This window comes from Streptomyces sp. S3(2020) (assembly GCF_013044505.1).
Lineage (GTDB): Bacteria > Actinomycetota > Actinomycetes > Streptomycetales > Streptomycetaceae > Streptomyces.
This window is the reverse complement of sequence record NZ_JABERD010000020.1, coordinates 1-57516: the sequence shown is the minus strand read 5'-3', so window position 1 is coordinate 57516 and position 57516 is coordinate 1. Positions and strand designations below refer to the sequence as shown.

The following is a 57516-nucleotide window of genomic DNA, read 5'->3' as shown; positions in this document are numbered from 1 at the left end:
GGGTGCTCGCAGAACCGGCAGAGGACGTGGAGCGGGCACTGGAGGACCTGGCCGAGGCGCTCGGGGCGGCGCCGGTCGCCTCGACCGACCGCGCCTCGGACATCCTGAACGTTTCCGACCTGCCGTCCGGCGGACCGCTGACCCCGGCCGCCATCGGCCTGATCGTCTCCGCCCTCCTGCCCGAGAGGGCCGTCGTCTCCGTCGAGGGCGGCACCTGCGGGTACCCCTTCTTCACGGCATCGGCGAACGCCGCCCGGCACACCACGCTGACGAACACCGGCGGAGCGATCGGCCAGGGACTCCCCGCCGCGCTCGGCGCCGCGCTCGCCGCGCCCGACCGCCAGGTGATCGCCCTCCAGTCGGACGGCAGCGCGCAGTACACCATCCAGGCGCTGTGGACGATGGCCCGCGAACAGGCCTCCGTCATCACCCTCATCGCGTCCAACCGCCGGTACGGCATCCTCCGCACCGAGTTGGACCGACACGGCGGGAGCGCGGCCGGATCCGCGTCGGCCGCTCTGACCAGCCTGGACGACCCGTCCCTGAACTGGGCTGCCCTTGCGGCGGGTTACGGCGTACCCGCGCAACGCGCCGAGACGGGCGGGGAGTTGGTCGGGGCCCTGCGCCGGGCTCTCGACGAGGGCGGACCCCACCTCATCGAGATGGTCCTGTGAAAGGAACCCGTATGTCCTCCCACGCCATCACCTCCGCCTCCACCTCCGCAGAGGACAAGGTGCGCGGCTTCCTCTCCTCGCCCCGCCCCCTGCTGATCGGCGGCGCCTGGGTCGCCGCCGCCTCCGGCCAGGTCTTCGACACCGTCGACCCCGCGACCGGCACCGTCCTCACCCAGGTCGCCGACGGCGACGGCCAGGACATCGACCGGGCCGTCGCCGCCGCCCGCCGCGCCTTCGACGACCCCGGCTGGCGACGCCTGAGCCCCCTGGACCGGGGCCAGTTGCTGCACCGGGTCGCCGACCTCATCGAGGCCAACGCCGACGAACTCGCGCTGCTGGAGTCCCGGGACAACGGCAAGCCGGTCTCGGTGGCCCGCGCCGTCGACGTCGGCACCAGCGTCAAGCTGTTCCGCTACTTCGCCGGCTGGCCCAGCAAGTTCGAGGGCAGCACGATCCCGGTCTCGCCGCGCGGCGGACTGCGCGTGCTGAACTACACGACCCACCAGCCGGTCGGCGTCGTCGGCCTGATCGTGCCGTGGAACTTCCCGATGTCGATGGCCTGTTGGAAGCTGGCGCCCGCGCTGGCCACCGGCTGCACGGTGGTCCTGAAGCCCGCCGAGGAGACCCCGCTGTCCACGCTGCGGCTGGCGGAGATCCTGGTCGAGGCCGGGGTGCCGGACGGAGTGGTCAACGTGGTCACCGGGCGCGGCGCGACCGCCGGAGCGGCCCTGGCGGCCCACGACGACGTCGACAAGATCGCGTTCACCGGCTCCACCGAGACCGGTCGCGCCATCGTGCACGCGGCGGCGGGCAACCTCAAGAAGGTCTCCCTCGAACTCGGCGGCAAGTCACCGAACATCGTGCTGCCGGACGCCGACCCGGAGGCGGTCGCGGAGGCCGCTGCCGAGGCGATCTTCTTCAACCAGGGGCAGACCTGCACGGCGGGCTCCCGGCTCTACGTCCATGATGCGCTCTACGACGACGTGGTGGACGCGGTCGCCGCGCGGGCCGAGAAGATCGTCGTCGGACCGGGCAGTGACCCGGCCAGCGAGATGGGCCCGTTGGTCTCCGCACGCCACCACGAGCGGGTCCGCTCCTTCATCGAGGCGGGACGGCGACAGGGCGCGCGGCTCGCCGCCGGGGGCGGTCGCCCCGACCTGGACGAGCGGTACGCGGACGGCTACTTCCTGCGGCCCACGGTGTTCGCGGAGGCCGACCACGGCATGCGGATCGTGCGCGAGGAGATCTTCGGACCGGTCCTTGCCGCGCTGCGCTGGAGTGACGTCGATGACCTCGTGGCCAAGGCGAACGACTCGCCGTTCGGGCTCGCGGCCGGTATCTGGACCTCCGACCTCGGCCACGCCCACCGCATCGCCGACGAACTCCAGGCCGGCACGGTCTGGATCAACTGCTTCAACCTCACCGACCCGGCCTCCCCCTTCGGCGGCTTCAAGCAGTCCGGCTGGGGCCGCGAGATGGGCCGCAAGGTGCTCGACCTCTACACCGAGGTCAAGAGCGTCTGGGTCAACCTCGACTGACACCCCGTCAGCCACTGATCTTCTTCCCTCAGGAGCGTCGTATGGATCTCGAACTCACCGGCCGGGTCGCCGTCGTCACCGGCGGCAGCCTCGGTATCGGCAGGGCGGTCGCCCGTGAACTCGCCCGCGAGGGCGTCAACGTGGTGATCACCGCCCGTCGTCAGGCCGCTCTGGAAGCCACCGCGAAGGAGATCGAGGCCGAGACCGGCAGCCGTGTCGTCCCGCTCACCTCGGACACCACCGACACCGGGTCCGTACGGGCCATGGTGGCCTCGACCGTCACCGAGCTGGGCCGCGTCGACATCCTCGTCAACGGCGCCGCCGCCCCCTCCGGGCTGGTCCGCAACTCCGTCGAGGAGGCCGACCCCGAGCTGCTGCTCTCCGACATCGACACCAAGGTCGTCGGCTACTTCCGCTGCGCCCAGGCCGTCACCCCCCACATGAAGGCGAACGGCTACGGCCGGATCGTCAACATCGGCGGCCTGACCGGCCGTTCCAGCCACGCGCTGTCCGGGATGCGCAACCTCGCCGTCGTCCACATGACCAAGGCCCTCTCCGACCAGCTGGGCCCGTCCGGGATCACCGTCAACACCGTGCACCCCGGGGTCGTGGAGACCGAGCACATCCACGAGCTGTACGAGAAGGAGGCTGCCAAGCGCGGCATCACGGCGGCCGAGGTCGAGGCCGACTTCGTGGCCCGGACCCCGATCCGCCGGGTCCTGACGGCCGAGGAGGTCGCCGAGACCATCGCCTTCCTCGCCTCACCCAGGGCGGCGGCGATCACCGGGGAGTCGCTGGGCATCGACGGCGGGCTGACCCGAGGCGTCTTCCTCTGAACCGTCCGAACCACCCGCCCCTTCCTGACAGGAGCCCCACCCATGCAAGGAACCATCCTCGTCGCCACCGCCGGTCAGGCGGTGCTGCGCAGCAGTGACGACGGCCGGACCTGGCACCGTCTCGGCCTCGGCCAGGACATCGAGTTCGACGCCGTCGTCCGCTGCCTCGCCGTCCACCCCCAGCAGCCGAACGTCGTCTACGCGGGCGCCGACGCGGGCCTCGTCCGCAGCGACGACGCCGGCGCGACCTGGCACCGCGTCGACTCACCGTTCAACGGCCGGACCGTCTGGTCCCTGGCCATCGACCCCACCGACCCGGACTTCATCGTCGTCGGCACCGGCGCTCCCTCCCGAGCCGCCGTGTACCGCACCACCGACGCGGGCGTGACCTGGGACCACCTCCCGCCGGAGATACCGGAGTTCTGCGCGGGCGTCAGCAGGCCCCGGATCCTCACCGCCACCGTCGACCGCCACGACCCGAAGAACCTCTGGTTCGGCATCGAGGAGGGTGGGCTGTGGCGCAGCGGTGACCGCGGCGACACCTGGACCCGGATCGACGGCACGCCCGCGAGCCTCCCGCAGGGCGTCACCAACTCCGACATCCACTGCGTGGTCGTACTCGAAGGACCGCCCAAGACGATCGTGGTCGCCGTGGTCAACGCGCTGTTCGTCAGCCAGGACGACGGAACGACCTGGACCCGCACGGACACCCGCAAGGAGTGGGGCATCTACTACACCCGTCTGATCAAGCAACTCCCCGGCACCGACAACCTGTTGCTCGGCATCGGCGACGCCACCCCCGGCACCCTCACGAAGATCTTCCGCTCCACGGACCTCGCTCGGACCTGGCAGGAGTCGACCCTCGACACCCCCGCCAACTCCACCGTCTGGGCCTTCGGCGTGCACCCCGCCGACCCCCAACTGGCCTTCGCCGGAACCAAGTACGGCCATCTCTTCCGCTCCACCGACGCGGGCCGCACCTGGGCCAAGGAGTGGCGCGAGTTCAGCGAGATCACCGACGTGGCGTGGACGCCCGCCGTCGCCCCGGCCCCGGAAGGACACTGATGAGCAGCAACCCGCACAACCCCCGGCCCACCGGCATCGACCCCGACGAGCTCGCCCTGGCCGAGCACCAGCCGCCGACCCCGCTCATCGACGAGGGCACCCGCACCATCACGCCACGCGTCATCCGCACCCACCTCTCCCTCTTCGTCCGCGACCCGGAGGCCTCGGCCCCCTGGTACCAGGACGTGCTCGGCATGGAGGTCACCGCGCGCGGCCCCCAGTGGGTCTTCCTGTCCTTCGGCCAGAAGCACCACGACATCGCCCTGATCCGCGCCGAGGAGGGCGCGGCGGCGAGCGGCATCGGCCTCCAGCACTACGGCCTTGAGGTCGCCGGCGACCTCGACGAGTGGCGGCGGCTCTACGGAATGCTCCTGACCAAGGGCGTGCCCGTCGTCAAGACCACCGACCACAAGGTGGGCTTCGGCCTGTACTTCACCGACCCCGACGGCAACCGCTTCGAGTTCTTCCACGAGACGGTCACCGACGACGAGGAGGGCAAGCGCATCCTCGGCCTCTACGGCGCCCCCAGCGAACCCTTCGACATCGAACCCCTCTACAGCTGACCCCTCCCCCGGTCCAGGAGCACACCATGCCCGACTCCCCCCAGCCCAACTTCGCGGCCTACCACGTCCGCAAATGGTTCACCCAGGTCGAGGACACCCTCGCCAACGAGACCGGAGCGCTCGCCGACGGCGACCCGGTCCGCAAGATCGTCGTCGCCGCCGCGATCCACAACCCGTACGCGGGCCGCTTCAGCGAGGATCTCGGCCTCATCGTCGCCGAATCACCCAAGCTCGGTGAGGAGTTCGGCCGCCGTATAGCCGAGGCCGCCGGAGGCCGCCCGATCGAGAGCTACGGCAAGGCCTGCCTGGTCGGTGCCAACGGCGAGTACGAACACGGCAACGCCTTCCTCACCGCGATCTTCGCCGATCCGGTGCGCGACGCGGTGGGCGGCGGCGAGTCCTGGGTGCCCTCGACCGGCAAGCGCGGCGCGCCCGGCACCGCCATCGACATCCCGCTCGCGCACAAGGACGCGCTGTACGTCCGCTCCCACTACGACACCGTCACCGCCACGTTCACCGACACCCCGAACCCGGACGAGGTCGTCGTCATCTTCGCCTTCGCCACCCGCGGCCGTCTGCACGCCCGGCTCGGCGGTATCCGCGCCGACCAGGTCCAGGGCCAGGACGGACTGCACTGAGATGCACGACCGCTTCACCACCCTCAGCGGCCTGCGCGCCCACTACGTCGAGTGGGGCGCGCCGGACAGCCCGGCCATCGTCATGCTGCACGGCCTGCGCAGCTACGCCGAGACGTTCGGACCGCTCGCCGCCCGTCTCGCGGACCGCTACCGGGTCCTCGCGCTGGACGCCCGGGGCCGGGGCGACAGCGCCTGGGATCCGGAGGCGGCGTACTACACCCCGTCCTACGTCGCCGACCTCGAAGAGTTCGCGGACCACCTGGCCCTCGACCGTTTCGTCCTCCTCGGCCACTCCATGGGCGGCGCCACCGCCTACGTCTACGCGGCCCGCCACCCCGAGCGGGTCATCGGGGCCGTCGTCGAGGACATCGGCCCGGGATCGTCCCTCAGCGGGGCCGGGGCCGAGCGCGTCAAACGCGAAGTCGCCCAGACTCCGGCCGAGTTCGCGTCCCTGGACGCGGCCCGCGCGTACTGGCGTGGCATCCGGCCCGGCATCTCCGCGGACGCCCTGGAGTCCCGCATCCGGCACACGCTGCGGCCCGGCACCTGCGGCCGCCGGCTGTGGAAGTTCGACCTCGCCGGAATCGCCAAGGCCCGTCTCGACGCCGACCCGGCCCGGCAGGTGGACCTCTGGCCCAGTGTGGAGGCGCTGCGCTGCCCGACGCTCGTCGTGCGCGGCGGTGCCTCAGATTTCCTGCCCCCCGCCACGGCCGCGGAGATGGCCGTACGCAATCCACTCGTGCGCGTCGTGGAGATACCCGGAGCCGGCCACTACGTCCACGACGACGCGCCCGACGCCTTCCACCACGAACTCGAACAGTTCCTGACCACTCTGGAGGCCGCCCCATGAGCGCACCCACAGAACTCCGCACGCAGGTGGCGGTCGTCGGCGCCGGCCCCGTCGGAACCACCGTCGCCAACTACCTCGGCCTGTACGGCGTGGAGAGCCTGCTGATCGACCGCGCCACGGACATCGTCGACTATCCCCGGGCGGTCGGCATGGACGACGAGTGCCTGCGCAGCTTCCAGGGCGTCGGCCTCGCCGACGAGATGCTCGCCGACATGCTCCAGAACATCCCGCTGAAGATGTTCGGCGCGGACGGCCGCTGCTTCGCCGACATCCGCCCGGCCACCAGGGAGTTCGGCTGGCCCCGGCGGAACATCTTCATGCAGCAGCTCGCCGAGGCGACCCTGCGGGGCGGCCTGGAGCGCTACCCGCACGTCCAGCCCTTGTACGACCATGAACTCGTCCGTCTGGAACAGGACGGCACCGAGGTCCGGCTGCACCTCACCGGCCCGGACGGCGCACGCGTCCTGGTCCGCGCCGAGTACGTGGTCGCGGCCGACGGCGGACGCAGCACGATCCGCACCCAGCTGGACATCCCGCTGGTCGGCGACACCCACCCCCACAAGTGGGTGGTCGTCGAGTGCGACAACGACCCCCTCGACGCCCCGTACACCGCCCTGCACTGCGATCCGAAACGGCCGTACGTCTGCATCGACCTGCCCTACAACTACCGCCGCTGGGAGTTCATGCTCTTCCCCGGTGAGGACGCCGAGGCGATGCTGCGCCCCGAGAAGGTCCGCGAACTGCTCACCGGGCACGTCCCGGACCCCACCGCCCTCAACATCATCCGCGCCCGCGTCTACACCCACCACTCGCGGGTGGCGAGCCGTTTCGTCGAGGGCCGGATCGCCCTCGTCGGGGACGCGGCCCATCTGATGCCGCCGTGGGCCGGGCAGGGCATGAACACCGGCATCCGCGACGCGACCAACGTGGCGTGGAAGCTGGCCGCCGCGGTGACCGGCCGGGCCCACCCGCGCATCCTGTCGACGTACGACTCCGAACGCCGTGCGCACGCGAAGGCGATGGTGGACCTCTCGGACACCCTCGGCCGCGTCCTCTCCCCGACCCGAAGCTGGGTCGCACGCCCCCGCGACACCCTGTTCCGCGGTCTCGGTCTGGCCCCGGCGGTGCGCGACTGGCTGTTGCAGATGCGGTTCAAGCCGATGCCCCGCTACGACGAGGGCGGCATCGTCCTGCATCACGGGCAGCACCCGCGGAAGACAAGTGCCGTGGGCCGCATGCTGGTCCAGCCGAACGTCGAGACCTCCGACGGCCGGGCGGTCCTCCTGGACGACGCCCTCGGCACCTGGTTCACCCTGATCGGTTACGGCACCGATCCGCTGATCCATCTCGACGCCGGGTCCCGCGCCTTCTGGGACCGTATCGGCACCCGCTACGTCACCGTGGCCGAGTCCCGCTCCGGCCGCTCCCGGACCGAACGACCGGCCTCCTCGACGGACTCGGCCGTGGTCGAGGACATCGACGGCTCCCTGCGCGACTGGTTCGCCACCCAGCCGGGCACGGTGGCGGTGATCCGCCCCGACCGCTATGTGGCGGCGGTGACCGAACCGCTGCAACTGGCATCCGTCAGCGTCGAGTTCGAGCGCCTGCTCGCCCCTCGGCGGAACCGGGAGACCAAGGACCCGGAGACCAAGGACCTGCCCTCGTTCCCGTCCCTCCTCGAAACCCTGCGAGGCGCGTCGTGATCGTGGAAGAACGCGAGTACCTGGTCAAGCCCGGTACCGCGGCCGAGTACACCCGCCTCTGGGCCGACCTGGGCCGGGAGCCCCTGGAGTAGACGGCGGAGCGGCTGGCGCAGCAAGCAACTCCTTGAAGCCGCCTCGACGGCGGACCTGCCTCGGATCCGCAAGTTGCGGAAGCCCGCGACGCCCCGTTCGACCCGACACATCGACCGGACACAGGTGTCCGTCTGCGCAACCTCCCGTCGGTTCGGCAGTCTTACTCCCCGGGGTGCACATGACGACAGACCATCAGATCGCCTTCTTCCTCAGGGAACTGGAGACAGGCGACACCTGGCGACGGGCAGCAGCGGCCAAGGGCCTCGGCAAACTCGGGGACGGCGAGCACGCCGCGGTGCTCGTCCGGGCGGCCGGCGACCGCGCGCCCGAGGTGCGGGAGGGCGCGGCGGTGGGCCTGGGCAGGCTGGGGGTCTCCGCGGCCGGGGCGAAGGCCCTGCCCGCGCTGATGGACGACGACGATCCGTGGGTGCGCAGACAGGCCTCTTTGGCGTCCGCCCGGCTCGGGCTGCGCGATCGCGAGATCGTGGACGCCTACGGGAGACTGCTCGGTGATCCGGACCATCGCCTGCGGATCAACGCCCTGGATGCGCTGCGGGAACTGGGCGTGCCCGGTGATGTTCCCGCGCTCGTCCGGCTGCTGGGTGATCCGGCATACGGCGTCTGGGGTCGGGCACGGGCCATGGTCTTCTTGTTCGAGAAGGACCCACGCGTCGAGGCGGAGCTGGTCCGTACGGCCCAGTGGGGCGAGGACGCGGCCCGCGTGCACGCTCTGTTGATGCTGCCGGACCAGCACGTCGACCGGCTGATGCCATCGCTACTGAGAGATCTGACGGGCGGCCCTGCTACCGAGGTGCGCTGCGCCGTGGTGTTCCGACTGGCGCGCGTGGACCGCCCGCAGACGAAGGACTCGCTGTTCGCTGCCCTGGAGGTGGAGCGGGACGCCGAGGTGGCGGTACAACTGCTGTTTCTGCTCGGGCGATCGGGTGACGAACGGCTGCTGGGGCCGGCCTCGCGCTGGCTGAGCGACGAGCGGGCGGGGCCGTCGGCCGCCACTGCGCTGGGGTCCGTCGGCGGCAGGGTCGCCACCAGGCTCCTGCGGGCTCGTCTCACCGACCCGGAAACCACCGCTCGCACACTCGCGGCGGCTGCTACGGCCTACGGCGATATGGGCAGATGGGACGCCGTGTGGCTGCTGTTGCCCCTGCTGGAGCATGCCTCGCCCGCGGTGTCCGAGGGAGCGCTGCGCGGCCTGGACGCCATGGCGGACACGGGGTTCCGGCCGTGGGAGCGGGCGGCCGTCGCCCGGGCTGTGGTGGCCCGTCTCGGCGTCAACGCCACTCTCGTCGGGGTGGCAGAAAGGGTCCTCGCGGGCCTGGTGGAAGCCCTGCCCGATCTGCGGAAGCTGGCGGACCGCACGACCTCTCCCCTTGTCCGGGCCGCCGTTCTGTCCCTGCTTGACCCGCACAACGCGACAGACGCCGGCACCCCGCACGATCTGCCGCTCTTCGTACGGCACTTGGACGACGCGGATGCGTTGGTGCGCCAGGCCGCCGCGGAGGGAATCACGCACTGGCTGGAGGAGACGGGCACATTCCCCCCGGGCCAGGGGCGGCTGCGTGATCGGCTCACCGCCCTGGGATCGGACCCATTCGAATCCGTACGCAAGGCGGCAGCCGACACGCTGCGGGCCCTGGACCACCGCGCCGACAACTGACAAGCGCAAGGGGTTTCCGGTCTCGGACAGTCATGCCCTGCTGGAGAGGGGAACTCGAAGTTCCACGCGCAGTCGGATCGAGGTGTCGATGGGCAGTCCCAGGCTGGAACGGCGAAGATCTTTCGCGTAGTTCGCGATGAGGTCGAGGTCCCGCAGTTGCCGCTGCAACTCAGAGGTCAACGCTTCGTCCACATCAGGGACGAGCTCGTCTTCTTCCTGCTCGGCCAGGAACTCAAGGTGTTGGTCGACGGCCTCCACTGCCCGGCGACTGGTCCAGCCGGCGAAGTCGTGGCAGCCGAACAGATAGGCGTGCGCGGCATACAACGTCGCCGCCGCCGCAGACTCGTCCGCGTCATCGGGTCCGTCCTGGCCGTCGTTGTGGCAGTACTCGCTGAGCATGTACTCGGCGATACCGCGCTTCACCGTCGAGAAGGCCGTCGAGTCACCGAGAACGCCCTCCCACACGGAGTCCAACAGGGGCCGAAGGCCCACGGTGAACGGCGCCTGCTCGTCCGTGGGGAGTTCCTCGTGCCGGCTCATGAGCCGTTCCGCGACACCGGCAGCGAACACGCCGCGTTCCCCGGGCGAGACGGCCTCCAGCCGCTCCTCCACCAGCTCTGAAAGCTCCTGCCACGTGTCCATATGGGCCTTCCCCGAGTCGTGGAACCGGCGTGCTCACGCCGGCAACGGTGATCATTGCATCCAGCGGCGACAACGATCAGAGCTCGGTCGTCCAGATCCCGACAGGGTGCTCCCCCGGGTGGCAGCCACAGCTGAGGCTGTGACTCCCGATGCCTCTCCTCGGCCTGTCCTTCCCAGTGGCAGCGGCCCTCCCCGTCGGGCCACGCGACTTGGTGACCGTCGGGAACGTCAGGATGCCTTTGGCCGTCCGGGCAACGCGGTCTGCTTGCCGAGTCGGGCACCCGGGGTTCGTGACCGTTCAGGAGCGGACCAGAAGGGGCGCCGGCTTCACCCGGGCGACGGTCATGACGTACAGGAGCAGACCGGCGGTGGTGAGGGCGAAGCCGGCCCAGACGGTGGACAGGGTCCCCCAGCCGGCGTCGAGGGCGACGGCGCCGCCGATCGCGCCGAGGCAGTTGGCCAGGTTGAGGGCGGCCAGGTTGAGTGTTCCCATCAGGGTCGGGGCGTCCGGTGCGAACGCGGTCAAGCGGACCTGGATGGTGGGGATCGCGAACATCATGGTCGCGCCGACGCCGAACAGGCAGGGCAGCAGGATGACCAGGTTGTCGCCCGCCACACCGATCAGCACCAGGAACGCCAGAACACCGCCGTAGCCCCAGGTCAGACCGCGGTTGTCGTACCGGTCGGCGACACGTCCGCCGATGTGGTTGCCGACCGCCATGCCCAGGCCGAAGACGGCGAGCGCGACCGGGATGAGCGAGGCGTCCCGCAGCGCCGCGTCGGTGACGAACGGACCGATGAACGTGTAGACGGCGAAGATGCTGGAGATGCCGAGCGCCGCGACGGTGACCATCAGCCAGACGCCCCGCCGCCGCAGAGCGCCCAGTTCGCCGGTGAGGGAGCTGCCGCGCAGGTCGTCGGTGCGCGGCAGCCAGGCCACCAGGGCGGCTCCGGCGAGCAGGCCGACGGCGACCACGGTCCCGTACATGACGCGCCAGCCGGCGTGCTGGCCGACGAAGGTGCCGAGCGGCGACCCTGCGATGGTGGCGAGGGTGAGTCCTCCCATCACGGTGGCGAACGCCTTGCCGCCCTTGCCCGGCCCGTACACGTACGCGGCGACGACGGCCCCGGCGCCGAAGAAGGCACCCTGCACGCTGCCCGTGACGAACCGGAAGACGACGAACAGCACGATGTTCGGCGCCAGGGCGGAGAGGGCGTTGCCGACGAGGAACAGCCCGATCAGGCCGAGCAGCAGCGTGCGCCGGTTGATGCGGGCGGCGAGCAGGGTGATGGCCGGGGAGCCGATCATCACCCCGAACGCGTATGCGGTGATCGCGTAGGTGGCGACCGGAACGGACACGCCCAGGTCGGACGCGAACAGCTGGATGATGCCGTTGCTGCCGAACTCGCCGGCGCCGATCGCGAAGGTGCCCAACGCCAGTGCGAACAAGGTCAGTTTGGGGTTCCTGATGGGTGACTTCGCGTTGGTGTGCCGCTGTTCCTCCGCGGTGCACTGGCCGTCGTACGCGCGCTGATGCATCGTCAAGTCCTCTGTGGCAAGGGTCAGTTGGACGGCGTACGGGCCGGTGCGGAACGGGGATCGGGTGTGGAGGGGGGCGGGTCGTCGCCTTCCCGGAGGCCGTGGCGGGCGTAGAAGCGCCGAAGGGGTCCCGGTGCCCACCAGTTCGCGTTGCCGAGCAGGCGCATCGTGGCCGGTACCAGCAGCGCGCGGACGACTGTCGCGTCCACCAGGACGGCGATGAGCATCGCCACCCCGATCAGCTTGATGAACGTGATGCCGGAGATGGAGAACAGCCCGATCACGACCAGGATGAGCACCGCGGCGCTGGTGATGATCCGCCCGCTGCGCTGCAGGCCGACCGCTACCGCCGCGGTGTTGTCGCCGGTCCGGTCGTACTCCTCGCGGATCCGGGACATCAGGAAGACCTCGTAGTCCATCGACAGCCCGAACACGACCGCGAGGACCAGGATCGGCTGGGTCGCCTCCAGCGTCCCGGTGGAGGTGAAGTCCAACAGGCCGGACAGATGGCCGTCCTGGAAGATCAGGACCAGTGCTCCGAACGAGGCGCCGAGCGACAGGACGTTCATCACGATCGCTTTGACCGGCAGCACGACGGAGCCGAAGGCGAGGAACAGCAGGACGAAGCTCGCGCCGCCGATGACCAGCGCCATCCAGGGCAACAGATGGCCCACGGCGTCGAGTTGGTCGGCCAGCTGAGCTGTCTCGCCGCCCACCAGCGTCTCACCGCCCGGAGGTGCCGGTACGGCCCGTATCCGGCTCACGAGATCCCGTGACTCGGGCGATATGGGGTCGCCCTCGTAGGTGATCGTGACCCGGGCGACCTCGCCGGACCGACCCGTGACCTCGGCTCCGGACACCCCGTCGACGGTCTGGACGGTGGCGACGTAGCGCTCCAGACCGGTCCGGTCCGACGAGGTCACGATCGCCTCGACGGGCACCTGGCTGTTGCGGACGAAGTCCCGGTCGACGGTTTCCGACACCACCCGGCTCTCGGTGCTCGCCGGCAGCACCCTCGGGTCGATACCGCCGAACTCGACGCGCAGGAACGGCGCGGCGGCCAGCAACAGGACCGTGACCACCCCGGTCGCGTACACGATCGGGCGCCGCATGATGCTGTGCGCGAGGCGGTACCAGAAGCCGTGCGCGACCTCGTCCCGCGGGAGCGCCGACGGCGGGCGGCGGAACAGCCGCCGCACCGAGAGTGCCTCGACCCGTGGGCCGAGGACGGCGAGCAGCGCGGGCAGCACCGTCAGTGCCGCCACCATCGCCACCACGACCGCCGACAGCCCGCCGAGGCCCATCGAGCGGAGGAAGGTCATCGGGAAGATCAGCAGTCCGGCCAACGAGACGGCGACGGTGACACCGGAGACCGCGACGGTACGGCCGGCGGTGGCCATCGTGCGGGCTACGGCGTCCTCGACCCCGAACCCGCGGGCGATCTCCTCGCGGAACCGGCCGACCATGAACAGGCCGTAGTCGATCGCCAGGCCCAGTCCGAGAATCGTCACCACGTTGACCGAGAAGACCGAGACGTCGGTCAGATAGGTCATCACGCGCAGGGCGGTGAACGCTCCGAGGATGGCCAGGGCGCCGAGCGCGAGCGGCAGGCTCGCCGTGGCCACGCTGCCGAAGACGACGACCAGGAGCACGAGCAGCACCGGTACGGAGATCGTCTCGGCGAAGGCGATGTCCGACGCGACCCGCTCGCGGATGTCACGGTCGACCGTGGTGACGCCGCCGACCTGCGTCCGCAGGCCGGGCGCGGCCAGTTCGTCCTCGATCCCGTCCAGCGCTTCGCCGCGCTGCGCCTCGTCGTCACCGGCCAGGGTCAGCACCGCGTAGGTGGCGTGCCGGTCGTGGCTGACCAGGGCCGGGCTGCCGGTGCTCCAATGGGTGACGGTCCGGGTCACCACGTCGGACGGGAGCGCTCGGAGCGTCTGCGTGACGGCTCGCTGGAATGCCGGGTCGTCAACTGTCGTATCGGGGCTGGTGTACAGGACCACCACGTCGTTGCCGGTCCGGCCCAGCGTCGCCTCGGCACGGGCGACCGCGCGCGAGCTCTGGCCTGCCGGGTCGTCGAACCCCCCGGTGGTCAGCGAGCCGAAGACCTTGGTGCCCCAGATGCCGCCGAGTGCCAGGAAGGCCACGGCAAGACCGATCACCCACCACCGTCGGCGGACCATCGTCCGCCCCAGCCTCTCGAACATCGACATGGCCGCCCCCTCCTGGTGTCAGCGCGCGGCGCGCTTGACGAGGGCGGCCGTCGCGGCGGGCCGCGCGATCATCGCGACGTGCGAGGTGTCGGCCTCGAAGGTGTGGGCGCCGGCCCGGCGCGCCATGAACCGCTGGGCCGCCGGGGGCAGCACCTGGTCGTCGCGGCCCACGAGGTACCAGGAGGGAACGGTCTTCCAGGCCGGGGCGCCGGACGGCTCCCCGAGGGCGCGCACGTCCGCCGGCCGCTGGCCGGCCCACATCAGTTCGGTGGTCGTCCTCGGCAGGTCCCCGGCGAACACGTCGTGGAAGAACTCCTTCTTGATGTATCCGTCGACGAGGCCCTCTCCGTAGGGACGGAAATCCAGCGCCGCCTCGCTGAGCCTGCTTCCCGGGTATTTCGTCTGCAGGCCGAGAAGTGTCTCGCCTTGATCGGGCACGAACGCGTTGACGTAGACCAGCGCCTTCACATTCGGGTTGCCGGTCGCGGCGTTCGTGACGACGATCCCGCCGTAGGAGTGCGCGACGAGGACGAGCGGGCCGCTGAGGGTCGCGAGGATGCTTGCCAGATAGGCGGAGTCGGAGGCCACGCCGCGCAGCGGGTTGGGCGGCGCGATGACCGGATAGCCGTCGCGGATGAGCCGGGAGGCGACCCCGTTCCAGCCGGAGGCGTCGGCGAACGCGCCGTGCACGAGTACCACGGTGGGCTTCCGGCCGCTGCCACTGCCGCTTCCGGTGTGTGCCTGTGCAGCGGGCGCGTCGAGTGCGGCACCCACCACGACGGCGGCGGAGCCGGCCAACAGCCCCCGGCGAGTTGTCGTCATCGATATATGCCCTTCGATATCCGGTGCTCTCGGTGGTGATCGCGGCTCAGCGTAAAACCGGTCACTTGACGGGCACTGAACAGGAATTCGGCTCCCTCCCGGGGTCGATTCACCGTCAGTTCCGTTGTCGTCAAGCACGTCGAACCAGCCTGCGGAAGAAGCCGATACAGGTATCTGCGAGAGCCAGGCCGCGCGCCGGATCACGTTCGGCAACGCCGCCACCCGCGCAAGCACCGCACCTTCTGCTACTTCATCCCACTGCCTTCTCCTGGGCGACGGCAGGCGGCGCGGTGTGGGCGTTCTTGTCCAAGGTGTACCGGCGCTGCAACACGATGGCGATCGTCATGAGCGCGGCCGGCACCAAGGTGAAGCCGTAGCGAACGGCCGCCAGCGCGCCGGAGGACTGTGTGGTGTGTTCGCCTGCGGTACTGGCCACGAATCCGCCCGCGGCCAGGCAGGCCGAGTAGATGTACGGCCCCAGTGCGCCGCCGGTGGCCTCGGCGGCGGTCCACAGGCCGGTGTAGCTGCCCGCGTTGGCGGTACCGGCCGGCCCGGCGGCGGCGATGACGTCGGGCACCATCGACAGCGGCATCAGTTGCATCGCGGCGAACGCCACGCCCAGCACGGCCACGGCTGCGATCAGCAGGGGCAGGCCCGCCGCGGCCCCCAGGGCCAGCACCAGCGAGCCGGCCACGAACGCCGCCTGAGCGCCGAGCAGGCTGCGTTGCTTGCCGAGACGCCGGGCCACCAGTACCCACAGGGGTGTGGTCAGGACCGCCGGCGCCATGAACGCCGCGATGAGCACGGTCGTGAGGGAGGCGCGGCCGAGCTCGTACTCGGCGAAGTACGGCATGGCGGCCAGTACGAGGTTCATCGCGATCGCGACGGTCAGATAGGACGCGGTCAGCGCACGGAACTGCCGGTCGCGCAGCGCCACCAGCAGCCCGCCCCGGTGCCCCGGTTCGGCCGGAGTCCCCGGCGCGGCCCGGTTGAGGCGGGCGACGCCGTTGATGCCGACCAGCATCGCCGCGAGCATGACCACGCCGAGCAGCAGGGCCATTCTCGTGTAGTCGCCGACGCCCGGATCGTCCCCGGCGACCAGCGGCGCGGCCACACCGGCGAGCAGGACGCTCACGATGATCACGACGCTGCGGTAGCCCATGAGACGGGTCCGCTCGTGGTAGCCGATGCCCAGGTCGGCCGGTGTGGCGAGGTAGGAGACCTGGTAGCACGAGTAGAGCAGGTTGCCGGCGACCAGCGCCACCGCGACCCATATCGCGGCACTCGTCCCGTGCAGGTCCGACGGCACGGCGAACAGGGCCACGAAGGCGAGCACCACGACGCAGCCGGCCAGCATCAGTGGCCGACGGTGTCCGCCGGCGGCCAGGCCGGCATCGGAGATCCGGCCCACCCACGGGTGCGTCACGATGTCGGCGACGTTCGGCAGCAGCAGCGCGAGACCGGCCGTGTACGGCGGGACGGCCAGCACGTCGGTGAGGAAGTACAGCAGGAAGATGCCCGGCACGGTGACCCAGATGCCCATGCCGACCGAGCCGGCGGCGAACGGGACGAGTGCGCGCAGAGGGAGCCGAACGTTGGTCATGAGCCGCCTTCCGGGAATCCACCATGGGGCTGTCGCTGCTGGTGAGCCGTCCTCAGAAGGCCAGCGCCAACCGGCGTACGGCCTCTCGCAGTTCTTCCGGGGTGCGGTCGCTGTAGGACAACCGCAGGTGCCGGGCCGAGGACCGCTGCCGGGGGTCCGCCGCGAAGAACTCGCCCGGCTGGTAGATCACGCCGTGGGCGGCCGCCCGCTGGAACAGTGCCGCCGGGTCCACAGCGTCGTCGGTGAGCCGAGGCCACAGGAACAGCCCGCCTTCGGGGGCCACGATGTCGAGGGCGCCCGGGAGTTGTTCCTCCAGGGCGTCGATCAGCACGCCGGCGCGTTCTCGGTACAGCGCGGCGGCGCTTTCCACGGTCCGGTCGAACCATTGGTCGTCGTCGGTGAGCAGCCGTTCGATGATCGCCTGGGTCACCGAGGAGGTGTGTACGTCGAGGCGGTTGCGCAGCCGCGTCACCGGGTCCACGAGGTGGTCGGGCAGCACCAGCCAGCCCACGCGCCAGCCGGGGCCGAGGGTCTTGGTGAAGGAGTTGACGTGGATCGCCCGGTCCGACTGGTTGAACACCCCGACACCCTGGTCCTGGCCGCCGAAGCGCAGTTCGCGGTACGGATTGTCGACGATCACGTAGAAGCCGTACCGCTCGGCGAGCTCGATCAGTGCCTGTCGCTTCGGCGCCGAGAGGCTGACCTGGGCGGGGTTGTGGAAGTCGGGCACGGTGTAGGCCGCGGCGATCCGGGCGCCGGTGGCGAGTCGCCGGGCGAGGTGTTCGACATCGAAGCCGTCGGCCACGACCGGTACCGGCAGGATCCGTGTCGTCGACACCTCCAGGGCCCACAGGAAGCCCGGGAACACCGGATCGTCGACCGCGACGGTGGCATCGCGCTCGACGACGGTCAGCACCGCCAGTGCGAGGCCGTGCATGCCACCGTTCGTCACCACGATCCGGCTCGGGTCGACGCCCTCCCGTTTCGCGATCCAGTCGCCCAGCGCGGCGGATCCGCGCGCGGGCGCGTACTGCAGGCTCGCGACCGCGGCGTCGGGGTCCTGCCACAGCTGCGCCGATGCCTTGCCGATCGCCTCGACCGGCAGAGCCGCGGGCGCGGGGATGCCACCCAGCAGGCGAATCGTTCCGGGGGCGGGGGCGGCCAGGCTGGCGTCGACGAAGCCCTTCGGCGCCGAGAGCCCACGGGCCAGGGTCGTCAGCCCGCTCTGTTCCTCAGGGCCTGGGGTCACGCATTGCCTCCGAGTCGTGAGAGGAGTCGTTCAGCACGTCGCGCGAAGAGGTGCGCCTCGCATGCGGTGGATTGCGTGTAGGCCCGTTCGGCGGCGGCCCGGACAGCGATGAGGGGTGCGCCGCGGGCCTGAAGCAGGCGCGCCCTCAGCAGCAGGAGCAGTCCTTCGGCGTAGCGCTGGCCGTAGTCCCACACCGCCTGGTCGGCCCGGTCGAGAGCGGCGTCGGCCCGATCGGGCAGTCCGGCCGCCAGCCACATCTCGGCGATCAGCGCGTAGTGGTAGGCGATGCCCCATTGCGGCGGGTGGAGCAGGTTGCCGACCAGGAGTTCCTCGGCCTCGGCGGCGGCGCCGGCCGGATCCTCGCCGGTGAGGGCGCGTGCCCAGCACCAGTACTGGCGGACGTAGTGGTCGATCAGGGTGCGGAGACGGTCGAGGCCTGCGGCGACCCACCGCTCGCCGGCTCGCCGTGCCGCTTCGGCGTCCCCGGCCATGGAAGCGATCATGGTCGTGTAGTAGACCCAGACCGCGGCCGCGTAGGGGTCACCCGGGCTGTCCCAGGTGTCGACGAAAGCCAGTGCCACCTCGACATCGCCGTGCAGCGCGGTCATGACGGCCCGCCAGCCGGGCCCTTCCCCGGGAATGCTGCCGTCCCGCCGGAGCGGTGTCTCCTCGTCCGGGGCGACGGCGCCGCCGGCGATGGCGACATCCTCTTTGACGAAGGACCGGTACGCCTCGCCGATGTTGCCGACGTCCCACTGACGCAGGCCCCAGACGTGCCGGCCGTAGCGTCGGACGGCCGGATCCGACGACACCTGACCGAGCTCGTGCATACGGCGGGCCAACTGCCCGCGGCCCTTCTCCATGGAGGTGTAGGCACCCATCACACGGATGAAGAGGAAGTCGGCGGCCTCCGCCTCCCGGCCGAGGGTGCGGGCCAGGTATTCGGCCCGCTCCAGCAGGTCGAAGGTCGAGGCGTCGTACCCCGCCTCTCGTCTGACGACGATGGCGAGCAGCGTGAGGGCGGAGAACTCGAGCTCCATGAGTCCGGTGGCCCGGGCGACCTGTATGGCGGAGCGCAGCTGTCGGTTGGCGGACTCGAAGGCGAGTTTGGCCGCGGCACGGCGGCCGGCGCGGATCAGTGCCTCCGCGACGCGAACGGGCTCGGCGAGGGGGCCGGCGGCCCACAGGTGGTACGCGAGGCGTTCGGCGACGTCCTCGTCGTCGGCGTGGATCTGTTCGAGCGCGTCCGCGACGCGCAGATGCACGCGGGTGACCTGCTGTGTCGTCGCGGTCTGGGAGACCGACTCGCGTACGAGGTCGTGGGCGAAGCGGAGCGAGGACGGGTCCTGCGGCCCGGGTTCCAGCAGCCCGAGGGTGTGCAGTGGTTCCAGGCGATGGAGACAGTCCGCGACGCCCACTCCGGTGGCACGGGACAGAAGTCTGAGATCGACGTCGCGGCCGATGAGCGCGGCCACACGCAGCAGGTCGCGGGCGCGGTCGTCGAGCCCCGCCATCCGGTCGCGGACGACGTCATGGACGGTGGAGGGGACCCCGGCCGGTGCGGGCGTGTCGCCGTCCTCGATCGCGCCGGTCCCGCTGAGGAGCCTGGACAGTTCGCGGACGAAGAACGGATTGCCCGAGGTGCGGGCGTGTATGGCGCGGGCGACGGCGTCGCCGGGATCCTGGCCGGCCTCGTGGCGGATGAGTTCGGCCACGTCGGCCGGACCGAGCGGGCCGAGCCGGAACCTGCGGTGACCGGGCCGCCGGCTGGCGGCGGCCAGCACCCGGGAGAGGTCCGGGCTGAGTGTGGGAGCGCGGTCACGCAACGCACCGATGAGCGCGGTGCCCTGGGGCAGCCGTCCCGCCAGGTGCTGCAACAGCTGCAGGGAGGTGGCGTCGGCCCATTGCAGGTCGTCGAGTATCAGGAGTGTCGGCCGCCGCGCCGAGGCGTGTCCGAGGAGGGCGACGACCTGTTCGAACAGCCGGAACTGGGCGTTGGCGTCGGGAACCTCCCGGGTCGCGTCGTCCCGCGCCGCGAGGAGGCTTCCCAGGCCGCCCGTGAGCCACTGTTCGCCCGCCGGAGCGGGCAGACTGTGGACGACCTGGCTCAGCGCCTGCTCCCATGGCCACATCGCCGGTGTTCCCTCGCCCTCCAGGCAGGAGCCCCAGACGGTGAGTGCGCCCAGTCGGCCCGCCACGGCGGCGGCCTCCTCCAGCAGCCGGGTCTTGCCCGCGCCCGGCTCGCCTTCGACAACGCCGATCGCGGTGTCGCCGGCGAGTGCGCGCTCCACCATGCGTCGCAGCGTGGCGAGTTCCTCGGTGCGGCCGATCAAGGTGGCCGCCGTGGTCCGCCCGGCCTCCTCTTCGCTCTCCCGTACCAGCTGCGACGCCGGGGCCTGCGTGAGAATCCGCCGCTGTGAGTCCTCCAGCGCCGGACCCGGGTCGATGCCCAGCTCCTCGGCGAGCCGGTCGCGGGCCTGACGGAACACCGACAGCGCCTCCGCCTGCCGTCCGGTAGCGCCGAGAACGCCGATGAGGGCGGCCAGCACGGGTTCGTCGAACGGTGCCATCGACGCGGCCAGTTGCAGTGCCGCGAGCACCCGCTCCGGTCGGCCGATCGACACGGCGAGCTCCGCCGCCGCCGTGCACGCGTCGTAGAACTCATGGTCGAGTGCGGCGAAGACCGGCGTGGCGACCGTCCCGTCGGCGATGCCGTCGCCCGCCGCGCCGTGCCAGAGCCCGAGCGCTCCGACGTAGTGGCCGAGGGCCGTCTCGTGATCGTGGCGAGTCAGCGCGGCCCTGGCGGCATCGACGAGTTCTCGGAAAGCGACGAGGTCCAACGTGGCGGAGTCGACGTCGAGAAGGTAGGAATTGCCGCGCCGGTGGAGGAACGAGCCGGCCTCACGGGCGGGCAGCAGAGGCTCGAACAGCCGCCGCAACGCACCGACGTACTTCTGGAGAATGTTCACGGCCGACGCCGGGACGTCCTCGGCCCAGATCAGGTCGACCAGCTCGCTCGTGCTGATCGGCCTGCCGGCGCGGGCGAGCAGGATCGCGAGCAGGTGCGACTGCTGCCGAGGCCCGGGGTCCAGTTCGACGCCGTCCCGCCAGATCCGCAATGGACCGAGGATCTGCAGACGCGGTGAAGCGCCGGAGGAAGCCATTCCTTTTCCCATTCCCAGTCCTGGTCAGCCTTCGCCGCCCTCCGCCGTCCATGGTGGCTCAAGTCCCCTGCCAGAGAAAGCGATTACCGGTAATTGCTGGACAGAAATGCAAAGCAAACAACCAGAAACGACCAAGGATGACAGCCGTAGTCGCAGCAGATTCCTACCGGTGGCAATACACCGGGGGCAATGCACCAGGGGCAATTCACCGAGTGCCACGGGGACCGGTTCCGTCCTACTGGCCGATCACCAGGTCCCCGGTGGGCAGTGTCTGGCAGGCCAGCCGCCAGCCCGCCGCCAACTCGTCCGCGGAGAACATCCCCCGATCGTCGGTCTCGTAGCGGCCGGAGAGCACCCTCACCCGGCAGGTACCGCACGCGCCTTCGCCGCACGACTGGGGCATGGCGACGCCGACGGCGTTGGCGGCGTCGAGGATCGACTGCCCGGGGTTGCAAGGGAACGCCGGGGTATCGCCGGCCGTGCCGATCCGGAACTCGGTGACACCCGCTTCCGCCGCGGCGAGGGCGATAGCGTGCGCCCTTTCGCGGCGGGTCTCCTTGCTCCGGCCCGACACGAACGCCTCGGTGCGGATCGCCTCTCGCGGCACCCCCAGTTCCCTCAGGCAGCCGATCAGGTCCTGCATCATGGGCGCCGGCCCGCACAGGTGCACGCGGGTCGTGGGGCCGGCATGAGGCAGCAGTGCGTCGAACCCGATCCGCCCTGTCCGGTCGGTGATGAAGACCGACACCTCCAGCCCGGGCAGCCGGGACCGCAGCGCCGCGATCTCCGGCCCGAACAGCACCTCGTCCTCGGTCCGGTAGCTCGCCAGCAGGACGATCCGCCCCGTGTGACCGGCGTCGGCGGCCGCGAGCAGGACGCTCATCAGCGGGGTGACGCCCACTCCCCCGGCGATGAGCAGGAGTGTGCTCTCCTCGGTGCCCGGATCCCAGGTGAACTCGCCGTGCGGGCCGCTCACCCGCAATGCCGGCCCGGCCTCCAGTTCCTCGTGCAGGAATCCCGAGCCGAGCCCGTCCGGCTCGTGCTTCACAGCGATCTCGACGAAGCCGTCCTCACCGGGGCCGCTGCAGATCGAGTACGACCGTTCGATCGGCTCGACGGCGACGGGCAGCTCGATCTTCACGTACTGCCCGGCGGCGAACGAGAACGGCATCGCGTTCCCGGTCAGGGGCTCCAGGCGGATCCTGCGGACCGTCGGGGTCACCGCCTCGGTGCCGGCCACCCGCAGATACCCCTCCCAGGGCGTGGCGGGTTCCCGGGTCACCCCGCCGGCACGGATGGCCTGCCACATCGTCCCCAACTGCCGAGGTTTCAGGACCGCGTTCGCCGCCATGAGCCCGCCCGCGAGCGCCCCCACCACGCCGGAACCCCAGGCGTCCTGTCCGGCCACGAACAGGCCCTTGACCGGTGTACGGCATCCCGCTCGCGCCGACCGCAGCCTTTGGGGAGTCGCCGCGAGTCCGTAGAAGGATCCCCGCACGCTGCGCTGATAGGTCTCGAACGACAGTGGCGTCGCCAGTTCTGCGAAGGCGACCGTCTCCCGGAAGCCGGGCCAGCGTTCCTCCAGGCGGGCGAGCAACCGTTCGGTCAGCTCGTCCTTGAACTTGCGGTAGCTGTCCGGCCGTTCGTCCTCGGACGTCCCGCGCCACCGGTCGACCACCTTCGGATCGATCAGTTCCAGCAGCTCCACCGTGTGGAAGCGGGCGGCCGGGTTGTTGAGCGAGGCGAAGGAGACGTACAGCGTGCCTTCCCCCGGGGGCCGGTGGAAGCTGCCGTGCTCGTCGAGGTCCGGCATGAACCAGTGGTTCTCGCCGCGCAGCCCGAACTCGGCCGGAGACCGGTCCAGTCCGAGGAACAGCATGACCGCCGACCGTTCCTCGGGCAGATCCGCCAGTTCGTGACTCTTCCCTATCAGGGCGTACGTGTTGCGCACTCCGGTCGCCGAGACGACCGTGTTCGTCCGTACCCGGTAGCGGCGGCCGGTGGCGGTGTCCTCGACGTCGACGCCGGCCACCCTGCCGTCCTCGACGACGACTTCATGGACCCTCTGCCGGGCGCGCAGCTCCACGCCGTGTCGTTGGAGGATCTCCAGGACGACCCGGTTGAGCTCCTGCGGGCCGCCCACGGGGTGTGCGGTGCCTTCCATGAAGTAGGTCAGCGGGACCGCCGCGTGATAGCCGAACGCGCTGGCTGCCGGCTCAGTGCCGTAGAGCCCCCATCGCGCGGCCAGGACGGCCCGCAGCCGCGGATCGCGGAAGCTGCGGGAAACCTGGTCCCGCACCGACCGGTACGCGGACGGAAAGAGCAGCCGGACAAGGGGCGCACCCGCTTTTCGTACGCCGGAGGGGAACGACGCGATGACATTGCGTGCGGTCAGTCCGGCCATGGCCCAGCGCGTGGTCCGGAAGAATCCGTCGATGGCGTCGGCCTCGGCAGGGAAGCGTTCCTTCAGGCGCGCACGAAACCGGTCCTTCGTCGCAGGGACGGCGAAGTCGAACTCCGGAAAATGCAGTGCGTCGTACTCGTCCGGCAGCGGAGAGAGTTGCGCCCGCCCGTCCGTCATGAATCCGAGGAACGGGCCCGCGCTCGCGCTGACGTAGTGCAGCCCGGTACCGAACCGGTATCGCCCCGCGCGGGAGAACTCGTGCGTCATCCCGCCGAGCGTGTAGTGCTGTTCGAGGACGAGAACCCGCTTCCCGCCGAACTGCGCGATGGCGCGCGCCGCCGCGAGACCGCCCATGCCCGACCCGATCACCACCACATCGGCTTCCTCGTGCGGCGCCATCTGCAAGCCCCCATTCGTCCGTCCAGCGGATGCTCAGGCTGGCCGCACCGGCTTGACGACGACTGAATGATCCGTGAAGGCCCTCGGGAACCGCATCCCGGCCGTGTTCCCTTTCCGTCCAGTGCGACGCCCTAGCTTTGCGTCGAACGCAACGGTGTGCAGCTGTGCCATCACGGTTCGAGGAAGTGGTCGCCGGCCGGGCGGTGCGGGAGAACCCGAAACCGAAACCCGATGCCGGCCGTGTCGGCCGTTTCTGCCGTGTCTGCCGTGTCTGCCGTCGTGCAGAGGAGAGGTTGGTCAAGGGTGAGCGAGAATCCGACGATCGTGCTCGTACACGGAGCTTTTGCCGACAGCAGCGGCTTCAACGCCGTCGTCAAACGGCTTGTAGCCGACGGCCATCCCGTGCTCGCCGCGCCGAATCCCCTGCGTGGCCTCGCCTTTGACGCGGCCAACGTCAGGGCACTGCTGGAAAGCATCGAGGGACCGATCGTCCTGGTCGGGCACTCGTACGGCGGCGCGGTCATCTCCGCCGCCGCCGCGGGAAACGCGAACGTGAAGGCACTGGTCTACCTCGCGGCGTTCGTGCCGGAAACAGGCGAGAGCGCGCAAGCACTGGTCGAGAAGTTTCCGGGCAGCACCGTGGGCGAGTCCCTGAAGCCTGTGCCGCTGCCCGACGGACAGGTGGACCTGTACATCGACCCCAAGGTCTTCCATCCCCATTTCGCGGCCGACGTGTCCGCGGAGGAAGCCGCCCTCTACTCGATCGCGCAACGCCCGGCCACCGGTGCCGCCCTGGGCGAGCCCGCCACCGGTCCGCAGGCCTGGCACACGATCCCGAACTACAACCTCATCAGCGGCGAGGACAGGATCATCCCACCGGCGACACAGGAGTTCATGGCCCAGCGCTCCGGCGCGAAGACGCAGGTGGTCGAGGGTGCTTCACACATGGTGTTCGTCTCCCGGCCGGGCGCGACGGTGGCCCTCATCGAGACAGCCGTACAGGAACAGGCACTCCCGCGATGACAGCGCCGCGCACCGCACGTGCATCGATCCAATAATCTCTGGGAGGGAAAATGCACAAGAGCGAAAAGGCCCTGAAGTGGGGCCTGCGGATCCATCTGTTCTGGTACGTCATCGCCAATCTCGCCCAGGTGCTGCTGTGGGGGATCCTCACTCCGGACCACTTCTTCTGGCCCTTGTGGTCGATTCTGGGCTGGGGCATCGGCCTCGCGATCCACTTCTGGGCGGTTCGCTCGAAGTCCCGCTCATTCGTCCGACCGTGATCTGAACCATTTCGGGAGACCAGAGGGAGGATCATGTCCGACAAAGTAGTGCCGGGTCGCAACACTGCCGCCGCCGAAGGCGATGTCGTCGTCTTCCACATCGGACTTCGGATCAACCGGCTGCGCGCATTCTCCAGTTGGTTTCCGGCGTTCATGTCGATGCCGCGCATGCTGCGCGAGCTGTCACAGGAAATGAGTCGGTTGAACGCCGTCCATGCCGGACGGTGCTCCTTGTCCTGCTGATGGGACGTGCACACGCCGGAAACGGGCACGTGGGTATCTGCCACGAGACGTTCATCGTCCCGGCAGGTTCCTACGAATCGGTGTACGTCGACATGCCCGCGTACGGCCTCGCCGCCGCGACGGGCGTCGTACCGGTCGGCCGACGCGGCGACACGGCGGCCCAGCGGCTGGGAGAGGCGAAGGGGTAGACAGCCGTCCGGTGCGGTCCAGCCGGTAGGACGCCCGCGATATTGAGGCGGGGCGGAGTTGCAGGTTCAGCAGGCGATGACGTACCAGACCGGGGTCCAGTACACGTCGTTCTTGTTGGGGGCGTCGATGGAGAACATCCAGGCTCCGTTGACGTCGTAGAAATGGGCCCTGGTGCCGGGTGTCTGGTTGTTGTGGAGGGAGCCCCAGCCGACGAGGTTGGGGAGGGTATAGGTCGTGCCGCACGTGGTGTAGTCGAACCTGTTGCCGTTCGCGCCCATGCCGCACACGTAGTAGTAGGCGCAGTTCAGCGAGGCGGCGGCCGAGGCGGACCTTGCCGTCTTGGGGGCGACGGCGTTTGCCATCTGATCTGCCGTCAGCGACGGCTGCCGGGCCGCCTCGGAGGAGAGGATGCCGGTGGCTCCGGTGGTGCCGTCGGTGTGGGCGGCGGCCGTACCGTTGATCCCGATGGTCGAGGTGGCGATCGCCGCCGCTGCGAACAGCGCCGCGGCCAGTTTGCGTCGAGCCATGAGAAATCCCCTAACTGCGCCTGTCAACTGGCGTCCCAGAGCGAGCGGTTGACGGTTCCTCGCCTTTGAAGGCCGAGGTCGAGCACACGGGCTCGGAAGGTGTGGCGTGGTCGTCGGACGTGAACTGGTGGAACAGAGTACGAGGGTGCCGACATATCCCGTGATTCGCGGCGGTTCAGCATTCGCCTCGCCAGGTGGCTTTCCCGATGGTGGCGTAGGTGATGTTGGCCTTGTACTGGCCGGGGCCGGGGTTGTAGTGCAGGCAGATGACGTGGACGGATGTGGTGTAGGCGTAGAGGAGTTCGATGTGGTCGACGCCGGGGGCGACGTAGCCGTTGTTGAACACGGAGCCGACGTTGTGGATCTCGCCCGACCAGTTGCCGGCTGTCCTGAGCAGCTGTGCGCCGCGCTGGTCCGGTTCCGAGTAGGCGCAGAAGTACCCCTTGGGACAGTTCGGCGGGTTGGGCTCGGCGGTGGCCGTGGGAGCGGCGACGACGACGGCCGCGAAGGCGGCGGCTCCGGCCAGTGTGCTGATGGCGCGCTTGCGCACAGCAGGTTCCTTCCCTGTCATGACGGCATGGTGTTCGGTGAGACAGTTCCTACGGCATCCCGCGGGGACCGGGGCACTCGCCGCGCCACCTGACCTCGGTGCCCCACATCCAGCCGGCGTGATTCCCCTGTACTGGCCCAGCTGCCAACCCCGTTCCCTCTGTGCAGGAGAGAGGGTGACGACCCGATTTCAACGTAGGACGCGTCCGGAGTGAAGTGCCAACTTTTCGAAGACCGTCGAAACGTCTCGCCTTCCGACACTGCCAGTCCCCGTCGTGCCAGTGGGCAGATAGGGACACCCCCGCTCGATGACCATCACACGATGCCGAACAGGTCACTCCCCTTGGACCCGCAGACCGTAGGACACCAAGCGCTGACCAGCGTTCCTGGTCGGCACCCGGTGTCCCACGGCGCATGCCCGGGGCTAACCCTCCGTCAGGGGTGTGACGGCGATCTGGTCGATCACCGGTGCGTACGGGGAGCGTTGGTCGTACTGGTTGTAGGTGTCGCCGTTGAAGTCGGCCAGTTCTTCGGCTGTGAAGGTGAGCCGGTTCGTCCCCTTCTTCAAGGTGACCGGGACCGTCAGATCACGGAAGCTGTTGAAGTGGAAGGTGGTCGGGAACAGCACCCGGCGGACCGGTCCGCCGTTGACCGAGAGGTCGGCGTGGCGGGCGATCGGGTCGGGGTTGTAGTGGGTCGCGGGTGCCTGTTCGGCGTTGGAGTAGCGGATGGTCACCGCGTGCCGCCCGGCACGCTTGGCGACGACGTCGACGGTGAGGGCGTTGGCCTTTCCGTCGCCGATGTCGGTGACCGACTTGCCTCCGGTGGCGAAGGTGTACGCCTCGGTGGCCTTGGCGGCGCCGGTCAGGGTGCCGGCCTCCGCCTGGTACACCTTCGTCGCCAGGTTTCCGCTCGACGCCGCTACCCGCAGCCGGTCGACCACCAGCTTCTTCTTGGCGCCGGTGACGGTGATCTTGTTGATACCCGCGGACAGGAAGACCCGTACGACGTCCGTGCCCTTCTTGCCCGAGCCCACCTTGGGGATGTCGAGCGTGTCGCCGTTGAGCGACACCTTCGCCTTGCCGCCGCCGAGATGGTCGAGGGAGAGCGTGGCCTCTCCGTCGGTGGCGGAGTGGACCCAGAAGGTCGCCGAGGCGCCCTTGGGCAGCGGCACCGCACCCGGTCCCGAGGCTTCGGGGTAGGTGTAGCCGGGCCGGCTTCCGGTGAGGGTGGCGTACTCCGCCTCGTAGATCGCCGGCTGGGTCACGAGCGCGTCACGCAGCGCCAGGTCGATCTTGTCGATGATCGCGTCGCCCTTGGTGACACCGAGGTCCGCGTCCTTGGCGGCGAGCGTGATCTTGTGCTGGCCGGCGGTCAGCTTCACCGTGGTGTCGGTGTGGCCCCAGACGACCCACTTGTAGCCGAGCGGCAGGCGCAGTTCCTGCGGGTCCTTGCCGTCGACGCGCAGGAAGACGTTGGTGGGTCCCTGTTCCTTGACCAGGTCGTACAGGTTGTAGGAGTTGGCGAACACGCTGAGGTCGTAGGTGCCGGTCTGCGGGACGTCCACGTCGAAGGAGAGCACACCGTCGGAGCCGGTGCGCAGGCCGCCGACGTTGTAGCTGCCGGAGGTCGCGAAACCCCCGACGTTGGAGGGTGTGCCCTCTGGTCCGTTCTTGGAGTAACCGCCGCCGGTGTAGGTGGCGTTCTCCGCCTCGTAGGTCTTCCGCCAGCTGACAGAGGGCTCGGCCGGCTCGCCGCCGTTCCCGCCGGGGGAAAGGATGACCTGGTAGGCGGACATCTCGTTCATGCCGGTCATCGGCAGGGTCACCGTGCCGTCAGCGCCTACGGTGACTTCCTGGTCGGCCAGCCGCAGTGGCTCTGCCGAGTCGCCGACCTGGCCGGTCCACGGGATCTCCTGCACGGTGGCGTGCACCGTCTTCCCGAACAGCTTCGGGTCGATGTTGTCGAAGACGACGTCCGCGTCACCGCTCTTGCCACCGAAGATCGCCCGGGACTGCTTCTTCCCCTTGTCGAGTGTGGCCACGCCCTGGAGCGTGTACTGCTGGTTCGGGTGCGGGGCGGTCACCTTCACCGTGCGCCCGGACATCTGGCCGTAGGCGTTGAACAGCCACCACTGGCCGTTGCCCTTGTTGGCGTCGACGGCCGAGTCGTTGAGGTTTCCGTCGATGTTCCAGTACGCCAGGTCGGCGTCGATCTTGGACTCCTCGATGGCGGAGACCCACTGGATGACCTGGCCGGGCACGGAGAGGTGGTAGTTGTGGCCGTACTCGTTGACGTTGATCGGCAGCGGGCCGATGCCGAGTTCCTGCTCCCACTGCCGGTACTTGGCGACGCTGGTGCGGACCGCGGCGGGGCTGGACAGCTCGTGCCAGGTCATCACGTCCGGGACGACGTCGTTGGCCTTGGCGTACTGGAGGAAGCCCTTGACCTGGTCGAAGAGGAGGGAGGTGTTCGGGCCCGCGATCCGCGCGTCCGGGTCCAGGCTCTTGATGAGGTGGTAGGTCTCCTTCCAGGCAGCGAAGAAGTACTGCGGATCGTTCAGCCAGTTGACGTTGTTGTAACTCCACGCGCCCGAGCCGAACATGTTCCCCTCGGGCTCGTTGAAGGGGACGTAGACGACGTGGTCCTTGTAGTCGCCGACCGTCTTGACCTGGGCGACCTGCTTCTTGATCTTCTCCTTGAAGTCCGCGAGCCGCTCAGGGCCGTTGGCGCCCGGCCACTGGTACGGGAAGCCGCGGTAGATGTCGGTCATGTAGATGTAGACGTCCTTGCCGCCCGAGTCCACGAACGGCGGCAGGATCTCCAGCGCGTCCGCACCAGGGTGTTGCGGACCGTCCTGTGCCTTGGTGGACACCGTGCGCAGGTGCATGCCCTCGAGGAGGTTGCGGCTCGGTGCTCCGTCGCCGTAGATCCCGTAGAGCGAGCCGCTGGCGCCGCCGTGGAAGGCGCCGGTGTCGGTGGCGAGATCGATGACGAGCCGTTCCGGATCGGCCGCCTTGGCCGTGCCCGCGGAAGGCACGGTGAGCATGGTGGCGAGGACTGTGGCCATGATGACGCCGGTTCCCGTCGTTCTGTGTCGTTGTCTCACTGAGGTCTCCGTGGGTTCCGTGGGTTCCGTGGCATCTCGAACGCTGGTTCCGAAGGGGGAACCGGTCGATTTCACGTGGAGCGACGAGAGCCGTCTGTGTTCAGTGGCGTTCGCGTTCCGGGTTTCGGACGCACCCGGCCGGTCGTTCGGGATCCGAAACGCACGCTGTTGTGGCGGGTGTGCCGGATCGGCGGCTCACTCGCCGCCGCCGAGGAGCGCGCCGGTCGCTCGGTCGGCAGCCGCCGTGTCCCGTCCGGCAGTGCCCTCCGGCCCGAGGCCGGATGAGGATGCCGGGCTCCGGGCGACGCGTCGGCGCATGCGTGACGTATCGATCCCGGCCAGGATCCTCCGGCACCCCGTCGAACCGGTTCGAGAAAGCTAGCATCGGGGAAACCGGCCAGCAATACCCCGAACACAGCTGCCTCCGGCCACGCACGGCCGGACACTCCAGACAGGGGGCGGGTGCCGTCGCCCGGTGAATACGGCAGCCGACCTGCCCGTGAGCGCAGGAGAACCCGGCCCGGCCGGACCTCGCCCCTCGCGCGGTGACGTTTCCGGGCCGTTACGAGAAAGTCGGCATGAGGCGTTGACACCCGTCCGGGTTGCTCCTACCTTCACTTCACGCGAACCGGTTCGACAATCGACACTGGGTCGATTTCGTTCCCTGAAATCATCGAACCGGTTCGATGGTTTACAGCTTCGATCGTTTACAGCAAGGAGCCCTCCGTGAACATCGGTGAGATCGCCAGGCGGGCCGGTGTCTCGCGGAGCACCGTGTCCTACGCGCTGAGCGGGAAGCGCCCCGTGTCCGAGGACACCCGCCAGAGGATCCAGCGGGTCATCGACGAGCTGGGCTACCAGCCCAACGCGAGTGCGCGGGCCCTGGCCAACGGCCGGACCAACACCATCGGTCTGGTCTTCCCGCCGGCCGGTAACCACTACACCGGCATGCAGCTGGACTTCATCGGCAGTGTCACCGAGGCCGCCGCGGCCTACGACTACGACGTGCTGCTCTCTCCGAGCGGCGCGGACAGCGACCGCTCGTTCCAGCGGCTGCTGGGCGAGCGGCGGGTCGACGGCGCGATCCTGATGGAGATCCGGCTGGAGGACGACCGGCTCGACCATCTCGCCGCGGTGGACTTCCCGTCCGTCGCCATCGGCCGCACCGCCCGCCCGGAAGGCAGCTGGTGGGTGGGCCTGGACCACACGGCACTGGCGGCGGCCTGTGTGCACCACCTCGCCGATCTGGGGCACCGCCGGGTCGCCTTCGTCAACCGGCCCGAGCAACTGCTGCGAGCCGGGTACGAGTCGGCCCACCGGGGTCTGGACGGTTTCACCAAGGCGGCGGCGGAGCGCGGTCTGACCGTACGGACGTACTGCTGTGGGGACGACGCCGCCTCGGGCCTGGCCTGTCTGGAGCGGATCCTGCACGACGATCCCGCCACCACGGCGCTGGTCACGCTGAACGAGGCCGCGCTCGGCGGCCTCTACCGGGGGCTGGCCCAGGCCGGCCGCCATGTGCCGCGCGACTTCTCCGTCACCGGGGTGGTGGCCAGCAGGTGGGCGGAGACGGTGACCCCGCAGCTCACCGCCGCTGACGTGCCGGCGGAACAGATGGGCCGCCTCGCCGTCGATCTGCTTGTGGAGCGGCTCGACCACCCCGACACACCGGCTCGGCACCACCTGCTCGCGCCGCCGATCTCCCTGCGGGCGAGCACCGCACCCGTCGGCATCAGGCCCGCCGACCCCACTACGGACTTCGGCACTCCCACACACCTCTGACCGTCACCCCGCACTCTCCCTTCGCCCTCCTTCGTCCTCCCTTCACTCGCCACACCCCGTACCGGCCGGCTGAACAGCTCACCGCCCGGCCTCTCCGGCGAGCCCGGCAGCCGCCGATCACTTCTTCCCGCGCACGCCTGCGCCGATCCCAGGGCACACCTGTGCCGAAAACCTTGAGGAACACGCCATGAACCGACCTGCCAGACGGCGTCTCACCGCCGCCGCCCTGACCGTCGTCGCTGTCACCACCAGTGCCACCGCGTGCTCGTCCGGCGGAAGCGGCACCTCCACGAAGGCTGAGGACGGCGGTACTTACACGATCTGGGACCCCTATCCGCAGTTCGACAAGAGCTCGGAGTGGGCGAAGCTGCTGGACAGTTGTGGCACCGAGGCCGGGGTGAAGATCAAGCGGACCGCTTTCGACACCAGCGACCTGACGAACAAGGTGCTGCTGGCGGCGCAGCAGGGCAACTCCGCGGACGTCCTCATCGTCGACAACCCGGTGGTGTCGACCCTGGCCGAGGGCGGCGTGCTGACCTCGACCGACGACAGCAAGCTGGACGTCTCGAAGGTCAGCCCGAACCTCCTCGCGGCCGGCCAGGTCGGCGAAAAGACGTACGGCACGCCGATCGGCGCGAACACGCTGGCTCTCTACTACAACAAGGCGGTGCTGAAGGAGGCCGGGGTCGACATCGCCTCGGTGAAGGACTGGCCGTCGCTGACCGCCGCGCTGGCGAAGGTCAAGGCGGCGGGCAAGAAGGGCATCACGTTCTCCGCGGTCGGTACGGAGGAGGGCAGTTTCCAGTTCCTGCCCTGGTTCTGGGGTTCCGGAGCCCGACTGACCGCCCTCGACTCCGACCAGGCGGTGTCCGCGCTGTCGCTGTGGAAGGGCTGGCTGGACAAGGGCTACGCCCCCAACTCCGTCATCAACAACACCCAGACGACCAGTTGGGCGGAGTTCGCGACCGGCGACTACGCGTTCAGCGAGAACGGCACCTGGCAGCTCGCCAACGCCGAGAAGGCCGGCTTCGAGTACGGGGTCATCCCCGTCCCGGGCGCCTCGGGAGGCAACGCGGCGGCCCCGACCGGTGGCGAGTTCGTCACGATGCCGGTCCAGGACGACAGCGGACGCTACGCCACCTCGCAGAAGATCGTGGCCTGTCTGACCAGCGCCGACAACCTCCTCAAGACCGACACGACGCTCTCCTACGTGGCCCCCACCACCGAGGTCCAGGGCAAGCAGATCGCGGCGAACGCCGAGCTGAAGCCCTGGGTCGACGCGGTCCAGGCCGCCAAGGGACGTACCAGTGACGACCTCGGCACCAAGTACCCGAAGATCTCCGAGCAGTTGTGGAAGGCGGTCCAGTCCGCGCTCAGCGGGTCGGCGTCACCGAAGGACGCACTCGGCTCGGCCCAGTCCGCCGTCAAGTAACCAGCGCCAGGGGCCGTTGATGAACCGCACGACACACCCGCCGGGCGACCGGCGGGTGCCCCACCGAAACTGGGCGGCCTGGGCCTTCCTCGCCCCGGTCACCCTCTACCTCGCCCTCTTCTACGCGTATCCGCTGTACCGCAACATCGATCTGAGCCTGCGGAACTACACCGTCCGCTCCTTCGTCCAGGGCGACGCCCCGTTCGCCGGCCTGGACAACTTCCGGACCGTCTTCGACGACCCGACGTTCGCTCCGGCGCTGCTGCACACCGTGGTATTCACGGTCGTCTGCCTGGTCTTCCAGTACATGATCGGACTGGCGCTCGCGGTCTTCTTCAACCAGAACTTCCGGCTCTCCGCCACCCTGCGGGGCCTGTACCTCGTCCCGTGGCTGCTGCCGCTGATCGTGTCGGCGTCCACCTGGTCGTGGATGCTCAACAGCGACTCGGGGATCGTCAACGCCGCACTGGGCGCCGTCGGCATCGACCCGGTGAACTGGCTGACCTCACCGACCTGGTCACTGACCTCGGTGATCATCGCGAACATCTGGGTGGGTGTCCCCTTCAACCTGGTCGTCCTCTACAGCGGCCTCCAGTCGATCCCCACCAGCCTGTACGAGGCCGCCGCGCTCGACGGGGCGAACGCCTGGCAGCGGTTCCGGCGCATCACCTTCCCGCTGCTGCGCCCCGTGTCCGCGATCACCCTGCTGCTGGGCCTCGTCTACACGCTCAAGGTCTTCGACATCATCTGGATCATGACCAAGGGCGGTCCGGCGGACTCGTCCACCACCTTCGCCACCTGGTCCTACCAGCTCGGCTTCGGCAGCATGCTGCCCGCCTTCGGGCCCGGCGCCGCCGTCGGCAACCTGCTCGTCGTCACCGCGCTCGTCTTCGGCCTCATCTACGTCCGGGTCCAGCGGAAGCAGGCGCTGTCATGAACCTCCGTATCGGTACGTGGTGGAAGACGGCCATCGGCCTGCTGCTGACCGCGGTGATGCTCTTCCCGGTCTACTGGATGCTCAACGTGTCCTTCACCCGCGACCAGGACATGCGCAAGTCCCCGCCGGACCTGTTCCCGGCCAATCCCACCTTCGAGGGCTACCGGGCCGTCCTGGACGACCAGTTGCCCTACCTCGCCACCAGCCTCGTCATCGGCCTGGGCACCGTCGTCCTGACCGTGGCGCTGGCCGCGCCCGCCGGCTACGCGCTGGCGAAACTCCGCCCACGCGGCGGGGGTGTGCTCGGCTTCCTCCTCCTGGTCGCCCAGATGGTCCCCGGCATCATCATGGCGATGGGCTTCTACGCCATCTACCTCAACCTCGGTCTGCTCCAGTCCGTCCCCGGCCTGATCGTCGCCGACTCCACCCTGGCCGTCCCCTTCGCCGTCCTCATCTTCACCGCGTTCATGTCCGGCATCCCCGGCGAACTGATCCAGGCCGCGCAGATGGACGGAGCGAGGGCACTGCGCACGTTCTGGTCGATCGTCCTGCCCATGAGCCGCAACTCGATCGTCACGGTGTCCCTGTTCGCGTTCCTGTGGTCCTGGTCCGACTTCGTCTTCGCCAGCACCCTCGCGGGCGGCGGCGCCCATGAGCCGATCACCCTCGGCATCTACCACTACATCGGCAACAACAACCAGCAGTGGAACGCCATCATGGCGACCGCCGTCGTGGCCTCCCTTCCCGCCACGGTGATCCTCGTCCTCGCCCAGCGCTACGTCGCCGCCGGAGTCACCGCCGGCGCCGTCAAGGACTGACCCGGCCGCGCGTGCACCGTGCTCTCCACGAGCCGCCGTGCGAGCACACTCCCCCACTGGCAGACCGCCGACCGCCCCAGCTCGAGAAACGAGTACCGCCGCCATGACCGCCGCACCGTCCGGCCCGGCCTTCTCCGTCCAGGACATCCCCTTCAGCACCCATGGTTCCTGGTTCGGTATCTCTCCGGTGCTCGCGGAGAAGACGCGTGCCGAGGACCTCCATCTCGTCTCGCACCAGAACGGCATGCACGCCGTCGTACGGTTCGTCCCCCTGGACCCGGCAACGGGCGAGCGGGCGGAGACACAGGTGGCGGCGAGCCCGAGCCGGCTCAGTTGGACCGGCGGGAGCGGACGGATCGACCTCGCCTACGAGTCACCGGACACCGTGCGCGTGCGGGGCACCGGTCTCGGATTCGGTATCAGCGCCGCGGCTCACACCCTGACCCCGTTCAGCGGGACCTACTTCTACCGCGACCCGGTGGACGGCGCGCATGTGTTCACCTCCTACGAGACCGGACGCCGCTACCGGATCACGGTGCTGTCCGGCACGGTCGCCGAGGTGTCCGGCGCCCAGGCGCTGGGCGCCGGTGACCGTGGCCTCACAGTCACCGCCGAGCCCGGCGGGACATGGGAGACCGTGGTCGAGGAACTCGACAGCGCCCGCCCGCCCTACCACTCGGCGGCGACCTTCGACGAGGTCACGGAGGCCGCGCGGCAGGCGTTCTCCGAGTTCGTGGAAGCCGCCGCTCCATGGCGCTCGGCCGACACCCCGGCCGCCGAACTCGCCGCGTATGTGGTGTGGTCGGCGACCGTGCGCCCGGCGGGTCTCGTCACGCGGCCCGCCGTCCTGATGTCCAAACACTGGATGGACAAGGTGTGGAGCTGGGACCACTGCTTCAACGCCCTTGCCCTGGCGCCCGGTTGCCCCGACCTCGCCTGGGACCAGTTCGCGCTCCCCTTCGACCACCAGGACACCGGCGGGGCGCTGCCCGACTCGGTCACGCACTCCGAGGTCCTCTACAACTTCGTCAAACCGCCCATCCACGGCTGGACCTTCGGCCACCTCCGCGGACGGCTGCCCGAACCGCTCGACCCGGCGCGACTGTCCGAGTCGTACGCGATGCTGGCGCGCTGGACCGATTTCTGGCTCACCGCGCGCCGGGCGCCCGGCGCGGCCCTGCCCCACTACCAGCACGGCAACGACAGCGGCTGGGACAACGCCACCAGCTTCGACCCCGGACGCGTCATCGTCACCGCCGACCTGGCCGCCTTCCTCGTCCTCCAGATGCGCGAACTCGCCGACCTGGCCGCGGAACTGGATCGGCCGGACGACGCCCGCCGCTGGACGCACACGGCTGACGCGATCCAGGCCGCGATGTTCGACCAGCTCTGGAACGGCGAGCGGTTCGTCGCCCGTGGCGTGGACGGTCAGGACACCTGGACCAGTTCCAGCCTGCTGGACCTGATGCCCGTCGTCCTGGGTGAGCACCTGCCGGACGACGTCAGCAGCGTGCTGGCCGACCGGATCGAGGCCCACCTCACGCCGTACGGGCTCGCCACCGAACTGCCCGCCTCGCCCCACTACCGTTCCGACGGCTACTGGCGCGGCCCGATCTGGGCCCCCGCCACGGTCCTCATCGAGGACGGCCTGCGTCGCGCCGGGCACGACCGTCTCGCGGACGAGATCAGCGCCCGTTTCCGAGCCCTGTGCGAGACCTCGGGCTTCGCCGAGAACTTCGACGCCCTGACCGGCCAGGGCCTGCGCGACCGCGCCTACACCTGGACCGCCGCGAGCTACCTCCTCCTCGCCCGCGACCACCACCGCCGCCACGCGGACGCCGGGACCGTCACCACGGTCGCCTGACCAGCGAGCGAGAACCCACACACGTCCGGCACGGGGGCCGGCACAGCAAGAACGCTGATTCCGGTGACTGCCATTGCCGGCGCCGCCGGGGCGCTGTACGGCCTGTACGCACCGGACGTGCCGACAGGCAACCTGATCGAGGGGATGGGCCTGAAGACCGCCAACACCAAGGCCCAGGACGGACGTGTACCGCACGTTCAGTTACGAGCGGACGGCTTATCCCTGTTGCTCGGACGGTCGTCGCGGTCGAGTGCTGGGGGCGGTCAGGTCGAGCAGGAGCATGGCGTCGTGGTCGGGCGTGCCGGGTTCCGCGGTGTAGACGCCGAGACGATGCCCAGGGGTGCCTTCCAGCGCCATGCCCTGGAAGCCGAGGGTCACCCTGCCGACCCGAGGGTGCTGGAACGTCTTCGTGGTGATCTTGCGGCCGGTGACGTCGTAGCGCTCCCACAGACCGGCGAAGTCCGGGCTCTTCACGAGCAGTTCGCCGACGAGCCGGGTGAGGTCGGGGGCGTCGGGGTCGGTGCCGGCCAGGGAACCCGGGCACCGCACGTGATCCCCGCATCGGCGGAGACGTCCAGCAAGTCGGCCAGCGCGGTCCGCTCGTCCAGCCCCAGGAGCCTTGCCGGACGGCCCAGTCAGGTCGGCGACCCCGGATACGCGCCCCTCGCACCCTGCCGACAGCCAGGCCAACTATTGCGACCGCCGATAGTTCGTGTCAGAATCATTTGCACGCGGACCATCCGGGCCGCGAGGGATTCGGGCTCGGATGACGGAGAGCCCGAGATGGAACATCGCGACGCACCCCTGGTGAACGCGAGGAGGAGGACAGATGGGCCAGAAGCTGACTCGCAGGAAGATGCTCCGCGGGGCCATCGCCGTGGCAGGCGGTGCCACGGCCGCAGGAATGCTTCCTGCGGGCAGTGCCGCGGCCTCGGGGAGCGTCGCCACCGGCTCAAGGGGCGTCGCCACGGCCGCGCAGGCGAACGTCGAGCACCCCGGCTACGTCGTCGACGGGCTGGACGCCTCCAGCTACCTGCGGCTCCCGGCGGCGGCCCGGATGCCGGAGTACCCCGCGAAGGGCTACCTCCTCGACAACCTGGGCGGCGGAGCCTACGGCGTGCGCACCGCGGGCGGGTCGAACTCCATGTTCCTGGTCACCGGGGAGGGCGTCGTCGTCGTGGACGCGCCGAACGGCGCACTGGTCAAGGCCGCCATCGCCGAGGTGACGAAGCTGCCCGTGACCCACTTCATCTACAGCCACTCGCACGGCGACCACACCGGCGGCGCGGCCACCTTCCTGACCTCGAACCGGAAGGGCACCAGCCCGGTCTACATCGCGCACGAGCAGGCCGCCGCGCGGATCAAGCGCGCCGCCGATCCGCGCCGACCCGTCCCCACCAAGACGGTCCGGGGCGACCGTTACGTGCTCAGGACCGGCGGCGAGCGGATCTACCTCGACTACCACGGCAACTTCCACTCGCCGGGCGACCTCTTCGTCTTCGCTCCCCGGCAGAAGGTGCTGATGCTGGTGGACGTGATCGCCCCGCGCTACGCGCCGTACTTCCAGCTCGGGCACACGCCTGACATTCCGCTCTACATGACCGTGTCGGACGTCGTCCTGCGCTACGACTTCCGCACCTTCATCGGCGGCCACGCCCACCACTACGGCACCCGGCAGGACATCGCGACCTACGGCAAGTACCTCGACGATCTCTACAACACGGCCCGCAAGGTCTTCCTCGAAGGCAGGGTCGACTTCTCGCAGCTCGAACCCGGCAACGCCTGGGGCGGATCCCAGCTGTTCTACGGAACGCTCGCGCGGCAGACCGCCGAGCAGATGCCGAAGCACTGGCTCACCGAACTCGCGGGGGCCGACCTCTACGTCGAGGGCAGCGCCCGCGTCCTGCTGTACAGCTTTTGGACCGACTACGCCCCGTTCCCGGGTGGTCCGAACGATCCGAACCGGTGACCGAGCCCGTCTCCCCGACCTCTTCGACAACCCCCACCGCGCGCAGAAGGGCAGCAGGATGACCGATGAGACAGCCTCTGGGCGGCACCTTTCCCGACGGGGTGCGCTGGCCGTCGCCGGCGCGGGTGTGGTCGCTGCCACCGGGGTCCAGCTGTCCGCGCCGCAGACCGCGACGGCGGCGCGGCGGGTGGCGGACGTGATCCTCGTCAACGGCCGTGTCACCACGCTGGACCGGAGAAAACCCTCGGTGTCCGCACTCGCGGTGAGCGGCGGACGGATCCTCGCCACCGGCAGCGACTTCGAGGTACGCCGATTCGCCGGGCGCGGCACGCGGGTGATCGACCTGCGTGGCCGGCGGGTCGTTCCCGGTCTGAACGACTCCCACACCCACATGATCCGCGAAGGCCTCGTCTACACGAGTGAGCTGTCCCTGGCCGGCGTCACCTCGGTGGCCGACGCCCTGCGCCTGATCAAGTTCCAGGCCGACCGCACACCGGCGCCGCAGTGGATCCGTGTCGTCGGCAGCTTCACCAAGTGGCAGTTCCGCGAGCAGCGTCTACCGACGCTGGCCGAGCTCAACGCCGCCGTTCCGGACAAGCCCGTACTGCTGCTGCACCTGTACGACCGTGCCCTGCTGAACCAGACCGCGGTACGCCTCCTGGGGATCACCGCCAGCACTCCGGCTCCGCCCGGGGGCCAGATCGAGGTGGACGCGGCGGGCAACCCGACCGGTCTGCTGCTGGCCAAGCCCAGTCCGGTCATACTCAACGCCACCCTGGCACGGCTGCCCGCACTTGATCCGGAGAGCCAAGTCCTCTCCACCAGGCTCTACATGCGTCACCTGAACGCGAGAGGCGTCACCAGCATCACCGACGCGGCGGGCGGCGGAACCCTCTACCCGGACCACTACAGCGTCGTCAACCAGCTCCACGCACAAGGCGAGTTGACGGTCCGCATCGGCTACCACCTCTACCCGCGCGCACCCGGCACCGAGTTCGACAACTTCCGGGAGTTCGTCGCGACGCAGAAGGTAGGGGGCGACGGCTTCCTCAAGATGGCCGGAGCGGGCGAAGTCGTGGTGTTCGACGCGGTCGACTTCGAGAACTTCGAGGAACCCCGGCCGAATCTGCCCTCCACCATGGACGCCCGGCTGCGGGACATCCTGGCGCTGTTCGCCGAGCACGAATGGCCGTTCCGGCTCCACTCCACGTACGACGAGTCCGCCACACGGCTGTTGAACAACATCGAGCAGGTCTACGGTCCCACCGGCCCCGAGAGCGGCTTCATCATCGATCACGGCGAGACGCTCACCGACGCGACCATCGACCGGATCGCGGGACTCGGCGGCTCGATCGCCGTCCAGCACCGGATGGCGTTCGTGGGCGAGACGTTCCAGCAGCGATACGGAGCACGCGCCGCCGCGCACACTCCCCCGGTCCGCCGCATCCTGCACAGCGGAGTCCCGGTCGGCCTCGGCACCGACGCCACCCGCGCCGCCAGCGACAACCTCTGGATCGCGCTGTACTGGATCACGACGGGCCGCACCCTCGGCGGCACCCGGCTCTACCGGTCGGACAACACGCTGGACCGTGTCGAAGCCCTGCGGCTGCTCACGCAGGGCAGCGCGACCCTGTCGAAGGAGAGCAAGGACAAGGGAACGCTCGCCCCCGGAGCCCTCGCCGACCTCGCGGTGCTCACGGAGGACTACCTCAGGGTCCCGGACTCACGCATCCCCGGAATCGAGTCGGTGCTCACCATGGTCGACGGCCGGATCGTGCACGCGGGCGCGGAGTTCGGCAAGCTGAATCCCCCGCTGCCTGCCGTACAGCCGTCCTATTCACCCTTGTTGACGGGAGCGAACCGGCTCTGAGCGCGGAACCGGCTCCGAGCTCGGAGGAAGTGGATCGGACGCGGCCTTCACGGGCCCTGCGTCGTCCCGCGCGGGGTGCTCGCCAGCAGCTTCGTCACCAGCTCGCGCAGGATCAGCCGCTCGACCGGGGTGAGGGGGGCGAACAGATCGCCGGTCAGCTGGGGCACATGCGCGGCGAGGGCCCGGTCCAGCAGGGTCCTGCCGTGCTCGGTCGCCTCCAGCAGGACGGCCCGACGGTCGTCGGGGTGGGGGTGGCGGACCAGGAGGCCCGCTTCCTCCATGCGGGAGATGAGTCGGGTGAGCCCGCCCGAGGTGAAGGACAGGTCCTCGGCCAGGCGGGCACCGGTGGTGCGCTGCCCGGGGTACCGAGCCAGGCGCAGCAGCACCTCGAACTCCGAACCGCCCAGCCCCGACGCCTCCCGGATCACCCGCTCGGCACGCCCGCCGATGGTGTCCGTCAACCGCAGCACGTCGCCGTACAGCACGACCGCCTCGTGGTGAACCAGGTCACTCATATAGCTGACAGTACAGCAGTAATGGTCGACCGATCAGGTGACCATCTGGCTCTCATCTGGCACATCCCTGTTCTTGAAGGTTGAAATAAACCTGCCGCAGCAGCTAAATTTCCCGCGGAACATCCACCGCACCGAAGGAACGGACATGCCAGTAGGACGACGCCAGGTACTCGTCGGGGGCTCGCTCACGGCGGCCGGAATCGCCATCGGCACCACAGCCGGACATGCGGCCACCGCCCGGGGCGGGCATCCGCCCGAGGTCACCGAGGAGACCAGGAGCCTTCAGCGGCTGTACCGCGAGGCGAAGGCGGAGGGCGGCACCCTCACCGTCTACGCGGGCGGCGACACCGCCACCCAGCAGGACGGCAACAAGGCGGCCTTCGAGAAGGCGTTCCCCGGCGTCACGCTGAACATCGTCGTCGACTACAGCAAGTTCCACGACGCCCGCATCGACAACCAGCTCGACACGGGCACCCTCGTCCCCGACGTCGTCCAGCTCCAGACCCTCCAGGACTTCCCGCGCTGGAAGCGCGAAGGCGTACTGCTGCCCTACAAGCCCGCCGGGTTCTCCCGGGTCCACCCCGCCTTCAAGGACCCCGACGGCGCCTGGACGGGCATCTTCGTCGACGCGTTCTCGACCATCTACAACGTCGACAAGGCGGGCGCCAAGCCGCCCACTACGGCCGGGGCGCTGCTCGACCCACAGTGGAAGGGGAAGATCGTCTCGACGTTCCCGAACGACGACGACGCCGTCCTCTACCTGTACAAGCTGATCGTGGACAAGTACGGCTGGGACTGGCTGCGCCGGTTCGTCGCCCAGGACGTGCACTGGGTACGCGGTACGCAGGAACCCGCCGACGAGGTCGAGGCGGGCACCAAGGCGGTCGCCCTCGGCACCGACGGCATGCTCACCCCGGCCGCCGGGGTCAAGACCCGCTTCGTCGTCCCGAAGCACGACCCCTTCATGGCGTGGGCCCAGCGTGCCGCCATCTTCAAGGGCGCGAAGCACCCGGCCGCCGCCAAGCTCTACCTCAACTGGTGGCTGTCCAAGCAGACCCAGTCCGACTTCTACATGTGGTCCGTCCGCACCGACGTGGCCCCGCACACCGGTTACCGCCCCATCTGGGACTACCCCAACGCCAACCTCGACGGCTTCGCCCACTTCATGGCCGACCGTGCCCTCGTCGAGCGTTTCCGCCAGCAGGTCACCCTCTACGTCGGTGAGGTGACCGGGGCGCCGTCGCCGGGATGGCTCGGTCTCCATCCCGGACGCTAGGGCCTGTTGCGGGTCCTGGCCGGTGCAGTGAACACCGCTCGTCGGGCCCGGGCGCAGGAGGTCTCCTTCCCTGCAACCCGGGCCCGACGGCGGTGTGCGGTCAGCTGCCCTTGAGGTCGCGCTCGATGGCGGCGAGTTCGTCCGCGGAGCCCTGGACCTTCGGGCCGTTGAACCAGTTGCGGGCCGACACCAGCCACCAGACCCCGGCGAACCCCAGGACCACCAGCACCGCCACGGGCGCGTAGTTGAAGGTCTTCGTCGTGACCGGGCTGACCTGCGGGAGCATGAACAGGACGGTGACGAAGCCGACCCAGCCGACGGCGATGACCGAGATGGGCTTGCTCCAGCGGCCCAGCTGCCAGGGGCCGGGTTCGAAGTCGTCGCCCTGGCGCAGCCGCAGGTAGATGGGGATGACGTACGCGATGAACAGTCCGATGACGGCGATGGACGTCACGGCGGCGTACGCGGTGGGGTTGATCAGGTAGGGCAGGCCGAGCAGGAAGGCGCCGCCGGAGGCGAGCCAGACCGCGTTGGTCGGGGTGCGGGTGTGGTCGCTGATCTTGTGCCAGATGCGGGAGCCGGGCAGGGCCCCGTCGCGGGAGAAGGCGTAGATCATGCGGGAGTTGGCGGTCACCGACGACATGCCGCAGAAGAACTGGGCGCCGATGACGATGAGCAGGAGCAGCTTGCCGCCGGTCGCGCCGAGCGCGTCGAGGAAGATCTGCACCGGGGGCACTCCGGTGCTGCTGCCGAGTGCGCCGTCGTAGGACTGGATGGCGAAGGTGACGCCGATGAGCAGGATCCAGCCCGCGACCAGCGACACGATGATGGAGTTGACGATGCCGCGCGGCCCGGAGCGGGCGGCGTCATGGGTCTCCTCGGTCATGTGGGCGGAGGCGTCGAAGCCGGTGAGGGTGTACTGGGCGAGCAGCAGGCCCAGGAGCGAGACGTAGAGGCCCGAGCCCCAGCCCGTGTTGTTGACGAAGTGGCCGAAGACGAAGCCCGCGGACTGGTGCTTGCCGGGGAAGACGACCAACGCCAGGACGACGACGGCGACGCCGATGACCTGCCACCAGACGCTGATGTTGTTGAGCAGGGCGACGACCCTGACCCCGCGCACGTTCAGCAGGGCGTGGACGAGCAGGACGATGCCGAACAGCAGGACGGTGTGGCCGGGGGTGGCGGCGAAGCCGAACTGGAGGTCCAGGAAGGCGTTGAGGAACTGGGCGAGACCGAAGTCGATGCCGGCGGTGACGGCGACCTGGCCGAGGAAGTTGAACCAGCCGGTGAACCAGGCCCAGGCCGGGCCGTTGCTCTTGGCGAGCTTGGCGGCCCAGTAGTAGAGGCCGCCGGCGGTCGGATAGCTGGAGCAGACCTCCGCCATGCCGAGGCCCACGGTGAGGGTGAGCAGGCCGACGATCGGCCAGCCCCACACCATGACGGCCGGGCCGCCGGTGTTCATGCCGAAGCCGTACAGCGTCATGCACCCGGAGAGGATGCAGATGATGGTGAAGGAGACGGCGAAGTTGGAGAACGGCGACATGCTGCGCTCCAGCTCCTGGGCATAGCCCAGGGCGTGGAGGCGGGCCTCGTCGTCGCTCGCCTCGTGCGGTCTGTCCAGGGTCGGCTCGCCCTGCCCTGCTGTGTCGGAAGCCATGGAAACCCCTTGTTCTGGTGTGCCGGAGGAGAGGGGGACGGGGGTACGGCTGCGGGTGAGGACGGAGGGCTACTGGGAGGTCATGCCGCCGTCGACGGCGACGACGCTGCCCGTCATGAAGCTGGCCTCGTCGGAGGCGAGGAAGAGTGCCACGTTGGCGATCTCGCGTGGCTCGCCGGGCCGGCCGATCGGCTGGAAGGAGTCGATGGTGTCGTACACCTGTTGGAGCCCACCGAGGAGTTCGGCGTGGGCGTGGTTGATGGGGGTGTCGACCCAGCCCGGGCAGATGACGTTGCAGCGGATGTTCTGCTTGGCGTAGTCGAGCGCGACACCCTTGGTCAGCATCACGCTCGCACCTTTGGACGCAGAGTAGACCGTGAGGAAGGGCTCGCTGACAAGCCCGTTCACGCTGGAGATGTTGACGATCGACCCGCCGCCCTGCGCCAGCATGTGCGGGATGACCGCCCGGCAGCCGTACAGCTGGCCCTTGACGTTCACGTCCAGCGTCCGGTCGATGATGTCGTCCGGGACCTCGTGCAGCAGCCCCGGCAGATTCACTCCGGCGTTGTTGACCAGCACGTCGACCCGTCCCCACAGCGCGACGGTGGCCCGGACCATGCCGTCCACGGCGGCGCTGGAGGACACGTCGACCGTGTGGGGCTCGGCTGTCCCGCCGGCCTCGGTGATCTCGGCCGCGGTGTGCGCGGCGGCGTCGGCCGACAGGTCCGCGCACAGCACCCGTCCGCCCTCCTCGGCCAGCCGGTGGGCGGTGGCCCTGCCGATACCGGAGCCGGCGCCGGTGACGATGCAGACCTTGCCGGCGACCCGGCCCTCGGTCGTGCGGGGAGGTGGGGTGGTCATGGAGCCTCTTCCGGTTGTGCTCTTTGGTCGATTCCCCAATCACGGTCGGTCCACAGGCCTCTGTGTCCGACCGGGGATGCCACAATGCTGCGGTGAGCACAGCATCGTGTCATTGGACAATTGCCCAATACTCTCTGGCCCGCGCCGTGGAATGTTCTGAACGGATGGGTGGTCCGGAGTGATCGACCTGACCGGGAAGGTCGCCGTCGTCACCGGCGCCGCCAGCGGGATCGGCCGGGCCATCACCCGTGGTTTCGTGGCGGCCGGGGCGAGGGTCGTGGCGGCGGACATCGACGAGGCGGGGGCGGCCCGTACGGCCGAGCTGTGCACGGATCCGGGGGCGGTGGTGCCGCTGCGCGCGGACGTCTCCGATCCGGCCGATGTCGCCGCGGCCGTCGAGACGGCCGAGCGGACCTGGGGCCGGCTCACCACCATGGTCAACAACGCGGCCGTCTCCATCCCCGGCAACGTCCTGGAGACGTCGGTCGAGGATTTCGACCGCATGCTGGCGGTCAACCTGCGCGGGGTCTTCCTCGGCTGCAAGTACGCCGTACCCGCGCTGCTGCGGGCCGGCGGCGGCTCGATCATCAACATGGGCTCAGTCAACAGCCTGGTCGCCGAACCCGTTCTGGCCGGGTACACCGCGAGCAAGGGCGGTGTGCTGATGCTGACCAAGGCCGTCGCCCGCGACTTCGCCACCCGGGGCGTGCGCTGCAACTGCGTCTGCCCCGGCTGGGTCGACACCCCCATCAACCTCGCGCACGCCGAGCGCATGGGCGGTATCGAGGCCGTCCGCGACGGACTGCCGGACTGGCAGCCCATCGGACGCGAGGGCAGACCGGACGAGATCGCGTCGGTCGCCCTGTTCCTCGCCTCCGACCTCTCGACGTTCATGACCGGGTCCGCGGTGGTCGCCGACGGCGGCATGACAGCGATCTGACACCCCCGGCGAGGCCGTCCCGATGACGGTCTCGATGACCGTGCCGACAAACCCGGCCGACAGACCCGGCCGAGACTCCCGACCTCGCAGACAACGCATCCGACAGGAGCCCTCCGATGAGCGGCACCCTCGACTCACTGGCCACGGCCCTGGGCAGCGACGTGCTGCGCGCCGTACTGCTCCCCGAGCCCTCGCTCGCGGTCGACAGCGTGCGCATCCACGAGCCCTCGGACGCGCAGTCCCCGGCGCTCGGCGAGGTCGTCCTGGCCGTCGGCACGCACGAGGCGGCGCCGATCACCAACCTGCTGCGCACCCTGCGCGGCAGCGTCGCCGCGCTGGCCGTCAAGTGCCGGGTGGAGGACGACACCGAGGTGCTCGGCGCCGCCGCCGAACACGGCTGCGGGGTGCTGATCCTGGACGACGGCATCGACTGGCTACAGGCGGCGGCACTGGTCCAGGGCACGATCACCGAACACGCCGGACGGTCCGAGACCGACGACGACCGGACCGGTGACCTCTTCGCGCTCGCCGATCTCGCGGCCACGGCCGTCGGGGGTCCGGTGACCGTCGAGGACACGCGCGGCTGGCTTCTGGCCTACTCCAGCGACCAGCGGGGCGGCGACGCCGTACGGACCGAGACCCTGATGAACCGGCGGGCCCCGGCCGACTTCGGCCGTGCTCTCGCCGCGCACGGCGTCCCCCAGGAGATCGCCCGCAGTGACTCCCCCGTCCCCGTCCGGGGAATCGGCGAGGGCGCCGCCGACCGGCTCGCGGTGGGGCTGCGCGCCGGAAGCTTCGCGCTGGGCACGATGTGGGCCGTGGTCGACCGGCCCGACGAGCGCGGGACGACCGCCTTCGCCCAGGTCGCGCACCGGGTCTCCCTCCAGCTCATGCGCCGCCGCACCGAGGACTACCGGGGCCATCGCGTCGAGATGGAGCAGCTGGCCGTGCTGCTGCACGGCAGCCCCGCGGTGACAGGCGCCGCCGACGCGGTGGAGCTGCCGCCCGGAGCCCACTGGGTCGCGGCGCTGGCCCTCGCCCCGCACGACCCGGCCGAACGGGCGGTGACCCGCTCCCGCCTTGAGCAAGGGCTCGCGTTGACCCAAAGGGGGCCCGAACTCACCGTCCACGCGGGCCAGTTGTCCAACCTCTGGTATCTCGTCCTCACGGTCGCCCGGCCCCGCGAGTCCTCCGCCGAACTGGTCCTCTCCTGGCTGCGGGATCTGCTCGGCGGTGCGGGCCGTGACCGTATGCCGGTGCACGCGGGCGTCGGCGCGGTGGCGCACGGCCAGAGTGAGCTGCCGCGCTCCCGGAAGGAGGCCGAACGGGCTCTGGCCGTCGCCCGGCTGACCCCCGGGCCCGGCGATCCGCTCGCCTTCGACGACTGCTGGGCCCGCGCGGCCCTCGTCCGGGTCCTGGAACCGGCGGTCGTGGCCGACCTGGAGAGCGTCACGCCCCTGCGGCGCCTGAAGGAACAGGACGCCGCCCACGGCACCGAGTACGTGCCGACACTGAGCGCCTGGCTGAAGCACCAGGGCAATGTCCGTGGTGCGGCTGAGGAACTGCACGTCCACACCAACACCCTGCGCTACCGCCTGGGCAAGATCGAGGAGGCGGCGGGAATCGACCTGGGCGACTCCGACGTACGGCTGGTACTGGCCCTTCAGCTCAAGGCACTCGGCACCTGACCGTACGGGCGCGCCCGTCGCCGTTCAGGTGAGCGCGTCCACACGCCCTACTTCGAGCAGTTCCCGAACGCCGTCACAGTTCCCCAAGCGCGTCATCGCCGAGGGCGACCTCGTCGCCGTCAACAACAACGACAGGGCCAGCCCCGACGACCGGGCCAACGCCGTCGTGGACCTCTTCCGGGTCCGTAACGGCCTGATCGTCGAGCGTTCTGACCCTCATCCGGCCGGGCCGTGCGTCCTCACCCCACTTCGCGACCGGAACGCCCAAGGCACCCACCGACTTCACTGAGAACGGCGCGGTTCACGGAGGCGGAACCGTCGCCGTGCGGCGGTGGTCGTAGGCCCACTGCGCGGCTTGCCGGGCGAGACCGACCGGGTCCGGTTCCGAGGTGTCCCGTTGAGGAGCTCGCTCTGGGAAGCTGCCGAAGTGACGGCGCATGTACCAGCCGAGCGGCTCCTGCGTGGACGTGTGGTGGGTGAGCTGACGCATCTGCTGCGACGTCGGCTCGGCGCACAGATGGGCGAGGCTCGCCTCGGTGCTGATCACTTCCGCGCCGTCGAGGTAGGCGCTCCCGCTCCCGCTCCCGTGCAGAGTGGTCGCCGTTGGCGTGCGTGAGCACCACGGTCTGCGGCGTCGTCCCGGCCGGCAGGACCCGCCCTGCGCCGCGTCCAGCAACTGCCGGGTGAGTGGCTCGCCGTACGGAGTGTCCACCAGAGCCGCCTCCGCGCCGGAGGCCACGAGCAGGCATTGGCGAAGCCCCACGTGCCTGCCACGCGCGGAACCCACAGGTGGAGGCCCTCGGTCACTTGGAGGAGATCGGAAGAGTGCCTATGGGTACTGCCGTTTCCACCGAGTGAGCTTGGGCAAGGTCTGTTTCGTGCTAGCCCTGGTGCGTCGGGTGCTAGGAACCGGCTGCGGGCACACGAGTCCCGGCTGTCCACGGAGGTTCACGATGCGTCCATAAAACGCCTGCGGTAGTCGGACGGACTCATGCCGGTGTGGGCACGGAAGCGGCGGGCGAACAGGTTCGCGTCCGGCCAGCCGACCTCACGGCCGACGTGGCTGACGGACAGATCGGTGTGCAGCAGCAGGTCCGAGGCCATCGCGGCTCGGTGCTGGGACAGATAGGCCATCGGCGGCAGGCCGGTGACCGACTTGAAGCGCCGGGCCAGGTACCCCGCCGACACATGCAGATCGGCGGCCAGTTCGGACACCGTCCAGGGCTGCGCGGGCCGGGACTCCAGCAACCGCATGGCCTGGGCCACCGCCGGGTGCGTCCGGGCGCTCTCCTGCGCGCCGTTCGGCAGTGTCACGACCGCCACGCGCGCCAGGGCGCTGAGAAGAAGGGTCAGACGGCCGACGAGGTCCCCTCGACGCAGCCGGACGGGCGCGTGCCGCAGCGCGTTCAGGGCGTCCAGATGCGGCAGGCACTCCTGCAGGGCGGGCGCCCCGAGACGGAAGCTCAACAGACCCTTTCGGTCCACAGCGCGTGGGCCCCGCCACAGCAGATGGCCGAGCAACGGGTCCTCCCGCATCCACGCGAGTTCCCGCAGCAGGAGGTCCGCACTGAAGCAGCAGTTGTAGACGGTGAGCTGACGGCAGCCCTCGTAGCCGTGCCACAGCCCGGGACGCAGCACGAGTACGTCCCCGACCTGTAGCGTCCGGCGCCCGGCCGGAGAGAGATGGACCCCCTCACCCTCGATGACGACGACGACCTCCACATAGCTGTGGGTGTGCAGCGCGAAGTCGCCCTCGTGGAGGTAGGGCCCGGCATACGCCTGCGCTCCGTGAGTGAGGAAGAACAGGCCCCGCGCTCGGGCCACTGGTGGCTGTTCCATGCGCACTGATATACACCGTCGTTCCTCGTTGTTCCTCTGCCGCTTCTCTGCGGATCCGTGGCCCGGGCCCGGGCTGTGGTGTGGGGGCCGTCCACGACGGCCCCCACACACCGGTCAGCCGACGCGCAACTCCGCGAGCTGCAACCGGTAGTTGGTCGTCTCGTCCGCAGCCGGGGCGCCCAACCGGGTCACCAGGATGCGGAGATGACGGGCCGTACTGTCGGTGAGGGTGTAGGTCTGTGCGACTCCAGCCGGATTCGCCTGCCCGGTGACCGCCCGTACCGTGGTCCAGTCACCACTGCCGTGCGGCCGCGTCTGGACCGCGAAGTCGACCGGGAACCCCGCGCTGCCGCCACCGACTCCCCCGGTGCCGGTGCGCGGGTACAGGACGAGACTGCGGATCGGCCGGTCGGCCCCGAGGTCGACCTGCAACCAGGTGGGGTTGCCGCTGATGTCCGCGGACTTCACGGGGTTACTGGTGTAGCCACGGGCGCCGGCGACGCTCGTGGTGTTCCCGTCCAGGACGTACATCGGGTGCCAGTCATTGTTGAAGAGGGGGTTGTCGGCCGTCACTGTCCGAGCCACGGGTGGCACCTGCAGTTCGGCGAGTTGCAGGCGGTACTTCTCCGGCTCGTCGTTGGCGGGGCTGCCCAGCCTGGTGGCGTGGACGCGCACATGGCGCGCGGTGGTGGGCCTGAAGCCGTAGGTCTGCGGTGTTCCGTCGGGGTTGGCCTGCCCGGTGACCGTGCGTACCGTCGTCCAGTCGCTGGTGGTGCCGGGCCGGGTCTGAATGGTGAAGTCGACCGGGAAGCCGGCCGTGCCGCCACCGACCGCGGGGGTGTCGCTGCGGGGCATCAGACGCACTGCGTCGATGAACGAGTCCGCGCCCAGATCGGCCTGGACCCAGATGGGCGAGGCGGTCACGTCCGCCGCGGTGACGTGGTTGCTGGTGTAGCCCTTCGCGCCGGAGACACCGGCGATGACACCGTCCGTGAGGCGGTTGACACCCCAGTCCCTGTTCTCCAGGGAGTTGTTCGAGGTGACGGTCCTGCGCTCGGCCAGATTGTCCGGCGCGGTGGCACCCGATCCGGTGGAGTCGAAGTTCCACGTGCCGGGCTCGACGGTGAAGTACACGTAGTCGGTGTCCTTACCGGAGTAGGTCAGGCCGCTGACGCTGCCGGTCGATGACCCCCCGGTGTAGACGGTGGTACCGCCCGCCTTGATCGTGACACCGGACATCGAGAAGGTGGGGACACCGACCTTCGCGCGGGTTCCGGACGGCGAGGTGACCGCCATGGTCAGGCGGTTGTTGGTCTTTCGGTCGAGGTCGACGGTGATCATCCCTTTGACGCTGGGCACCTTCGTCGTGAGGGCTGTGAGGCTGCCCATCCGGGGGACGACCTGGTACGTGGTGTAACCGGGATCCGTGGGCCTGACGCCGGCGGCATAGGCGGACAGCGCGAACAGGGGCCCGCCGCTCCAGGCGTGGTTCTGTGTGCCGCCGCCGCCCTTGGTCCAGTACTCCCACAGTGTGTGTCCGGGGTCGTACACCTGGGCGGCCCACCGGGTCTTCATCCGGGCCTCGGCGGTGTGCGGGAAGCCCATCCGGTACAGCGCCTCCAGCACGTAGAACTCCATGTACGGGCTGGAGTTGAAGTGTCTGGTGAGGACCGTGTTGATCGCCTGGTGGTCGGCGGCCCTCGCGAGTCCGGCCACGACGGCCAGGGCGTTGCCCCGGTCGTCGGTGTCCCCGGTGTATCCCGGTGAGCGGTACTCCTGGCGCGCGGTGTCCCACAGGACCCGGTTGAAGTTGTCGGAGATGCTCTTCTTCCGCGCCTCCCAGCCGGCCACATCGGCGTCGTTGCCGCTGAGGGCGGCCAGCTTGATGGTGGTGTCCAGGGCCATGTAGTACCAGGCGTTGTCCAGGACGCGCTTGTCGAAGTTGTTGCCCCAGTCGGGCCAGTCCCAGTCGCCGGCACGGTGGTTGACGAGCCCGGCGGAGTCCAGTGTGTAGAGGTCGAGGTACTTCTTGACCGCCGGGTAGGTGTGGGTGATCGCGTCGGCGTCACCCGTGTACGTGTAGTACTCCCAGAACGACCAGATGGCGGCCAGCGACTGCAACGGCAGCTCCGACGCCCAGGTGCCCGGTATCGGCGAGAACAGCGGACCGTTGGGCTTCTGCCAGGCGACCAGGTTGTCGATCGCCTTCCTGGTCATGGCGTACACGCGGGTGTCGAAGGTGTAGAAGCCCTGCCGGAACTGGTGGACGGCATCGCCCCACCACTGCCCACGCTCCCGGTCCGGGCAGTCCAGGTAGGTGTCGCGCAGGTTGACGTACATGGTGCGGGCTGCCTTCTGCCACAGGACGTCGAAGTACGGGTCGCTGCTCCGGAACGAACCGACGAAGTCCGTCGGATACCCGCTCTCCCGGTAGGACAGCTCCAGGATCGTCACCGAGCCGGGGATCGTGTACTCGACGGTGGTGCCGTTCATCCAGGCGAGCGCCTCGAACTCCTGCACACCGCCGGTGGTGATGTAGGTGGCGCGGACGGAGTTGCCGCCGTTGTCGTTGTTGTAGTGGTCGGTCTGGATACCGATGGTCTCGCCGGCGGGGGCATCCACCTTGAGGTACGGCGTGATCTGGATGTTGGTGGGCAGCCGGGCGACGATCGGAGTACCGCCCTGACCGGCCGACGGCAGTGACGTGTCATTGGTGTACCTGGTCAGGGAGCCGAACCTGAAGGGTGGGATGGGCCGCTTGGCGAGGGCGTTCCATGGCGCGGCTCCGAGTGCGCCCTTGTCCGTCGCGGTCGGCCAGCCCGCGTCGGAGAACGTCGGCAGAGTCCAGTCCTTCATGCCTGTGGCGTCGCGCGCGTCGTAGTACACGTTGCCTTCGGGGATGCGGTAACTCGGCTGGCCCCCAGCGGTGTTGTTCTTGTATCCGGCGTGCGGTGTGACCCGCCACGAGGTGTCGCTGACCAAGGTGGTGGTCGAAGCGCCGGCCGTGATCGAGGACGAGAACAACAGGCCGCCCTGTCCGCTGTCCTTGTGCGAGAAGGCGCTCTTGCCGAAGTACCAGGCGAGGATCGCGACGGTGTTCCTGCCACTGCTCAGGTACGGGGCCAGGTCGATCTCGTCGTAGTACGTGTCGTTCGGCGCAGGACCCCGCTTGAGACCGCCCTCGAACGTGACCAGCTGCCCGTTGACCCACAGCCAGTACTTGCTGTCCACGGCGATCGCCGTGACGGCGGAGCCGGGCGCCCCGTCCAGGGTGAACGTCTTGCGGAACGCCACCCACTGGTTGGGGGAGCTGGCCGGGGACCAGATCCAGCGTGCGCTCGCCGACGGTGCGGCCGAGGCCGGGCCCGCGGACACGACGCTGTTCACCACGGTTGCCCCAACGAGCCCCAGCGCCATGGAAGTCACTGCTCGGCGACTGTACCTGCGGGGTCCGTTGTCAGACCCGGGGTGTTCGTGAAGATGATTCATTGCGGCATCCTCTGTGCGGGAGGGAATGAGCGGGATTTATGAAACGATTCATCTATGCGATCCACAGACGTCACCTAACGCGTCAGGGAATGATTGAATCGTTTAAATCCAGGAATTTTGATCAGGCTATTAAGTTCCGCGACGCGGTGTCAATAGGGCGGGAATGAATCAATCGCATGCTTCCACTCCACCAACAGGGGAATTAGCACAAGGCATACCGCGATTAGCATTAAACCGACCTCATTGTTTTCGGGAGCGAAAAGGGTGGGGTCGTCACCCCGAGGCCGCGTTCACAGAACTGACGACTCGCCAGCACCCTCGGAGGTACTGCGACTCGCGCCATGGAGGTCGGCACCGGTCCAAGCCCACGGGGCTCTTCCGCGAGTACGCGCGTACCGCGTGCACCGGTCAACTCGTCACCGCCCTCAGCGCTGCATGTGCCCCGCCTCGATGACCACCAGATCTCCTCCCACGGCATGCGTCTCTTGGCGGTGACAGCCGTGCAGAACGGCTTTCACGCGCAACGGGCGGGACATGTCTTCGACGGAACCGACGTCGGCGGACCCGGAATGGTCCTGGTCGAGGACAGCGTGATCCGTGACATGGACTTCACCGGAGCCGCTCCGCCCGAAGACGCGACGATGTCGGACTCGGGCCCGGACGGGTGGCTGCGTCCCGGCCTGTTCGGCAAGGTGCCCCGCCAGGCCAGGCTCGCCTACGACCGGTGATCCACGCCCAGTCCGCGCGCCTACCGGACTCGTGCCCCTGCCGAGGGACACGACGCACACTCCCCATCAGGCCGGCGATCCCCGCGTCCACCGAGCCCGAACGGTTCAAGACCATGGCAGCGAAAGCACAGCAGGCCGAGAAGGCAGATCTGGACGTCTTCGCCACGGTCGAGCACCACAGCCTGCCGTTCGTGGCCTCCTCCCCGACCGCGGTACTCGGCTATCTCACGGCAAGGACATCCGTGAGGGCGTCGTCCTCACCATCGAGAACTACGCGCTCCTGCACCGACTGTGGCGGGAGGAAGTCGTGGGCTGAGAAGGCAGGTTTCGAACGCCCCTGCATGGCTTCGCCTTGGTCCCGCACCCCCCTTTGTCTGGCACGGCTCGATCCGTTCCCCGGAAAGCACGGAGCAGTCCACTTCGACGACTCCGCCGTACACGGCAACGGGCCGTCCATGAAGGAGGTCACCGACCGAACTCTGTCGACCGTCGGTTCTCAGCAGCAGGCGGTCGAGAAGACGTTGTCGTTCCGCGCGTAGCGGGCGACTACCGGCGCCAACTGGCCCTGATCGACGTCGAGGATGCCGAACTGCGTGACCTCGCCGTGGAGATCGTCCGTGCCGGAGGCGCGCCCCGACCCAGCCTCGGCCTCGTACAGCGGACTGTCCAGCCCTTCCGTGACGATCTCGACGAGGACGCGTCGGCGGGCGAACCGGGTGCGGCCTGTGGGTCTCGGTGTAGTGCCGACGCACTGATCCACCGGCTCCGGAACAAGGGAACGATCAGGGGTAGCCACGGTGGAGCCGAGGGAACAGAACATGCGGACAATGATTGTAACGACAATCATCCAGTGACGTATCATCCCGGCATGGATGAGAACCGCCCCCTGGATGCCGCGCAAGAGCACGCCTGGCTCGCACTGCTGAAGGGTCACCCATTGCTCGTGAACCATCTCGACGCCGGTCTGCGAGAACGCTCGAACCTGTCCCTGATCGACTACGGCATCCTCGCCGAACTGGCGCAGACGCCTGAGCGCCGACTGCTGATGGCGGCGCTGGCCCGCTCCGTGGTGTACAGCCGGAGCGGCCTGACCAGGCTGGTCGACGGGCTGGAAAGCCGTGGACTGGTCATCCGGGAACGCCTCGCCACCGACCGCCGCTCCTGGTACGTGATCCTCACCGACGAGGGCCTGACGGCACTCGAACAGGCTCGGCCCCACTACCTGGCGGATGTCAGCGACCACTTCGTCTCCCTCATCACCCCGGAGCAGGTCAAGGCCATCGCCTCCGCGTTCGGGGCCGTCATCGCCGATCTGGCCCCCGACCATGAGGAACTGCGCAAGTACCACCCCGACAGCGAGAACTCTCCCTGAGCGTCCGCGCGGGCAGCTGCGGCTGCGGCTGCGGCTGCGGCTCTCCGGTGGTCGTCGCGCTCCCGTCCTGTCGGCATCGAGCCGAGCCCGCTGATCCGTCGCCCGGCAGCAGGCCTCACGGGACGGTGACGGTCGCGCGCGTGCCGGGCGGATGCCTCGTTGGCACCAGACCTTCGAGGTCTCTTCGACGAGGGCCGCGGTTCGGCGCCTTCGACCGTCAACATTTGCCCTTTGATCGCTCGTTGGTGCCGGCGGCGCGAGGGGCACCGCACGCTCTTGGGGCAGGCGTTCACGGAGTACGGACGGATCGCCAGAACCCTGCGCTGGACTAGGACGTGGCCTGCCCCTCCCCGTTCAAGCACGTCAACCTCAACTGCCCGGGCCGCTACAGCTTTGCCGACTGCCCGCAGTCGTCCTGGGGAAGGGATGCGCTCGGTCCCGGGTGTCCTGCCGGAGTGGGCGTGGGGTCAGCGGGTGTCGTAGTTGCGGCGCGAGTCCTCGATCTCGTCGTTGTGGTCGGTGACCCACTGGGCCAGGGCGCGGACGGTCTCGCGCAGGCTCTCTCCGAGCGGGGTGAGCTGGTATTCGACGCGCGGGGGGACTTCGGCGTAGACGGTGCGGGAGACGATGCCGTCGCGTTCGAGGTGGCGCAGGGTCAGAGTGAGCATGCGTTGGGAGACGCCGGGGACACGCTGGTGCAGGATGCCGAAGCGCAGGGGTCCCTGGCTGAGGATGCCGATGACCAGGACCGACCACTTGTCACCGATCCGGTCGAGGGTCTCCCGGAATCCGCGGCCGTTGTCGGGCCAGGTTTCGCACGGGTGCGGCGTGATGTCGGAGATCTGGTCAGGATGGCCGGTGTGCTTTGCGAACATCAATGTGCCTTTTGTGAGGTTGCCGATACATCCCTACGGTGGGGTTACGCACTCATCGTAAGCAATCGAGGTAGAGGCATGTCTTCCGCCGTTCCCGCCCTTCCCGCCGTCGCAGTAGTCGGCGCCGGTCCCGGTCTGGGCCGGGCAATCGCCCGCCGCTTCGGCACCGCCGGGCACCCTGTCGCCCTGATCTCCCGTAACGCCGACAAGCTGGAGGGCATCCGCGACGGCCTGGACGCCGAGGGCGTCTCGGCACGCGCCTATCCCGCCGACGTGACCGACGCGGACTCCCTGACGAGCGCGCTGGACAAGGCGGCAGCCGATCTGGGCAGGATCGGCGTCCTGTCCTACAGCCCGGCCCCCACCTTCCCCGCGACGGCAGGTGAGGTCCCGGACCTCAAGGCGCTGGGCTTCACCGCCGCGGCGGAAACCACTGCCGAATCGGTGCGCCCGATGTTCGACATGCTCGTCGGCGGCGCGCTCACCGCCGCCGCGGCGGTCCTGCCGGGCATGCGCGAAGCCGGCGACGGCGCGCTGCTGTTCACCACCGGCACCACCGCCGTACTGCCCATACCGGGCATGAGCAACAGCGGCATCGCGCTGTCCGGCCTGCGTTCCTGGGCGCGCGGACTCCACGCTGATCTCGCAGGTGAGGGCGTCTGGGTCGGGCACCTGTCCATCGGTCTGCCGATCGTGCCCGGCACGGGTGAGGGAGACCCCGACGTACTCGCCGATCGCTGGTACCAGTTGGCGCGGGACCGCGACTCTTTTGAGACCACAGTCGGTTTCTGACCCCTCCTCAATCCGGCGCGCGGTGGACTCCTGATTCGGTTCGGTCACTCCTTCGTCTCCGTGAAGCGTGTCAGGGCCCGTCCGGGCTCAGGTCGGAGGCCGCAGTGGCGTCATGGACCGCGTACCCGAAGAGGGCTTGGTCCTGGTCCCCGGCAACTCCCTGATCACGAGTTCTCCGGAAGAGGGACGGGCACTGGCTCTGACGCTGGCCCGTCACACCGTTCACAACATCCAGCCCGATCTGGACGTGCTGAAGGGTGGCCGACCGAATTACTCCACCACCCCGGAAAGCCTCATGCACGCCACGCAGGTGGTGGCCATCGAGTTCCAGACGATCGCGGCCGCCAACAACTACTGGCGGCCGTGAGGGGCGACACCTGAGTCCGGAAGCCGACGACACCTGTCGTCCAGGGCGATGAAGTCGACGGCTTCCGGTCCGCGGTCTGTCTTACGCCCGCCTTGCGCTGACCCCACCTTGTTCGCGACCGCCGCCGTCAGGGGCCGGTCGGGCACCGTGCGGAGGCGTTACCCGGTCCGGGCACGGGGCCGCGGACTGTCACGGGGAACCTGGCCGTACCTGCTGCCGGTTCGGTCCCGTTCGCAGGCCTGCGTTGACCAGTATCCGTACGCCGATGACGGCCGCGGCGGTGGCGAGGGAAGCCCACGAGGGCTGGCCTGCGAGGCGGATGAGGCCGGCGGCCACGAGGAAGTCCGTCAGCACCGCCACGCCGGGCTGCACCCGGCGGCGCCGCAGGCTCACGCAGACCGCGCTGACCAGTCCGAACGCCGTGGTCAGAACGGCGGCCTGAGTCATCAGCCCGGTCACGGGGCGGTTCCGGAAGCCGTCGGGCCGGCCTGAGGGGAGAGCCGCTCGATCTCCTGGCGCTCCTGTTCGATCTCCCGGCCGAGGAAGTAGTTCAGCCCGGTCCGGATCGCGGCGATCGCGGCCAGCTGGCCGATCTCCGTGTACGAGGGCGCGATCGCCGTACGCAGGATGTCTCCGGCGAGCTGGAACTCAAGACCCAGGGCCAGGAAACGGCCGAGGGTCAGCCGGATCCGGTTGAAGCCGAAGGCAGTGCCCTCAGGCTATCGCCGGTCTCTTATACACAACTGAAGCTGCCCACGACCTGCAAACCATAGATCACGGGGGGGTCCAGAGGAGTATAAAAAACAAAGAGGACAGAGAAAGAACGCCGGAGAGGCGACTGACAATCAATAAACCAAGAAAGTGAGAAAAG

At 69.3% G+C, this 57516-nt stretch carries 47 protein-coding genes and 3 pseudogenes (1 of these 50 only partly in view); 28 read left to right on the top strand and 22 right to left on the bottom strand.

The features are described 5' to 3' along the window. From HLK59_RS09740 to HLK59_RS09700, 9 genes are all read left to right on the top strand, one after another. Positions 1–674, top strand: partial view of an acetolactate synthase large subunit gene (locus HLK59_RS09740; protein ID WP_171140914.1) — the 3' portion only. 904 nt of this gene lie to the left of the window's left edge; 674 of the gene's 1578 nt are visible here — the last part of the coding sequence; the start codon falls outside the window, past its left edge; the stop codon is at positions 672–674. A gap of 11 nt (positions 675–685) precedes the next feature. Continuing rightward, positions 686–2212 (top strand): aldehyde dehydrogenase family protein, encoded by a 1527-nt coding sequence (locus HLK59_RS09735; protein WP_206326965.1) that lies wholly within the window; start codon positions 686–688, stop codon positions 2210–2212. Positions 2213–2253: 41 nt separating this feature from the next. Further along, entirely contained in the window at positions 2254–3048 is a 795-nt protein-coding gene (locus tag HLK59_RS09730) for an SDR family oxidoreductase (protein WP_171140913.1), read from the top strand. Positions 3049–3090: 42 nt separating this feature from the next. Then, entirely contained in the window at positions 3091–4113 is a 1023-nt protein-coding gene (locus HLK59_RS09725) for a glycosyl hydrolase (RefSeq protein ID WP_171140912.1), read from the top strand. Next, entirely contained in the window at positions 4113–4676 is a 564-nt protein-coding gene (locus HLK59_RS09720; RefSeq protein ID WP_171140911.1) for a VOC family protein, read from the top strand. The genes HLK59_RS09725 and HLK59_RS09720 overlap by 1 nt, the downstream gene beginning before the upstream one ends. 26 nt (positions 4677–4702) lie before the next feature. Beyond that, a complete protein-coding gene (locus HLK59_RS09715; RefSeq protein ID WP_171140910.1) occupies positions 4703–5314 on the top strand; it encodes an amino acid synthesis family protein in 612 nt (203 codons plus the stop codon). A gap of 1 nt (position 5315) precedes the next feature. Further along, positions 5316–6164: an alpha/beta hydrolase gene (locus tag HLK59_RS09710; RefSeq protein ID WP_171140909.1), complete on the top strand. Its 849-nt coding sequence runs from the start codon at positions 5316–5318 to the stop codon at positions 6162–6164. Next, positions 6161–7867: a bifunctional 3-(3-hydroxy-phenyl)propionate/3-hydroxycinnamic acid hydroxylase gene (locus tag HLK59_RS09705; protein ID WP_171140908.1), complete on the top strand. Its 1707-nt coding sequence runs from the start codon at positions 6161–6163 to the stop codon at positions 7865–7867. Before HLK59_RS09710 ends, HLK59_RS09705 begins: the two co-directional genes overlap by 4 nt. Positions 7868–8138: 271 nt before the next feature. After that, positions 8139–9635 carry a HEAT repeat domain-containing protein gene (locus HLK59_RS09700; RefSeq protein WP_171140907.1) on the top strand — a complete coding sequence of 499 codons (1497 nt, stop codon included), beginning with the start codon at positions 8139–8141 and terminating at the stop codon, positions 9633–9635. Between the two features lie 30 nt (positions 9636–9665). Here HLK59_RS09700 and HLK59_RS09695 read toward each other — a convergent pair whose 3' ends face one another. The 8 genes from HLK59_RS09695 to HLK59_RS09660 form a co-directional block, all read right to left on the bottom strand. Next, the gene (locus tag HLK59_RS09695) at positions 9666–10277 is read right to left on the bottom strand and encodes a hypothetical protein (protein ID WP_171140906.1); all 612 of its coding nucleotides are present in this window, start codon (positions 10275–10277) and stop codon (positions 9666–9668) included. A gap of 298 nt (positions 10278–10575) precedes the next feature. Next, positions 10576–11817 (bottom strand): MFS transporter, encoded by a 1242-nt coding sequence (locus tag HLK59_RS09690; RefSeq protein WP_171140905.1) that lies wholly within the window; start codon positions 11815–11817, stop codon positions 10576–10578. Between the two features lie 23 nt (positions 11818–11840). Next, positions 11841–14033, bottom strand: coding sequence for an MMPL family transporter (locus HLK59_RS09685; protein ID WP_240982297.1), 2193 nt, complete (start codon positions 14031–14033; stop codon positions 11841–11843). Positions 14034–14051: 18 nt separating this feature from the next. Further along, a complete protein-coding gene (locus HLK59_RS09680; protein WP_171140904.1) occupies positions 14052–14855 on the bottom strand; it encodes an alpha/beta hydrolase in 804 nt (267 codons plus the stop codon). A 250-nt stretch (positions 14856–15105) separates the two neighbouring features. Continuing rightward, positions 15106–16458, bottom strand: coding sequence for an MFS transporter (locus tag HLK59_RS09675; RefSeq protein ID WP_171140903.1), 1353 nt, complete (start codon positions 16456–16458; stop codon positions 15106–15108). Positions 16459–16510: 52 nt separating this feature from the next. Beyond that, on the bottom strand, positions 16511–17707 hold the full coding sequence (locus HLK59_RS09670) for a PLP-dependent aminotransferase family protein (protein ID WP_171140902.1): 1197 nt from the start codon (positions 17705–17707) through the stop codon (positions 16511–16513). Further along, entirely contained in the window at positions 17704–20871 is a 3168-nt protein-coding gene (locus tag HLK59_RS09665) for a BTAD domain-containing putative transcriptional regulator (RefSeq protein ID WP_171140901.1), read from the bottom strand. The genes HLK59_RS09670 and HLK59_RS09665 overlap by 4 nt, the downstream gene beginning before the upstream one ends. Before the next feature lie 235 nt (positions 20872–21106). Next, positions 21107–23674: an FAD-dependent oxidoreductase gene (locus HLK59_RS09660; RefSeq protein ID WP_171140900.1), complete on the bottom strand. Its 2568-nt coding sequence runs from the start codon at positions 23672–23674 to the stop codon at positions 21107–21109. Positions 23675–23977: 303 nt separating this feature from the next. Between HLK59_RS09660 and HLK59_RS09655 the strand changes: the two genes are divergently transcribed. The 4 genes from HLK59_RS09655 to HLK59_RS52335 are packed head-to-tail and all read left to right on the top strand — an operon-like array spanning position 23978 to position 25388. Then, positions 23978–24697: an alpha/beta hydrolase gene (locus HLK59_RS09655; RefSeq protein WP_346779684.1), complete on the top strand. Its 720-nt coding sequence runs from the start codon at positions 23978–23980 to the stop codon at positions 24695–24697. Between the two features lie 50 nt (positions 24698–24747). Next, complete coding sequence (locus HLK59_RS09650; protein WP_171140898.1) at positions 24748–24957, top strand: 2TM domain-containing protein; 210 nt, start codon at positions 24748–24750, stop codon at positions 24955–24957. A gap of 33 nt (positions 24958–24990) precedes the next feature. Continuing rightward, the gene (locus HLK59_RS52340; RefSeq protein WP_346779683.1) at positions 24991–25200 is read left to right on the top strand and encodes a DUF4188 domain-containing protein; all 210 of its coding nucleotides are present in this window, start codon (positions 24991–24993) and stop codon (positions 25198–25200) included. Then, on the top strand, positions 25200–25388 hold the full coding sequence (locus tag HLK59_RS52335) for a DUF4188 domain-containing protein (protein WP_346779682.1): 189 nt from the start codon (positions 25200–25202) through the stop codon (positions 25386–25388). The genes HLK59_RS52340 and HLK59_RS52335 overlap by 1 nt, the downstream gene beginning before the upstream one ends. 66 nt (positions 25389–25454) lie before the next feature. On the opposite strand, the gene HLK59_RS09640 is transcribed toward HLK59_RS52335, so the two are convergent. From HLK59_RS09640 to HLK59_RS09630, 3 genes are all read right to left on the bottom strand, one after another. Continuing rightward, positions 25455–25916: a hypothetical protein gene (locus HLK59_RS09640; protein ID WP_171140897.1), complete on the bottom strand. Its 462-nt coding sequence runs from the start codon at positions 25914–25916 to the stop codon at positions 25455–25457. 175 nt (positions 25917–26091) lie between these two features. Further along, positions 26092–26487 carry a peptidase inhibitor family I36 protein gene (locus HLK59_RS09635; protein ID WP_171140896.1) on the bottom strand — a complete coding sequence of 132 codons (396 nt, stop codon included), beginning with the start codon at positions 26485–26487 and terminating at the stop codon, positions 26092–26094. A gap of 402 nt (positions 26488–26889) precedes the next feature. Next, a complete protein-coding gene (locus tag HLK59_RS09630; RefSeq protein WP_171140895.1) occupies positions 26890–29535 on the bottom strand; it encodes a cellulosome protein in 2646 nt (881 codons plus the stop codon). Between the two features lie 765 nt (positions 29536–30300). On the opposite strand from HLK59_RS09630, the gene HLK59_RS09625 reads away from it, so the two are divergent. From HLK59_RS09625 to HLK59_RS09605, 5 genes are all read left to right on the top strand, one after another. Next, a complete protein-coding gene (locus tag HLK59_RS09625) occupies positions 30301–31356 on the top strand; it encodes a LacI family DNA-binding transcriptional regulator (protein ID WP_171140894.1) in 1056 nt (351 codons plus the stop codon). A gap of 187 nt (positions 31357–31543) precedes the next feature. Continuing rightward, positions 31544–32788 carry an extracellular solute-binding protein gene (locus tag HLK59_RS09620; RefSeq protein WP_171140893.1) on the top strand — a complete coding sequence of 415 codons (1245 nt, stop codon included), beginning with the start codon at positions 31544–31546 and terminating at the stop codon, positions 32786–32788. A gap of 19 nt (positions 32789–32807) precedes the next feature. Beyond that, the gene (locus HLK59_RS09615) at positions 32808–33725 is read left to right on the top strand and encodes a sugar ABC transporter permease (RefSeq protein ID WP_240982296.1); all 918 of its coding nucleotides are present in this window, start codon (positions 32808–32810) and stop codon (positions 33723–33725) included. Continuing rightward, complete coding sequence (locus HLK59_RS09610; RefSeq protein ID WP_171140892.1) at positions 33722–34543, top strand: carbohydrate ABC transporter permease; 822 nt, start codon at positions 33722–33724, stop codon at positions 34541–34543. The genes HLK59_RS09615 and HLK59_RS09610 overlap by 4 nt, the downstream gene beginning before the upstream one ends. A 103-nt stretch (positions 34544–34646) precedes the next feature. Continuing rightward, complete coding sequence (locus tag HLK59_RS09605; protein WP_171140891.1) at positions 34647–36407, top strand: trehalase family glycosidase; 1761 nt, start codon at positions 34647–34649, stop codon at positions 36405–36407. 216 nt (positions 36408–36623) lie between these two features. Here the strand turns inward: HLK59_RS09605 and HLK59_RS09600 are convergent. Next, a pseudogene (locus HLK59_RS09600) lies at positions 36624–36941 on the bottom strand (transcriptional regulator); the annotation flags it as partial. 295 nt (positions 36942–37236) lie between these two features. On the opposite strand from HLK59_RS09600, the gene HLK59_RS09595 reads away from it, so the two are divergent. After that, positions 37237–38376: an MBL fold metallo-hydrolase gene (locus HLK59_RS09595; protein WP_171140890.1), complete on the top strand. Its 1140-nt coding sequence runs from the start codon at positions 37237–37239 to the stop codon at positions 38374–38376. Positions 38377–38434: 58 nt separating this feature from the next. After that, complete coding sequence (locus HLK59_RS09590) at positions 38435–40246, top strand: amidohydrolase (RefSeq protein WP_171140889.1); 1812 nt, start codon at positions 38435–38437, stop codon at positions 40244–40246. A gap of 47 nt (positions 40247–40293) precedes the next feature. Here HLK59_RS09590 and HLK59_RS09585 read toward each other — a convergent pair whose 3' ends face one another. Next, entirely contained in the window at positions 40294–40761 is a 468-nt protein-coding gene (locus HLK59_RS09585) for a MarR family transcriptional regulator (RefSeq protein WP_171140888.1), read from the bottom strand. A 145-nt stretch (positions 40762–40906) separates the two neighbouring features. Here HLK59_RS09585 and HLK59_RS09580 point away from each other — a divergent pair, with 145 nt between their 5' ends. Beyond that, a complete protein-coding gene (locus HLK59_RS09580; protein ID WP_171140887.1) occupies positions 40907–42037 on the top strand; it encodes an extracellular solute-binding protein in 1131 nt (376 codons plus the stop codon). 100 nt (positions 42038–42137) lie between these two features. On the opposite strand, the gene HLK59_RS09575 is transcribed toward HLK59_RS09580, so the two are convergent. Together HLK59_RS09575 and HLK59_RS09570 are read right to left on the bottom strand one after the other, a co-directional pair. Next, complete coding sequence (locus HLK59_RS09575; RefSeq protein ID WP_240982295.1) at positions 42138–43694, bottom strand: amino acid permease; 1557 nt, start codon at positions 43692–43694, stop codon at positions 42138–42140. A 69-nt stretch (positions 43695–43763) separates the two neighbouring features. After that, entirely contained in the window at positions 43764–44555 is a 792-nt protein-coding gene (locus HLK59_RS09570; RefSeq protein WP_171140886.1) for a glucose 1-dehydrogenase, read from the bottom strand. Between the two features lie 178 nt (positions 44556–44733). Between HLK59_RS09570 and HLK59_RS09565 the strand changes: the two genes are divergently transcribed. Both HLK59_RS09565 and HLK59_RS09560 read left to right on the top strand, forming a co-directional pair. Next, positions 44734–45495 (top strand): SDR family oxidoreductase, encoded by a 762-nt coding sequence (locus tag HLK59_RS09565; protein WP_346779681.1) that lies wholly within the window; start codon positions 44734–44736, stop codon positions 45493–45495. A 116-nt stretch (positions 45496–45611) separates the two neighbouring features. Continuing rightward, entirely contained in the window at positions 45612–47183 is a 1572-nt protein-coding gene (locus HLK59_RS09560; protein WP_171140885.1) for a PucR family transcriptional regulator, read from the top strand. Positions 47184–47256: 73 nt separating this feature from the next. On the opposite strand, the gene HLK59_RS52330 is transcribed toward HLK59_RS09560, so the two are convergent. The 4 genes from HLK59_RS52330 to HLK59_RS09540 form a co-directional block, all read right to left on the bottom strand. Continuing rightward, a complete protein-coding gene (locus tag HLK59_RS52330; RefSeq protein ID WP_171140884.1) occupies positions 47257–47451 on the bottom strand; it encodes a hypothetical protein in 195 nt (64 codons plus the stop codon). 33 nt (positions 47452–47484) lie between these two features. After that, positions 47485–47895 carry a hypothetical protein gene (locus HLK59_RS09550; protein ID WP_171140883.1) on the bottom strand — a complete coding sequence of 137 codons (411 nt, stop codon included), beginning with the start codon at positions 47893–47895 and terminating at the stop codon, positions 47485–47487. A 236-nt stretch (positions 47896–48131) separates the two neighbouring features. Then, positions 48132–49022, bottom strand: a complete 891-nt coding sequence (locus HLK59_RS09545) for an AraC family transcriptional regulator (protein ID WP_171140882.1) — start codon at positions 49020–49022, stop codon at positions 48132–48134. Positions 49023–49136: 114 nt separating this feature from the next. Next, a complete protein-coding gene (locus HLK59_RS09540; protein ID WP_346779680.1) occupies positions 49137–52412 on the bottom strand; it encodes a discoidin domain-containing protein in 3276 nt (1091 codons plus the stop codon). 575 nt (positions 52413–52987) lie between these two features. On the opposite strand from HLK59_RS09540, the gene HLK59_RS09535 reads away from it, so the two are divergent. The 3 genes and pseudogenes from HLK59_RS09535 to HLK59_RS09520 all read left to right on the top strand — a co-directional run bounded on the left by HLK59_RS09535 (position 52988) and on the right by HLK59_RS09520 (position 54611). Then, complete coding sequence (locus tag HLK59_RS09535; protein ID WP_206326964.1) at positions 52988–53239, top strand: hypothetical protein; 252 nt, start codon at positions 52988–52990, stop codon at positions 53237–53239. Between the two features lie 65 nt (positions 53240–53304). Beyond that, positions 53305–53813 (top strand): annotated as a pseudogene (locus HLK59_RS09530) (LLM class flavin-dependent oxidoreductase); the annotation flags it as partial. A gap of 294 nt (positions 53814–54107) precedes the next feature. After that, positions 54108–54611, top strand: coding sequence for a MarR family transcriptional regulator (locus HLK59_RS09520; RefSeq protein ID WP_171140880.1), 504 nt, complete (start codon positions 54108–54110; stop codon positions 54609–54611). A 467-nt stretch (positions 54612–55078) separates the two neighbouring features. Here the strand turns inward: HLK59_RS09520 and HLK59_RS09515 are convergent, their stop codons facing one another. Continuing rightward, complete coding sequence (locus tag HLK59_RS09515) at positions 55079–55486, bottom strand: helix-turn-helix domain-containing protein (protein ID WP_171140879.1); 408 nt, start codon at positions 55484–55486, stop codon at positions 55079–55081. 78 nt (positions 55487–55564) lie between these two features. Here HLK59_RS09515 and HLK59_RS09510 point away from each other — a divergent pair, with 78 nt between their 5' ends. Together HLK59_RS09510 and HLK59_RS09505 are read left to right on the top strand one after the other, a co-directional pair. Continuing rightward, positions 55565–56278 carry an SDR family oxidoreductase gene (locus HLK59_RS09510; protein ID WP_171140878.1) on the top strand — a complete coding sequence of 238 codons (714 nt, stop codon included), beginning with the start codon at positions 55565–55567 and terminating at the stop codon, positions 56276–56278. A gap of 112 nt (positions 56279–56390) precedes the next feature. After that, positions 56391–56645 (top strand): hexameric tyrosine-coordinated heme protein, encoded by a 255-nt coding sequence (locus HLK59_RS09505; RefSeq protein ID WP_171140877.1) that lies wholly within the window; start codon positions 56391–56393, stop codon positions 56643–56645. A 189-nt stretch (positions 56646–56834) separates the two neighbouring features. Here HLK59_RS09505 and HLK59_RS09500 read toward each other — a convergent pair whose 3' ends face one another. Continuing rightward, positions 56835–57104: a DUF1622 domain-containing protein gene (locus tag HLK59_RS09500; protein ID WP_171140876.1), complete on the bottom strand. Its 270-nt coding sequence runs from the start codon at positions 57102–57104 to the stop codon at positions 56835–56837. After that, positions 57101–57346: pseudogene (locus HLK59_RS09495) on the bottom strand (DUF1622 domain-containing protein); the annotation flags it as partial. The pseudogene HLK59_RS09495 and the gene HLK59_RS09500, both read right to left, overlap by 4 nt. Between the last annotated feature and the right edge of the window lie 170 nt (positions 57347–57516).

Bases quoted from the DNA above. Each gene is read 5' to 3' on its own strand.
- HLK59_RS09735 (WP_206326965.1), top strand. From the start codon at position 686: ATGTCCTCCCACGCCATCACCTCCGCCTCCACCTCCGCAGAGGACAAG.
- HLK59_RS09730 (WP_171140913.1), top strand. From the start codon at position 2,254: ATGGATCTCGAACTCACCGGCCGGGTCGCCGTCGTCACCGGCGGCAGC.
- HLK59_RS09725 (WP_171140912.1), top strand. From the start codon at position 3,091: ATGCAAGGAACCATCCTCGTCGCCACCGCCGGTCAGGCGGTGCTGCGC.
- HLK59_RS09720 (WP_171140911.1), top strand. From the start codon at position 4,113: ATGAGCAGCAACCCGCACAACCCCCGGCCCACCGGCATCGACCCCGAC.
- HLK59_RS09715 (WP_171140910.1), top strand. From the start codon at position 4,703: ATGCCCGACTCCCCCCAGCCCAACTTCGCGGCCTACCACGTCCGCAAA.
- HLK59_RS09710 (WP_171140909.1), top strand. From the start codon at position 5,316: ATGCACGACCGCTTCACCACCCTCAGCGGCCTGCGCGCCCACTACGTC.
- HLK59_RS09705 (WP_171140908.1), top strand. From the start codon at position 6,161: ATGAGCGCACCCACAGAACTCCGCACGCAGGTGGCGGTCGTCGGCGCC.
- HLK59_RS09700 (WP_171140907.1), top strand. From the start codon at position 8,139: ATGACGACAGACCATCAGATCGCCTTCTTCCTCAGGGAACTGGAGACA.
- HLK59_RS09695 (WP_171140906.1), bottom strand. From the start codon at position 10,277: ATGGACACGTGGCAGGAGCTTTCAGAGCTGGTGGAGGAGCGGCTGGAG.
- HLK59_RS09690 (WP_171140905.1), bottom strand. From the start codon at position 11,817: ATGCATCAGCGCGCGTACGACGGCCAGTGCACCGCGGAGGAACAGCGG.
- HLK59_RS09685 (WP_240982297.1), bottom strand. From the start codon at position 14,033: ATGTCGATGTTCGAGAGGCTGGGGCGGACGATGGTCCGCCGACGGTGG.
- HLK59_RS09680 (WP_171140904.1), bottom strand. From the start codon at position 14,855: ATGACGACAACTCGCCGGGGGCTGTTGGCCGGCTCCGCCGCCGTCGTG.
- HLK59_RS09675 (WP_171140903.1), bottom strand. From the start codon at position 16,458: ATGACCAACGTTCGGCTCCCTCTGCGCGCACTCGTCCCGTTCGCCGCC.
- HLK59_RS09665 (WP_171140901.1), bottom strand. From the start codon at position 20,871: ATGGCTTCCTCCGGCGCTTCACCGCGTCTGCAGATCCTCGGTCCATTG.
- HLK59_RS09660 (WP_171140900.1), bottom strand. From the start codon at position 23,674: ATGGCGCCGCACGAGGAAGCCGATGTGGTGGTGATCGGGTCGGGCATG.
- HLK59_RS09650 (WP_171140898.1), top strand. From the start codon at position 24,748: ATGCACAAGAGCGAAAAGGCCCTGAAGTGGGGCCTGCGGATCCATCTG.
- HLK59_RS52340 (WP_346779683.1), top strand. From the start codon at position 24,991: ATGTCCGACAAAGTAGTGCCGGGTCGCAACACTGCCGCCGCCGAAGGC.
- HLK59_RS52335 (WP_346779682.1), top strand. From the start codon at position 25,200: ATGGGACGTGCACACGCCGGAAACGGGCACGTGGGTATCTGCCACGAG.
- HLK59_RS09640 (WP_171140897.1), bottom strand. From the start codon at position 25,916: ATGGCTCGACGCAAACTGGCCGCGGCGCTGTTCGCAGCGGCGGCGATC.
- HLK59_RS09635 (WP_171140896.1), bottom strand. From the start codon at position 26,487: ATGACAGGGAAGGAACCTGCTGTGCGCAAGCGCGCCATCAGCACACTG.
- HLK59_RS09630 (WP_171140895.1), bottom strand. From the start codon at position 29,535: ATGGCCACAGTCCTCGCCACCATGCTCACCGTGCCTTCCGCGGGCACG.
- HLK59_RS09620 (WP_171140893.1), top strand. From the start codon at position 31,544: ATGAACCGACCTGCCAGACGGCGTCTCACCGCCGCCGCCCTGACCGTC.
- HLK59_RS09615 (WP_240982296.1), top strand. From the start codon at position 32,808: ATGAACCGCACGACACACCCGCCGGGCGACCGGCGGGTGCCCCACCGA.
- HLK59_RS09610 (WP_171140892.1), top strand. From the start codon at position 33,722: ATGAACCTCCGTATCGGTACGTGGTGGAAGACGGCCATCGGCCTGCTG.
- HLK59_RS09605 (WP_171140891.1), top strand. From the start codon at position 34,647: ATGACCGCCGCACCGTCCGGCCCGGCCTTCTCCGTCCAGGACATCCCC.
- HLK59_RS09595 (WP_171140890.1), top strand. From the start codon at position 37,237: ATGGGCCAGAAGCTGACTCGCAGGAAGATGCTCCGCGGGGCCATCGCC.
- HLK59_RS09590 (WP_171140889.1), top strand. From the start codon at position 38,435: ATGACCGATGAGACAGCCTCTGGGCGGCACCTTTCCCGACGGGGTGCG.
- HLK59_RS09585 (WP_171140888.1), bottom strand. From the start codon at position 40,761: ATGAGTGACCTGGTTCACCACGAGGCGGTCGTGCTGTACGGCGACGTG.
- HLK59_RS09580 (WP_171140887.1), top strand. From the start codon at position 40,907: ATGCCAGTAGGACGACGCCAGGTACTCGTCGGGGGCTCGCTCACGGCG.
- HLK59_RS09575 (WP_240982295.1), bottom strand. From the start codon at position 43,694: ATGGCTTCCGACACAGCAGGGCAGGGCGAGCCGACCCTGGACAGACCG.
- HLK59_RS09570 (WP_171140886.1), bottom strand. From the start codon at position 44,555: ATGACCACCCCACCTCCCCGCACGACCGAGGGCCGGGTCGCCGGCAAG.
- HLK59_RS09560 (WP_171140885.1), top strand. From the start codon at position 45,612: ATGAGCGGCACCCTCGACTCACTGGCCACGGCCCTGGGCAGCGACGTG.
- HLK59_RS09545 (WP_171140882.1), bottom strand. From the start codon at position 49,022: ATGGAACAGCCACCAGTGGCCCGAGCGCGGGGCCTGTTCTTCCTCACT.
- HLK59_RS09535 (WP_206326964.1), top strand. From the start codon at position 52,988: ATGCGTCTCTTGGCGGTGACAGCCGTGCAGAACGGCTTTCACGCGCAA.
- HLK59_RS09520 (WP_171140880.1), top strand. From the start codon at position 54,108: ATGGATGAGAACCGCCCCCTGGATGCCGCGCAAGAGCACGCCTGGCTC.
- HLK59_RS09515 (WP_171140879.1), bottom strand. From the start codon at position 55,486: ATGTTCGCAAAGCACACCGGCCATCCTGACCAGATCTCCGACATCACG.
- HLK59_RS09510 (WP_171140878.1), top strand. From the start codon at position 55,565: ATGTCTTCCGCCGTTCCCGCCCTTCCCGCCGTCGCAGTAGTCGGCGCC.
- HLK59_RS09505 (WP_171140877.1), top strand. From the start codon at position 56,391: ATGGACCGCGTACCCGAAGAGGGCTTGGTCCTGGTCCCCGGCAACTCC.